The following is a 57,671-nucleotide window of genomic DNA, read 5'->3' as shown; positions in this document are numbered from 1 at the left end:
AAAATAAGTCTAAAAAATCATTATAATTTTTATAAAATTTTTCTCTTTCCTGTCGATTGTAAAATAACCAAACTAGAATATGTTGATAACGCTCTAAGCTTTTACGTCTAAGACTACCGTATTCAAAAATGGGACTATTAAATAATTGACCTTGTCTATTAAAAGGATAGTGCTTATCGGGAAAGAGAGCCTTAATACATTGTTTAGCAATAATTCTAAGCTCTTTATTTGTTTTATGCTCATCTTGCTCTAAAAGTTGAGCAGTAATTAATAATGTTTGACCTACAAATTGATTGCTGTCATTTGCTTCGTTACCTAAAATTAAAACATTTTCTGGATTTAGAAATCGTAATTGATTTACCTCAACTGTTTGAGTCGCTATTCTTGGATGATTTAAATTAAAATTAATACATAATCCATAGTTTTCATCAATTTGTATGGCATAAACACTACTATTATTAGTATGCAATAAAATTAAGTCTTTATCTTTATTGGGTTGTTCAGGAATAATTTCAGCATTTTCATCAAAAAAAATTGGATGAAAAATATCTTCATCTTGGAAAATTTTAATTAAGTTTGTAGTGTCTGCATCAATATTGATTTGGTGAAAGATATCAAATTTTTGACTTAAAGTTGTTCTAGAAATAATTTCATTACACTTATCCCAAATCCAATTTTTATTAATTATTTTGCGATTATTGACATTTTCTTTAGCAGAAAAAGCAAATAAGTGTATTCTGGGGTCATAAATATATAAACTCATCTTAAAACTCCTAAATATAATTTCTGTTTTCTTTAGAAAATAAGATAATAGTGCCTATCAAAATTAAACACAAAAGTATAGTGATGTAAGTTAATTTATTAACTTACAAGTTATATTATTAGTTATTTTTACTTGCTAAACTTGTTGCATTAAACACTATCACCTGCTCAATTTACTTTTTGAATCAATCAAGTAACAGTTATTTAACATTTTGTTGTGTAGGAGTACAAGTATCCATTGTTACTTTAGTCTTGTCTTATTTTTGTAGAGAAAGTAGATTTCTATTTCAAACAGCCTTCTGAATACTCTATAAGCTTGCTATCAAGTTTAATTATTTTGCTGTATTTCTGCCCCAATAATGGACTTAGTAGTTCTTTTTTTGGAAACACGAAAGTTTTACGATTTATTTCCCCTAAGTGTTACGCACTTCAGCCAATATTTTTGATGACAACATCCAGATTACCGCTTGACTTTCGTGAAGATATCTAAAATTTAACAGGACTTACGCAAAATGAACGTAACTACGTCATTACGAGCGACAGCGACGTAATCGCCAAAATCTATGAGATTGCTTCCCTACACTGCGTTTCGGTCGCAATGACAAATCTATGTCCTGCGGACACGCGATGCTAACGTTGCGTAAGTCCTGTTTAATTTATACTTCACGCCCTAACAACGGTAATAGAACACCCATTTTCACTAATTGCAACTTCAGTACTCAAACGCTCCTCTATGGGTAAAGCCTTCCCACGCAAATCAAAAATCACCAACCAACCAAAATTTACTCCTAACCGCGCCAAATAAGAATCTAACTGTTCCAGACCCGACTCCAACGGATCTCCTTTTTTATCTCGCCAAGTTTTTAGTTCGATTCCTAAAGTAACCTTCCCATATTTCAAGCATAAATCCATGCGATCACACCCAATTGCATATTCCCGTTCTAAGGTTCCATCCCCATTCACAACGCGATGCAAAAATGCCATTAATACTAAATGTGGGGCAATCTCATGCTAAGCAGCACTACCAAGCAACGGTTCGCCATGCTGTCGCCAAAATGCTATAAACGCCTTTAGTAAAGCATCTGTATCCAATTCTCCAGATGGAGTTAACCAACTAGGACTGATGTGAGGTAAAGTATCTTGAGTTCCTTGTACTAACACGCGAGGAATAACTTCTCTGTAAATCGGATTTGCAATTATCAATCCTCCCGCAGGATCTCTTCTTAACAAACCCAAATCCAGCAAATATTGTCGGTCATCTGATGAGGTTACCCCCAATGTTTGTCCTGATAATATCGGTTCAATAATTGTTTTTACCCTTGGTTCTCGTAATTTCTCTGCAAGGGAATCAAGATGAGTATCTTGTCTTTTAATTAAAATTTCCTTGGCTTTATGAATATGCTCCAATGTAATGGCGACATTCGTATCTGTTACCATCTCTTCAACTACTTCTTTAGCCAAAGCATTTACTAACCAAGGCTGTCCCTGAGTCAAATCAAAGGCTGTTTCGATTGCCGACTCTGTAAAAACTTGTCCGGTATCATCAGTGTGTTGTTGGTATAGCTCTCCAACTTCTGTAGCAGTAAAATTCCTCAGGGTTAGGGAGCGGACTTTTATATTAAATGGACTCGCAGTATTTAATCTGTTACTACCCCCACTTGCGACCTTGTAATCTCTGACATCTCGTAAACCAACTAACCCAATTGAAAGTGGAAAATTTTCAGGACGAATAGGGTAACCGTCACGTAGTTGTCGCAAAACTGAAATTAAGGCTTCATCTTGTAAGGAGTCGATTTCATCAATAAATAACACTAAAGGTCTTGGTGATGCTTGTGACCAGTTTCGTAAAGTAGCTTGAATTCGCTGTCCTGAACTCCCTTGTTCTACATTATTAGGAAGGTGTAAATCTGCGGGTAAATATAACTGAGTACGTAATCGCCAAGCACTGAGAATAGCAAGTTCAGCTTCACCTGGGTCATTACTAAAAGGTGCCCCAACTTCTGCAGAAACCATAATAGCAAAATATTTGCCGCTTTCTGTTAGTTGTTTTGCTAGCGCCAACATCGCAGTAGTTTTACCAGTTTGGCGGGGTGCATAAATCACAAAATAACTTTGTTGGTCAATCAAACGCTTTAAATTGGGTAACCGAAGCGTTGGCGGTAACATGTAGTGGATATCAGCTTTACAAGGACCAGCAGTATTGAACCAACGAGCCATAATAGGAATTTCACAACCAAGGGAGATGCATTCAGTTTAGCAATTAGAGAAAAATCTAGATTTAAATAAACATCAATTAAAATACAATACGGTTCAGTTAAGGTTGAACCATGATTATTTTGGGCATGTAGAGACGTTGCATGCAACGTCTCTACCAACCGATTTAGTCTTATCTGAACCGTATTGAATTAAAATAGCGATAAGCACAAAGTGCATGCGCAAAGCGATCGCCTTTCACTCCCGAAAAGCAACCGCTTAGTTTTCAACATCGAAGTTAACTTAGTGTTCCTACTCTCTTCTCTCTTTGTCTTTAACCTGCGTCTGGAACATTTTTTCTAAGTTTCTATTTTGAAGTTTCTGTTTTGAAGCTTATATTTTGAAGTTTATTTTTTTCTGGTTTCACTGTTGTAAATTAAAATTCAGCGAATAACGCAGGTACAAGTAATAAACTAGGATTGCAAACGGGTTAATCTAAAGTCCCCAAAACAGAAGACATTTCAGCTTTAGCAAGTTCCTCTGTCAAAAATCCTTTTGCGTAAACATTAGGATTTCTTTCAGCAACTAAGGTATAAGATTCGCGAACTTGAGTATTTATAGCGACTGTTTTGACGTCATACATCTGCATGACAAACTTAGGATAAAATCCAATACCAATAATCAATGCCAAGAAGCAGGTCGCAATAAACACTTCACGGGTACTAGCATCGCGATAAACAGACTGAGTAGGTAAAAGACAATCCGTACCGAAACATACTGCTCCTTCATCTTCCTTGTTTTCGAGCAAGGCATTGGTAATGTCACAGGTCATTTTCCCTGTACCATAAAATACTTCTCTGAGCATTGAGAGAAGATAAATCGGTGTCAGGATAATTCCTACTGCTGCGAGAAAAACAGTTACAGTACAGAATGTTGAACTATAGATATCACTACTTGTCAAGCCGATAAAGACAGAAAGTTCACCGACAAAGCCACTCATTCCAGGGAGGGCTAAAGACCCCATTGCACCTATAGTAAATAAAGCGAATACTCTTGGCATTGCTAACGCTAGACCGCCCATTTCTTTCATTGCCATTGTATGGGTGCGGTCGTAGGTCACACCAGCTAAGAAGAATAGCACTCCAGCAATCAAACCATGGGAAACCATCTGCAACATTGCTCCATTGATTCCCAAGTCAGTGAAGGATGCAATACCCAGTAGAACAAAACCCATATGGGAAACAGAGGAATATGCTAAACGACGCTTCATATTTGTCTGAGCAAAAGAATTCAACGCGCCGTAGATAATGTTAACTACACCAAGAATTGCTAAAACAGGTGCAAAGTAAATATGTGCGTCGGAAAGAAGCTCTAAGTTAAGGCGAATTAATCCATATCCACCCATTTTGAGGAGTACGCCCGCCAAAATCATTGACACTGGAGTAGAAGCTTCGCCATGAGCATCCGGTAACCATGTATGCAATGGGAAGATAGCTAGTTTGACGCCAAAAGCAATTAATAAACCTGCATACAGCAGTAATTCTAAAGCCAGTGGAAAATCCTTCATCTTCAGAGCAGCCATATCGAAGGTCACATCACCGCCACCATAAAATGCCATTGCGATCGCTGCGACTAAAATAAATATGGAAGCTGCTGCAGTGTAGAGAATAAACTTTGTTGCTGCATAACGACGTCTAGCACCGCCCCAAATACATACCAGTAAGTAAACAGGAACTAGTTCTACTTCCCACATGATGAAAAATAGCAACAAGTCTTGAGCTACAAAGACCCCAATCTGTGCCGCATATAGCACCAACATTAAGAAGTAAAATAAACGGGGTCTACGGTCAACCTGCCAAGCTGAAAACATGGAAAGTGTTGTGACAAAACCTGCCAAAAGCACCAAGGGAACAGATAGACCATCAACCGAAACTGCCCAGTCTATTCCTAATTGTGGAACCCAAGCATAATTTTCTGTTAGTTGGAAAGTCGCACTACTGGAATCGTAATTTTGCCAAAAGGCAACACACATTAAGACAAAATCTGCTATACCTACGCCTAAGGCATACCAACGTACATATTTACCATTCTTATCAGGCAGCAAGGGAATGAGGAGAGCTGCAAGGAGTGGTAACAAGATAATCGCGGTAAGCCAAGGAAATTGTTCCGCTGTCATGTGAATAAGAATAAATACTCATTTTGCTTATGATTTCATCATACTAAAATTTGTAACAATTTATGTATAGATATTTGTCATGGATAATTATAGATATGTTTGGGAGCAATCTATAAGCTATGAGTTACAAGCCTTTGGTAGGTTGCTTGTATTGTGAGTTTTCAAATTAATAGGCTGTAAAACAGTTTAAATACTTGTAAATTGGGTAACTTCTGTTTATATTTCACGAAATCTATCCAAGAGAAGTTCGAAATATGTAGTCTCAATCTCAATATTTCAAAATTAATGGGACAAACAACTAGAATTCACCCCAAAAAACTTGTAACTTAACTATATATTTAGATATTTTTATTTATTTTCCTTAATAATTTGAGACAATTTAATTGTGAGGAATATTTCCTCACTTTTAAAAGCGTGCTGTTTAAGCAGACTGAAAAAATATGTCTTCACCAAATACTGTCATCTATGACTCAGACCAAAACTTGAATCAGTCTTCACCTTCATGGGAAATTAAGCTACTTTACGATGGTCAATGTCCCCTGTGCGTCCGTGAAGTTAACTTTTTACAAAAACGCGATGCTGGGAGAAATTTAGTAGCATTTGTAGATATTGCAGATGATGATTACAACCCAGAGGAAAATGGTGGAGTTGATTTTGAAGCTGCGATGGGACGGATTCATGGAGTATTACCCGACGGTACAGTAATTAAAAATGTGGAAGTCTTTCGCCGCGTTTATGAAGCTTTGGGAATGGGTTGGGTTTATGCAATTACCAAATTACCTATAATTGGTGCAATCGCAAATCTCATTTATGGTATTTGGGCTGAATGGCGACTTGCTCTAACTGGAAGACCGAATTTAGAAACTATTATTCGAAAACGTCAGCAGCGAATCGAGTGTAGCACTGACACCCAGAGACGCTGTCGAACTGATTAATTAAAATTAATTACTCAATTTCCCAGACTTAAAATTTTCCCAAAAAAAATTTTTTCCAAAATGCTTTGAAGTTATCCCATAATCTTTCTAGAAATGATTTCTTTCGATAACGTACTGCTTCCCTCCAGGTCGAGTTTAAATCTGAACTAGAGCTTTTAGTTCGATTAAATTGAAAATTTTCTTCGATCCTAGCAGCTTGATTTAAATCGGCATTAGCTCTATGTTTGTATCCCAACTTATGACAAACAAAAGCACGATATTTATATGCTTCAACATAATGAGCGTTGAGGTGAATTGCTCTAGTAAAATCTGCGATCGCCTCTTCGTATCTGCCCCTATTAGCCTTATCTACTCCTGACTGATAAAAGGTTTGGGCGTTAGAACGATAAACATATACTTTAGTTGTTTTTTTCTCTGTTTGAGGTTCACTTTTTTCTTCTTTACCCGATTGAGTTGTATCTGTTTGAGGTTTAGATTTATCTGTTTGAGATTTATTTGTTTGCTGCTGAGAAGAAAATTTGGGCCGATTGGATGAGTCTGCTTGATAAGATTTGAGTAACTCGTAAGCCTCATTAATAGTTTTAATTTTTTGCTCTGCTTGTTGTTTTTTATCGAGGTCAGAAAAACAGTCAGGATGCCAAATCTTTACTAACTGACGGTAAGCTTGCTTAACCTGGGCGAAAGATGCACCTGGTTCCAATCCCAAGATATAGTAAGCACTTTTTATATCCAGGTGCTTTTTCATATAGGGGAAATAATAATAATCAATCTTGTTAATCTTTTTCTATGATAGTTCCTTTCACAGCTTCCTTATTGTCAACTCAAACACCTCATAGTGGTTATCATTGGGACGGTACTGCTCGCCGATTCTTTGAAGGTTGGTATTACCGCGTTACTTTACCTACAGAGAAGCAAACTTTTGCTTTCATGTACTCCATAGAAGATCCCATTGGCGATCAAGAGCACAGTGGTGGTGGAGCACAAATTCTTGGACCCAATGATGAATATTTAGTACGAACATTTCCTAATGTGAATCAATTTTGGGGAAGTCCTGATGTACTAGCTTTGGGTCACTGGGGAAAAACAGATTTTTACCCGAGCAATACAGGTTTCAGAACTATGGGGTCAAGAAATATTACCTCAAAAAATAATTCTTCAAAACCCTGTTATCTTTCCCCCGAAGAATTTAAAAATCATATCAAAGAAGGATATCAAGCAACAGCAACCTTAAATCAGGGTTTAATTCGCGATCGCAGCACGAATAATTACTGCTACTGGGAGTACGAAATCAAACCAGTGTATGGCTGGGGTAACCAAGGGAATATTCAACAATCAACTGCTGGATGGCTATCATTTTTACAAATATTTGAACCGGGTTGGCAAATTTTGATGGCCCATGGCTTAGCCAGTGGTGTAATAGACTGGAATGGTAAACTCTATGAATTTACTGACGCTCCAGCCTACGGCGAAAAAAATTGGGGTGGTGCTTTTCCTCAAAAATGGTTTTGGCTGAACTGTAATAGTTTTGACAACGAATCCGACTTAGCATTAACAGCAGGTGGTGGAAAACGTGGCGTTTTGTGGTGGATGGAATCTGTCGCCATGATTGGCTTACATTACCAAGGGAAATTCTATGAATTTGTTCCTTGGAATTCCCATGTAACTTGGGATATTCAACCTTGGGGTAAATGGGAAATGAGTGCCAAAAACGACAACTACGAGATAAAGTTAATTGGAACGACTGATTTGCCCGGAACTCCACTACGCGCACCGACACAAGATGGCTTGATATTTTGCTGTCGCGATACCATGCAAGGGAAATTAGGATTAGAATTGCGAGAAATAAATAGTAAAAAAATAAAAACTATCCTGACGGCACGCAGTTCCTTGTGTGGATTAGAAATAGGCGGCGGCTCTTGGAATGACCCATGGTCATCTTCATCTTAAGTGCTATTATATTAAGCGTGATAGTAGTTAAGTGTGATAGTAATTGGGGCTGTAGCTCAGCTGGATAGAGCAACCGCCTCCTAAGCGGTAGGTCGCCGGTTCGAATCTGGCCAGTCCCGTAGTGAAGAAAAATCAAATAAAGTAGTTTTCCAAACTTCATTATGATTCCAATTGTCGATACAATTGGGTACCTCATTCGTGTATTTATTTCGATAATTGTTTGGCGCTCAATTTGATTTAAATTCAATCTTGTAGGGTGCGGTTATTGAAAATCGTTTGAACTTGTGAAATACTCTTGGCAGTTGATATTAGGTAAACTTGAGCTTGTCATTTAAGGCTGAATTTACCGTAATTTTGCTGTTCAAGAATGAAGTTATTAACGCTACTGGATATTTAATATTTCCAGTCAGTGTCTATTTTCTTAGTTTCTACTTTATATAAATCAATTATTGTCAGGGGTTAAACACCTTAGTCAATTAGGCTCATATTTTATATACTTAAGACTATTTGCCGAGCTTTGCTCGCGATCTAAAAACCTTGGATAGGCTGAAGTTATAGAACCTTGAATAAAAAACTTCCTAACGTTCTTTCTTTCCAACTTCCCTTACTTTTCCTCATGTTGCTATCACTATGGGGATACAAAGAGATTCGTAATAATTTGATTCAACCCCAAGCGATTTTAGTATTAGGTGGTTCGACTAGAAAACTAGAACGCGAAAAATTTACCGCTGGCTTTGCTCGTAAATATCCCAATTTACCAATTTTAATTTCTGGCGGAAGTCCCAACGGAGCTACAAAGCAAGTATTTGTTAAAGCTGGAGTTGATGTAAAACGTCTCTATCTGGATCATGAAGCAGTGGATACGGTTAGTAACTTCACAACATTGGTTGACGATCTAGAAAGGCGCGGGATAAGAAGTATCTATTTAATTACCTCTAAATACCATATGGGCCGGGCTAAAGTCATCGGCGAGATTATATTGGGTAGCAGAGGAATTAATTTTAAAGCGGTACCAGTTCCTTCCCGAAAACAGTCCGAACCTGTTGCGACATCAATTCGTGACGGTGCAAGAGCTTTACTCTGGGTTACAACTGGTTACACTGTTACTAAAAAGTCTCTGAAAATCAAATAATGTTATATTAACCTCCGGGGCAGCTATCTATAGGCTTTGCTCACATCAGAAGGTGTGTCGTTCCAAGGATTAATGGTCAGTCAAAATCTATGTAGTGCACAAATTCTCTACACTATTCTTCTGTGCATACACCCCACTATAGCGCTAAGCGCAAGTAAGAAGTAAAAAGCTTGCACATCAAAGCTTTGCCAGATTTACCAATGTCCTAAGATTATTACGTAGTGCTATATATTAGTGCCATATATTAATGTTTAGATTCGTTAGGTGACTTTACGCCGCGCATGGGCGGTCTATTCTTCTCCTAGCTCCTAATTCCTCATGTTTTGGAAAAAACTTTTTTAGCTAACGCTACGCGAACAGCAAGTTTTATTTATTTAAGGTTTCTTGATAAATATTTTGCATCTAATTTTGTGTGTTAATATACATAGTTGACAGTCTATATTACAAAATAATTTTATTTTTATATAAATAATTTACAGTTTTTTTGAGTATTTCTTTTTACATTTACTTAGGTGAGATTAAAATAAAATCATAATCAAAACGAGTTAAAAAACGAATAATAAATTTATGCTACCTAGAGATTTTTCTGAGGTATAAGATTAACCTATCTTCATAGAAACAAAAGCAATAATATTAGAAAAATAGCCATATTAATCTTAATAAAGATGAATTTTAATATTTGGTTAAAAAGATTATTAATTATCAGTTTATTAATAACTTCTTTGCTTCTAGCTGTTCTGGTGGGGAATAAAAGTAAGACAGAAGAAAAAATAGCAGAAGTTCAGCCACAAAATACAATAGAAACAGCTTGGAATCCTTCACAAACACAGCTTTTTTCTCATCCAATTCGAAAGAAAGAAGCACCAAAAGATAACATATCGTCGAATTCAGCAAATAATCCTAATTTAAAAGTAAAATCTTCAGAGAATAAATTAAAACAAAACAAACCTATTGATAATTCTCGTACTGACAATAAGATAACTGAAAATAAAATATCAAATAAACAAAAATTATCTCAGCAGGAAAATAAATCTTACGAGCAAAATAAATCCTACGAGAAAAATAAATATTACAACCAAAATAGAAGTCAAGTCCAGCAGTTACCTACAATCAAATATCAAACCACACAATATTTTCAGGAATACAAGCCGAAATATACAATTGCTTTGGCAGATCCAAGTAACTATGGCGATCGCTACCCAGTTGATGTGAATGGATTACCTCTCCGACATCAACCAATCGTGGTAATTCATGAAACTAGTAATTCTGCATCCAGTGCGATTAATACTTTCAAAACTCACCATACTAATGATAGTCAACAAGTTAGCTACCACGCTTTAATTACGTTAGATGGAACCGTAGTATATTTAGTCCCTCCAGAAAAACGTGCTTACGGTGCGGGAAACTCAGTTTTTGAGGGAAGTAATGGTATAGAAACGGTTAAAACAAATCCAAATCTACCGCCGTCAGTAAATAACTTTGCTTACCATGTTTCTTTAGAAACACCAGTCGAAGCTCATGGTAAATATTCTTATAAAACCCATAGCGGCTATACCGATCTGCAATACAAATCTCTCGCTTGGTTACTAGCTCAAAGTGATATTCCTGACGAACGTATTACTACACACTATGCAGTAGATCGTTCCGGTCAAAGAATTGATCCCAGGAGTTTTGATTTTAATAAGTTTTTCGATTTATTACATCAGTATCGCCAACCTGTGCTAGCAAGTTCTCAGAAACAAGAACAGGAAGCTGTAAAACGCCAGATAGAAATTTACGATCCTGCCTAATTTTATTTATTTTTGTTGAGTTTATTTTTGTTGAATTTATTCTTGTTTGAGTTGTTTTTGTTTCATTTATAGAGACATAGCACAGCTACATCTCTATTTCTTTCTGATATCTATTTCATAAAAATAGATACTATGATGAGCACGTTTGAAAGCATACTAACGGATGAACACCGCAGGTGTGACTCAGTACCACAGCAAGAAAACTTACTAAGCTCAACTACTCGCCAAAACTATAAATTTTCTGAGTTTCTAAGCGTTCGCAGCAAATCGAAGAAGGTAAAGTACCCTCAGGGAAATGATATCGATCTAAGCCCACCTGCAAATAACTTAGGGGATCTACTCCTGAGGAAATCAGAAATTCTAATTTTTGAATGTAAGGTAAATTAACCAATTGATCGAGAATTGCACCAATTGCTTGAATATAAGGGTGACCTTGTTGTTGATACCAATCAGGACTAGCAATATTAGCTTGATCGAAACCCAAATGGACGATTAATGAGGGTTTATCAAACAAAGCATTTGCTACCGGACGTGCTTCTTCTTGCAATAATAAGTGGTTAATTTTTGCTAAATGTCGTAATTTTTCCAAACGCTCGTAGCGTTCCGTAATTGCTTCTGGGTTATCTTGCCAATGGAGTGCTACTGTAACCAAGTAAGTTTGCAGCAGCATGTGACCTAGTTTTTTCGCCTTAGTTGCTAAATAAATTGAATTGTAGTCGTTTGATTCAATCAGCAACGGTACTCTGTCAACAACTTCTAGACCATAGCCCTTAACACCGGCAATCTTACGGGGATTATTAGTAATCAAACGCATTTTATGGACACCCAAGTCCATAAGGATTTGTGCCCCCATACCATAATCGCGCAAGTCAGCAGGAAATCCCAAACGTTTGTTTGCTTCCACTGTATCGAGACCAAGATCCTGCAAAGAGTAAGCCTTGAGCTTATTAATTAAACCGATACCCCTACCTTCTTGACGTAGGTATACCACAACGCCTTGCCCTGCATCCTCAATCATTTTTAATGCTGCTTGGAGTTGCATCCGACAGTCACAGCGCAAAGAACCAATAGCATCCCCAGTTAAACATTCCGAATGCATTCTTACCATTACAGGTTGTTTTTCAAACTGTTCTGGGTCACCTTTAACAATCGCGACATGCTCTGAGTTATCTAGGGTGTGACGATAGGCGTAGATTTTGAATAAACCAAACTGGGTTGGTAATTCAGCAACGGTTTCTCGAATAATTAAGCGATCATGTTGCAGACGATAACTAATTAAATCGGCAATGCTAATTATTTTTAGCTGATGTCTAGAAGCATATTCAATTAACTCTGGTAATCGCGCCATCGAACCGTCAGGGTTCTGAATCTCACAAATTACCCCTGCAGGATATAACCCTGCTAATCGAGATAAATCTACAGCCGCTTCTGTATGTCCTGCCCGTTTAAGTACCCCACCTTTCTTTGCACGCAGAGGAAAAATATGTCCGGGACGGCGTAAATCTTCTGGTTTGGTAGCAGGATTGAGGGCAATTTGAATTGTCCGGGCACGGTCTTCTGCAGAAATCCCGGTGGTTACACCTAATTCAGGAGAGGCATCAATACTAACAGTAAAAGCAGTTTGATTGGGATCGGTAATATTAGTTACCATCAATGGCAAATCTAGTTGGTCTAGACGATCGCCTGTCATTGACAAACAAATTAACCCCCGTGCTTCCACCGCCATAAAATTTATGGTGTCTGGCGTCGCAAATTGAGCAGCGCAAATTAAGTCGCCTTCATTTTCACGATTTTCGTCATCGACAACCACAATAATGCGACCAGCTTTCAGGTCAGATAAAGCGGATTCTATAGAGTCAAACTCAAAATTTTGATTAAAGGTAGTCTTAGACTGCGACACTTACTATTTCCAGCGACCGACGAATGTAAACTTTTTTAACAAAAACTTATTCGTTTATTGTAGCTTCTTTGGTTGACTATGGAAGCAAAATAGCAATGATTCGATAACATGACTTTGAGATGAAGCGGCAAAACTTCATTTCTAATACCATGGGGCAAAGTTCATTAAAATCACAATTGACAATTAATTCTTGGGATTAGGTTTTGAAAATACTTTTCGTGGCTGAGCATAATAAGCAAACACAGTCGGGCGACCCAGATGTTTTCCGACCTCCTCCTTCAAGAAACTGAAAACTACAACCCCGGCAAAAACCTCAGGGATATTTATTAAGGAAATTTATCGCAGATTGGGAGTCACAAAGGTACAGAGCAAAAGCTGGAATTCAGTCGTAAAATACACCCTACTCCTGACTCCTGTCTTCTGACTCCTGAATTCTGCTATATTTATCAGCCGTTTTCCTAATCAGCATCTACCAGACAAAAGGTTGGCGAACGGTTGAGAAAAAAGCAGCAAGTCAACAAGTTAACCAACTACTGATTAAGGATTTCATATCATGGGTAATTTTCGGCGCGTACCTGTAGGAGTTATTGGCGCGTCAGGCTATGGCGGAGTACAGTTGATTCGATTACTAATTGACCACCCACAGGTAGAAATAGTTTACTTGGGTGGGGACAAGAGTTCTGGAAATGTTAACGGTAAAAGTTTTGGGGATATTTATCCGCATTTATCTCATGTTGTAGATTTATCCATTGAGCCTCCAGAATTGGATAAAATTGCCAGGAAGTGTGAAGCTGTATTTCTTTCTCTACCAAATGGTTTAGCTTGCCAGATGGTACCTCAATTATTAGACAAGGGTTGTAAAGTAATTGACTTGAGCGCCGACTACCGATTTAGCGATCTGACAGTATACACCCGATGGTATGGGAAGGAAAGACATGATACTTCCGTTGCAGAAAATGCAGTTTATGGGTTGCCAGAACTTTATCGCGATCGCATTTCTGAAGCTCAATTAATTGGTTGTCCGGGTTGCGATCCTACTGCCAGTTTATTAGCCCTTTCTCCCCTTCTTAAACAGGGTTTAATCGTACCAGAGACTGCGATTATTGATGCGAAATCAGGTACTTCCAGTGGAGGAAGAAATCCAAGTACAGAATTACTATTAGCAGAAGCAGATAATTCCCTCACAGCCTACGGAATTGCCCACCATCGGCATACACCAGAGATAGAGCAGGTTTGTAGTGAATTAGCACGTCATGAAATTACTGTGCAGTTTACTCCTCACCTAATTCCCATGGTCAGAGGAGTTTTAGCGACGGTATATGCCAGACTAAGGGATCCAGGTTTAGTAAGAGATGACTTGATCACCATTTACAGAGCTTTTTATCGTAACTGCCCTTGGGTAAATATTTGCGAACCCGGAATTTACCCCCAAACAAAATGGGCTGGAGGTAGTAACCTTTGTTATATAGGCATTGAAGTTGATTCCCGTACTGGGCGCGCGATCGTGATGTCAGTGATTGATAACCTCATAAAAGGCAAAGCCGGACAAGCAATTCAGTGTTTTAACATCATGATGGGTTGGGAAGAAACTCAAGGTTTACCTAAGTTGGGTTTTTATCCTTGAAGGGAATTGGCGATGGGCGACTGGCGACTGGCGACTGGCGACTGAGAAGAAGATAAATATTTTACCTTTGTCTCTTTTCCCAATCCCTAATCCCTGGTCGCCAATCCCCAGTCCCCCTTACCTCGGTCCGAGCCCTACGGTACCAGCATAAACAGCGCGATCGCCAAGTTCGTCTTCAATTCGTAATAAGCGGTTATATTTTGCTACTCGTTCGCTACGACAAAGAGAACCAGTTTTGATTTGACCAGCACGAGTAGCTACAGCTAGATCGGCAATTGTTGTATCTTCTGTTTCACCAGAACGGTGACTGATAACTGAACGGAAACTGTTGCGAGTCGCTAAGTTAATTGTTTCCAAGGTTTCTGTCAAAGAACCGATTTGGTTGAGTTTAATCAAAATTGCATTGGCAGATTCTTCCTCAATTCCTTTTTGGAGGCGAGTTGCATTGGTCACAAATAAGTCATCTCCCACCAATTGCACTTTAGAACCAATTTTTTGGGTTAATAACTTCCAACTTTGCCAATCTTCTTCGTGTAAACCATCTTCAATGGAAACAATTGGATATTGTTGAGATAACTGACCCAAATAACCGACAAATTCCTCAGGAGAATGAGGTTTACCATCATAAACATACTGCCCGTCTTTATAAAATTCACTCGCAGCAACATCCAAGGCTAAAGCAACCTGTTCTCCTGGCTTATATCCAGCTTTCTCGATCGCAGCAATTAATAATTCCAAAGCAACTTGATTGGACTCCAGGTTGGGTGCAAAACCACCTTCATCTCCCACACCTGTAAGCAAATTCTTCTCGTCCAAAACTTTACTTAAGGTCGCAAATACTTCAGCACCCCAACGTAAAGCTTCCCGGAAGGAACCTGCACCTACCGGGACAATCATAAATTCTTGAAAATCAACATTATTTGCAGCGTGGGCACCACCATTAATTACATTCATCAATGGTACCGGTAATAAATTTGCTAGCGGTCCGCCCAAATAACGATATAGTGGCACTCCCAATGATAAAGCACTAGCTTTGGCAGCAGCTAAGGAAACCGCTAAGATCGCATTAGCACCTAAATTAGATTTATTTGGAGAACCATCAAGAGAAATCATTGTTCGATCCAATAATTCCTGGTTGAGGGCATCCATTTGTAACAACTTTGGAGCTAGTGTTTCTTGGATATTCTGCACTGCTTTAAGTACACCTTTACCACCATAGCGGTTTTTATCTCCATCTCTTAACTCATGGGCTTCAAAAGTTCCGGTAGAAGCACCACTGGGAACTTGTGCCAACCCTACGGCACCATCAACCAGATAAACTTCCGCTTCTACTGTTGGTCTACCCCGCGAATCCAAAATTTCCCGGGCAACAATAGTTTCAATGGCGGTATTAATCATCCGTAATTTTTCCTTTGTATAAGTGCATGAAATAGCCAATCGAGAAAAAAGCCTCGATGAAATGACTCAACCGTTAGCATAGGTGCTTCTTGCTAAATCTAAGCAGGATATTAAGGAAGATTTTGGGTCGTGGAGATTGGCGACTAGTGACTGGCGACTGGCGACTGGCGACTGGGAAGAAAACAAATACTTCATCTCTTCTATGCCCAATTCCAAATTATCAATCTCAAATCCCCAATCCCTAATCCCCAATCGCCATATGCCGCAAGGCGGCACGCAGTGCTTATGGCTAACGCCATGCTTCCGCTAACGCCAATCCCCAATCCCTAATTCCTAATCCCCAATCCCTAATCCCCAATCGCCATATGCCGCAAGGCGGCACGCAGTGCTTATGGCTAACGCCACGCTTCCGCTAACGCCAATCCCTAATCCCCAATCCCCAATTCCTAATCCCCAATCCCCAATCCCCACAACAGAGCAAAATCATGAATCAACAGAATTTTAATTCAAACTTCGATCCCAAGGTCAAAGAATCGGAAATTCCCCCTGGACATCTCAACATTATGGGTTATGTGGATGAGTCAGAAGTTAATGGTCCTGGATGTCGAGCAGTAATTTGGGTGCAGGGATGCTGGCGAGAGTGTCCCGGTTGTTTTAATCCTGAATCTTGGTCATTTGATACCAATCAATTAATATCAATTGATGATTTGGTCAATAAAATTCTCAGTAAACCGCGCAATCAAGGAGTTACTTTTTCCGGTGGCGAACCTTTTTTGCAAGCTCCCGCACTAGCTGAATTAGCTGCCAAAATTAAAGCAAAAGGCTTAAATGTAATGTCTTTTACAGGATTTACCCTAGAACAATTACAATCTCAAAATGCACCAACAGGTGCCAAATTATTATTGCAGCAATTGGATATTCTAATTGATGGGCCCTACATTGAATCTTTAGCTATTAACTCCCCCAATTCTCCCGTTTCCTCTCGGAATCAACAGGTTCGCATCTTTAATCCTGCTTTAAAAGACCAAATAAATTGGGCTAGCGATCAAATAGAGGTTCATATTTTTAAGAATGGCAGCCGACTAGTAACTGGTTACAGGGGAGGACTTGAATTGTCGTAAGCCTTCGGTGGGTGGAAATGTTTTTAATCAATTGGGGATGGATGTAGTAAACTACTCTTCTGCTGGTTTACTTAATTGCTTTTGACCAGCTTAAGAGACATAGCATTGCTACGTCTTCAGAGAGAAAAAACCTATATTCGACTCCGACCCTCAAATATTTAGTCGGGAGATAAACTCAAATTTATTTCTTCTCTCACCCCCAATTTGTAAAATATTCAAAGATGAAAATATTTCATTAAGTCAAGATAAGGGATTGAAGATGCGTTTACTGCACACGATGCTGCGGGTTGCCGATCTAGAGGAATCATTGAAATTTTACTGTGACATCCTGGGAATGAAATTAATCCGACAGAAAGATTATCCGGGAGGTAAATTTACTCTAGCCTTTGTTGGTTATGGTGAGGAGAAAAACAATACGGTATTAGAGCTTACTTATAACTGGGGTGTTGATAGTTACGATATAGGAGATGCTTACGGTCATATTGCGATTGGAGTTGATGATATTTATACTACATGCGAAACCATTAAAAAACTTGGTGGAAAAGTAGTACGCGAACCGGGACCTATGAAACATGGTTCTACTGTGATTGCTTTTGTTCAGGACCCAAATGGGTACAAAGTTGAACTCATCCAAACTAGTAATCGAAGCGAAACAGTTGTTACCACAAAGTAGGGACTAAAAGCAGTAGTTTTGATTAAAAAGTGTGGGTGATGAATTTGAGGGGTAAGCAATCGCCAGGGGAAGTCTTTCTTTTGCTAGTAAATTCGGAAAATATTGATAAGGAATCAGTACAAAGCTCTATTAATAGTCATAACAAGACGATTAGACGTTTGATAGTGCTAGGAAGTGTATTAACTGGTGGTGTTATTTCAAACTGTTCAGTATCACGAGCAAGTATCGTAGTACAAAACACACTTCCACCAGAACAGATCGCTGATACTGCAACAGCAGGAGAATTATTGACCGGTAAAGATATTCCTCACTCAGAAATATCCCCACCAGAAAAAGATTTAAGTCTGTTACAAACAGAGTTCTCATCGACTACATCAGCAATTACTACAACAGCAACCGATGCTCCTGAAAAACTAGAAAAACAATTTTCTTCCCCTATCGATCGCGCTTACCCACCTCCCCATAACTCAGCAGGATTATCGTTCCCATCCGATAAAGCAAATAATTCAAATGAAGTAAATAATTTAGGGGTAAAAACCGAAATCAAGTCTCAAATTACTCCTGGTAATGAGCGCATTCCAAAAACTAATCAACCCTCAGTATCGGGATTATCAGATGTTTACCCTACAGATTGGGCTTATCAAGCACTTAAATCTTTGGTTGAGCGATACCAGGTAATTTCTGGCTATCCCGATGGAACCTTTCGCGGTAAACGTCCCCTCACACGCTATGAATTTGCGGAAATTTTGTCAGCAACCGTTGACAAGATGGAAAGTGTGGTGGCTGACCTTACAGGTCAGGATTATGTCCGTCAAGATATGATAATTTTGCGTCGCCTAAGGTTAGAATATCGGGCAGCCTTGGATGGATTATCTCGTATAGAAAAAATTAGCGATAGCATAGATAGGTTGGAAGGAAATCAATTCTCCACCACTACTAAACTAAGTGGCGAACAGATTTTTGGTTTAACTGGTGGCTCGGGAGCTAATGGTATTTTGCTTAGTCGTTCCCGTGTAAATTTGAGAACTAGTTTTAGACCAAATGATTTACTCATTACTCAATTTGAAGCAGGTAGTGATAGCCAAGACGCTATTGGTTTAAAGCAAGAAGAAAATGGCAATCTTTTAGGGACTAGTGGCTTCATTGCGAATGGTGGTGGGCTTGACTACGCAGATGTCGAAAGCAATTTTAGATTGCGACGTTTGTACTACACCTTGCGTCCCACATCTGATTTAGCTGTAACTCTGGGGGCAAAAATGTCACCACGAGACTTTATTGATCGTAACAGTTACGCTAACAATGAAGCAGTAGATTTTAGTTCCAGCTTTTTTTTGAATAATCCTCTAATAGTCCAAAACCAAATAGATCGTAACGGGGGTGCGGGAGCAGCTATTAGCTGGAATCCTGGAGGAGGAAAATTTACCTTGCGATCGCTTTATATTGCTGGGAACAGTAGCGAACCTGATTCTGATTCGGATGGAGGTCTGTTTGGTGACCCCCGTCAATCAAGTGTGGAACTAGAATATGTTCCCAGTAAGCAACTAACTATTCGGTTACAATATACTAATGCCTCAATTAATAATATTGATATTGAAGCTTTTGGCGTAAATGCTGAATATTCCCTTAATTACAATACTGGTATTTTTGCTCGCTTGGGATTCGGTAAATATCAGGGATTTAGTACTGTTACTAACACAGATTTAGATTTAAATCCTGTAAGTTGGGCAATAGGTGTGGGCTTTCGAAATATTGTGATTCCCGGTACAATTGCCGGGATTGCCATAGGTCAACCTTTTGCTACCAATGGCTTAGGTGATGCCAATCAAATTAATTTAGAAGCATTTTATAATTTGCAACTGAGCGATAATATCAGTGTTACCCCCACCTTCACTTTTGTTGATAACGCGGATAACGATAGCTCAAATAGTATAATTTGGCAAAGTACTTTGAGAACGGTTATTTCCTTTTAAATTACTTTAAAGATATTTTTGTGCTCTTTATATTTCAAAAAAACCAAAAAAAACTTTATAATTTCTTTCTTAATTCAAATTTTTCTTAGTTCTGAATTCTTACTTTTTATTATTTGCTCCTAACTTCTAACTTTTAACTCATACGATGCTTGAGCGCCGATGCGTTAACGCTCGTTAGAGTATGGTCAATCCTGATTTCTTACTCCTAACTTACTTTTCTTAAATAAAGTTCGCTCAAATTGTTAGATTGGATCTAAATCCTAAAATCTAAATCCTCACTCAAATCTCAATCTCAGAATCTAGATTTCAGATTGCAACCGTATATACAAGTGGATACGCACTCATAATGTTTGGATAATAAGTTAAGGTAAGTCCCACTGTCGCAATCGAATTTCATACCACTTTACCTGAGTTTAAAGGGGTAAGTTTTTCCTCGTTCTCATGAAAGTGCTCCCAAAATCCGCCTAAATGATATCCTAAATTCATTCATATGCAGCCCACAGATCCAGATAAATTTACTGATAAAGCTTGGGAAGGGATAGTTAAATCCCAAGATATTGTTCGTGCTTATCAACAACAGCAGCTCGATGTCGAACATTTAATAATTGCCCTTTTGGAACAAGACAACAGCCTAGCTTCACGAATTCTCAATCGTTCGGGTGTTGATGTTTCCAGAATGCAACAGCAATTGGAAGATTTTACACGGCGTCAACCTAAAGTAGGCAAATCCGATCAGCTCTATCTTAGTCGCAGCTTAGATAGGATGCTAGATAATGCAGATGCGGCTAGGGAGAGAATGCAGGACGCTTACATCTCCATAGAACATGTCTTAATGGGGTTTGCCGAAGATGAACGTATTGGGCGGCGGATGTTCAAAAGCATGAATGCGGATGTATCTAGTCTGGAGGCTGCAATCAAAGCAATTCGCGGTAGTCAAAAAGTTACAGATCAAAATCCAGAGTCTCGCTATGAAGCCCTGCAAAAATTTGGTTTGGACTTGACAGAACAAGCAAAATTAGGAAAGCTTGACCCGGTAATTGGGCGTGATGAAGAAATTCGCCGAGTAATTCAGGTATTATCCCGTCGTAGTAAGAATAATCCAGTTTTAATTGGCGAACCAGGGGTAGGCAAAACTGCGATCGCTGAAGCTTTGGCGCAGCGGATCGTTAAAGGTGATGTTCCCGAATCTTTAAAAAACCGTCAATTAATTACTTTGGATATTGGTAGTTTAATTGCTGGTGCCAAATATCGGGGTGAATTTGAAGACCGCCTAAAATCAGTACTAAGGGAAGTTACAGAATCAAACGGTCAAATAGTTTTATTTATTGACGAATTACATACTGTTGTTGGTGCTGGCTCTGGCAAACAAGGGTCAATGGATGCGGGTAATTTACTTAAACCCATGTTGGCGCGGGGTGAGTTGCGTTGTATTGGAGCAACAACATTAGATGAATACCGCAAGTACATTGAAAAAGATGCAGCTTTAGAAAGACGTTTTCAGCAAATACTGGTAAAACAACCCAATGTAGAAAATACTATTTCGATTTTGAGGGGTTTGAAAGAACGTTATGAAGTACACCATAACGTCAAAATTTCTGATTCAGCTTTAGTCGCAGCTGCAACATTATCAGCAAGGTATATTGCTGATCGGTTTTTACCGGATAAAGCGATCGACTTAGTAGACGAAGCCGCAGCACAATTAAAAATGGAAATTACTTCCAAACCAACTGAGTTGGAAAACATTGAGCGGCGATTAATGCAGCTAGAAATGGAAAAACTTTCCTTAGCAGGAGAAGAAATAGCAACGCCACAAACTAAAGAAAGGTTAGAACGAATCGAGAGAGAAATCGGATCGTTAACTGAAAAACAGCAAGAATTTAACGAGCAATGGCAAGGTGAAAAGAAACTTTTAGAAGCAATTAGTACCCTTAAAAAAGAAGAAGAGAATCTCAGAGTCCAAATTGAACAAGCAGAACGCGACTACGATCTTAACACTGCAGCCCAATTAAAGTATGGAAAATTAGAAGTAGTACAACGGGAATTAGAAGATAAAGAAGCGCAGTTACTCAAAATTCAATCCCAAGATTCTAGTTTATTACGGGAACAGGTCACCGAAGCTGATATTGCTGAAATCGTTGCAAAATGGACGGGGATTCCTGTAAATCGTCTTTTGGAATCGGAAAGACAGAAATTATTACAGTTGGAACAGCACTTACAGCTAAGAGTTGTCGGTCAAAGTGAAGCCGTTGAGACTGTTTCTGCTGCAATTCGCCGCGCCCGTGCGGGAATGAAAGACCCATCTCGCCCCATCGGCTCATTTTTATTTATGGGACCAACAGGTGTGGGTAAAACTGAGTTAGCAAGGGCTTTAGCTGCATTTTTGTTTGATGCTGATGACGCCTTGGTGCGTTTGGATATGTCTGAGTATATGGAAAAGCATGCGGTTTCCCGTTTAGTTGGTGCACCTCCCGGATATGTTGGTTACGAAGAAGGGGGTCAACTTTCCGAAGCTATTCGTCGCCGTCCTTACTCAGTAGTCTTACTCGATGAAGTAGAAAAAGCTCACCCTGACGTATTTAATATTCTTTTACAAGTATTAGATGACGGTAGAATTACTGATTCCCAAGGAAGAGTTGTAGATTTTCGCAATACTGTCATCGTCATGACCAGTAATATTGGTAGCGAACACATTCTGGATGTTTCCGGTGATGAATCCCAATACGAACAAATGCGAAATCGAGTTACAGATTCTTTGCGATCGCACTTCCGTCCGGAATTTCTCAACCGGATTGACGATCTAATTATCTTTCATCCTTTGGGTCGCAACGAAATGGCGAAAATTATTCGCATTCAACTCAAGCGGGTAGAAAGTCTGCTCGCAGATCAAAAGATTTCCTTAGAAATTTCCAAAGCAGCCTGCGATTACTTAGTTAATGTCGGTTACGATCCGGTTTACGGTGCTCGTCCAATAAAAAGAGCAATTCAAAGAGAAGTGGAAAACCCGATCGCGACAAAAATTTTAGAAAATACCTTTATTGCTGGTGACACGATTGTAATAAATAAAGAAGATAAAGGTCTGAGTTTTCGGAAAAAAAAAGTAGCAGCTAAAATTTCTGTGAATTCAAATCCTGTCAGATTGATTAGTTGATGTAAAGATTGTAAGGTGTGAACTCGAAAATTCGAGCGAAATACACTTTATTGAAAAATAAGTTCTGAAAGTAAATTGATTTTTAGAGACGTTCCACTCAGTAGCAAAACTGTAGTATTTGTGGGACGTCTCTATAATTTGTTGTTAATCTTTTGGCTTATAAGGGAAGAATATAAATATAAGTCAACAGAATCGGAATATCTACAGATTTATAATGAAATACCTTAGTTTAAAGTACTTAGAATAAATAAATATTCCATTTTGTAGGGTGTGTGAGGCGCGCAAAAGAATATCTTTTTTAGGTAACCTTTGTCATCGTGCCGTAAAGCATTGTTTTGAGCATAATCTAACGCAGTAAGTGAGTAGGCGAGAAAAAAGTAAACTATGTAAATAAATATAAAATATCTGTATTTGGCTAGTAGTAGCGCTTTAGCGCTAAAGCGCTATTACAAACAAGTTATGATTTTTCTTACTAACGTACTTAACAAAAATATTAATAAAGATAATAAATTTTTTAGGGTGTGTTAAGCGCGCGAGAAAATATATTTTCTGTTCGTCTTTATAATTACGACGTAACGCACTATAGCACCATAAAAAATGATAAATATCATAAATTTATTTTGACTTGAATAAATTATTTAAGTTTGTAATTGGTTTGTGTCTAGATGATATGTTAATGACGCTAAAGCGTAACCACAAATAAAGTCAATAAAAAATATAAACGATCTAAAAAATAATGTCTCTTGATTTAACTATCGCTATTACGACTTATAACGGCGAGAAACGTTTACCTCAAGTTTTAGAAAAATTAAAAAATCAAATAGATACAAAAAATATTAAATGGGAAGTTCTAATTGTTGACAACAACAGCACAGATAATACAGCGAAAATTATTCGAGAATATCAAGTAAATTGGTTAAAAAATGTTCCTTTACGCTATTGCTTTGAAAGTCAACAAGGAGTTCAGTTTGCCAGAAAAAAAGCAATTTCAGAAGCAAAAGGCGACCTTATTGGTTTTATTGATGATGATAATTTACCATATTCTAACTGGGTAAAAGCAGCTTGTGAATTTGCGAAAAAAAACCCCAAAGCAGGAGCCTTCAGTAGTAGAATTCATGGTTTGTTTGAGACCGAACCTTCCGAGGAACTTAAAAAGATTATTTTTTATTTAGCGATTGTGGATCGAGGTGTTGAGCCTATGTTGTACGAACCTCGCCAAAAAGGACTTCCTCCAGGTGCGGGGTTAGTTGTTAGACGTGAAGTCTGGGAAAAATACGTTCCTTCACGCTTACTTCTAGTTAGTAGATCTGGAAATTCTATTATGGCAGGAGGTGAAGATGCTGAAGTGCTGCTACATATTTATAGAGCTGGTTGGGAAATTTGGTATAACCCAACCATGGAAATCGATCATCTGATTCCATCTTGGCGATTAGAGAAAACTTATTTGACGCAGCTAATGCGCAGTATAGGTTTAGGGCGCTTCCACTTAAGAATGTTATTACTGCAGTGGTGGGAAAGACCTATAGCTTTTGTGTTTTATCTGATTAATGATTTATGCAAAATAATTATCCATTTCATCGCTAATATTTGTCCGAGATTATTTCCCAATATTCAAGATTTTATTTCTATTAATTGCGAAAATAATATAGTTAATATCTGTGAAATGGAACGTTTAATTGGTACTTTTTTTAGCCCATTTCATTTGGCAAAATTTAAATTTAAAGAACTAATATTTAATAAAAATGTTTAGTCTGATTTATTGATTGTTAACTTACAAAAAATAATAAAAATTTGAGACAATCACGGATGATTAGTTTGTTAAAAGATATATATAATAAATAATTATAGAATCATTGAAAATAAAGATTCATTGTATCTATTTACATAAGAATTATTTACATCATAATTATAATAGATGGTACTAGTTTCTGTAATTATCCCAGTATATAATGGCGAAAAAACTATTCAAGAAACAATTCAGTCAGTACTGAATCAAACGATTATGGACTTTGAATTAATCATCATTAATTCAGCGTCAACTGACTCCACCTTAGAAATTATTTCTCAATTTAAAGACCCACGAATTCAGACTTATTCCTATCCAAAAGCTAATGTAGCAGTTAATCGTAATCGTGGCTTAAAATATGCTTCTGGCGAATTTATTAGTTTCATTGATGCTGATGACCTTTGGACTAAAGATAAATTAGCAGATCACTGCAAAGCACTACAGGAAAACCCACAAGCCGTTGTTGCTTATAGTTGGACAGATGCTATTGATGAAAACAGCATATTTTTACGCCGATGTAGCCGTGCTCAGTGGAGCGGAGATGTTTATTCAAAACTATTATTGAGTGAATTTATCGGTAGTGGTTCTAACGTAACCATACGTACTAAAGTTTTAAGGGAATTAGGAGGCTTTGATGGTTCACTAACAAATACTCAAGATACGGATATGTGGCTAAAATTAGCTGCTAAATATCATTTCGTCGCTATTCCCAAAGTACAAATTTTATATCGTGTTCTACCTTTTTCCATGTCCTCTAACGTCGTGGGACAGGAAAAATCAAACTTGTTAGTAATTGAGAAAGCATTTGCTCGGACACAAGCATCATCCTTTCAACATTTGAAGCGACATCGTTTAGCAAATTTATACAAGTATCTGATCTATAAAGCGTTAGATGTACCTCCACTTTTGGCAAATTTAAATCCAATAACACTAAAATATCTATGTTTAATAATTAAATACGACCCATATATTTTATTTAAACCTATTATATATAAGGCTTTTTTGAAAATAATTATTATTCTTATTTTTCCAAATAATGTTAGTAATAATTTACTGCAAAAGTTTCCTCATCTAGCCAATACAAGTACTTTATTAGGTTATATAAAATTCAATATTTAATATAATTTATAATATTATATTTATACTTAATTATTTTTAATCACACTATATATATAATTTAATTTTCATTTTTATTAAAATTTTTAAAATAACAAATATGAAAATAGCATGCGTAACATCATACGACCTAATAAACCAAACATCTTGGACAAAAGATGTACAAGGAATTTGTTCTGCTGGTTTTTACATTGCAAAAAATTTGCTCGATGATTCTACATCTATTGAATATATTGGACCTTTGAGGAAAAAATATACGTTTTTAACCAGAGCTAAATGGAGTCTATATCGTAATTTATACAATAAAGACTATTATCGTTGGGCAGAGCCATTGGTCGTTAAAAATTATGCTCATCAAATAAAAAATGCATTAAGTAATCTAGATGTGGATGTTATTTTATCGTCAGAAAGCACAGTTCCAACAGCATACCTTGATGTCAAAAAACCAATTGTTTTATGGACAGATACTACTCTGAGTGGCTTAATCAATTTTTACAGCTACATGAGTAACTTATGCCAGGAAAATATTCAAAATATCTACAAAATTGAATCAGAAGCCCTGAAAAGGTGCGAGCTAGTTGTTTATACATCTGAATGGGCTGCTAAAATGGCATCGCAAACCTATGGAATTCCAGAGAATAAAGTTAAAGTAGTTCCTTGGGGAGCTAACCTGGAGTCCAAGCGAACACCTGAAGACATTCATCACATTATTCAACAAAAAGACACCTCAAAATGCAAATTACTTTTTATTGGCGTCGATTGGGTTCGTAAAGGTGGAGATATTGCTCTAGCAGTTGCAAAACAATTAAATGCTATTGGTTTAGAAACGGAATTAAATATTGTTGGTTGCAAACCTCAAACAAATGAACCTTTACCGGATTTTGTGAATAATTTGGGATTTATCAGCAAATCAAATCTAGAAGGCTTAAAAAAGATAGAAAAATTATTATGCGAATCCCATTTTCTGATTTTGCCATCAAGAGCTGAAGCATTTGGTTTAGTATTCTGCGAGGCGAATTCTTTTGGCGTCCCATCTATTGCAAGTAGCGTCGGTGGAATACCTACAATTATCAAAGACGGTAAAAACGGTAAAACATTTTCATTGGATGCCAAAACAGAAGAATATTGTACCTATATTTATAATTTATTCACTAACTACTCAAGCTATAAAGAATTAGCAATCTCTTCATTTAATGAGTATCAAGCACGTTTAAATTGGAAAGTTTCCGCACATAAAGTTAAAAATCTAATAAATAATTTAACGCCATCTGTTTAATTCAATCGGATTAATTCAATCAGACCGACGGCTTCTCTTGGCTAAATATTAAGATTTAAAGTTAATATTTGTAACATTACAGCATGGAACATAACACTGTTGCTGTTATGAGATTATTCTTTTTCAAGTCCTCGGCTATGAGAGCTTATTTTATTCACATCTCGAAAATTGAGTCCTATCAAAGTTTTTGAGTGTTCTTGGAGAAATTAGGTGCTCCAGTAGAACTCCTCCACTTTCCCTGCTAGGAGGACATATTTTTTTATGAGCATACGCGAGTAGTGAAATCCGAATTGTTAATAGACGGCAAACAAACCCTTAAACTAAAAGCAAATACAGCATTTCAGTTTTAAAATTCTTTATTGACTCAAAATATTATTTCTGGGTATCAGCAACATCAAGCTGTCAGAGTGTTAATAATTGAGTCAAAATCAAAATATTCGTAATTATCATGGCTGTTATATGTTAGAGCAAGGCACGATCAGCATTCATACTGAGAATATATTCCCGATTATCAAGAAATCACTTTATTCCGATCATCAAATCTTTTTGCGGGAATTAGTATCCAACGCCGTAGACGCGATCGCTAAACTGGACATGGTATCGCGCTCTGGAGAATATTCGGGTGAAATTGGCGAACCAGAAATTCAAATTGCTGTTGATAAGGATAAGAAAACTCTTTCCATATCCGATAATGGGATTGGGATGAGTGCTGATGAAGTAAAAAAATATATCAATCAGGTTGCATTCTCCAGTGCTGAAGAATTTATTCAGAAGTATAAAACAGATTCAAATCAGGCGATTATAGGTCATTTCGGCTTGGGTTTCTACTCATCCTTCATGGTCGCAAAGCAGGTTGAAATTGATACATTTTCTTACAAAGAAGGGGAAAAAGCTGTCCATTGGACTTGCGATGGTTCTCCTGCTTTCACCTTGGACGATTCATCTCGCACAGATCGCGGTACTACAATAACTCTGCACCTCATGGAAGAGGAAGAGGAATTTTTAGAACCTGCACGCATCAAAAATCTTGTTAAGACTTACTGTGATTTTATGCCGGTACCCATCAAAATGGATGGGGAAGTCCTCAACAAGCAAAAAGCTCCTTGGCGAGAATCACCCAACAGTCTAAACAAAGAAGATTACTTGGAGTTTTACAAGTATCTCTATCCCTTTGAAGAAGAACCGTTACTTTGGGTACATTTAAATACCGATTATCCCTTCATTGTTAATGGTATTCTCTATTTTCCTAAACTCAAGCCTGATGTTGAAGTTAATAAAGGACAAATCAAACTATTCTCTAACCAAGTTTTTGTCAGTGATAATTGCGAAGAAATTATTCCCCAGTTTTTGTTACCCATGCGGGGTGTAATTGATAGTACTGATATTCCTCTCAACGTTTCCCGTAGTGCTTTACAAGGCGATCGCACCGTAAGAAGAATTGGTGACTATATCGCTAAAAAGGTCGGAGATAACCTCAAGGAATTGTACCGCGACGATCGCGAAAAATATGTCGGTGCTTGGAAGGATCTCGGTACTTTCGTTAAATTTGGCGTTCTTAACGACGAAAAATTCAAGAAACAAGTCCAAGATATAGTAATATTCCGTAGCACATACCAAGAAGAATCAGCAGACACTACCACAGTTCAAGTTCCCACAGAAGAAGGTGATGCTTGGCAAGATGTTACCCCTGCTAACAAATTACCTTACACTAACATTAAAGAATACTTAGAACGAAACAAAGAAAAGCACGAAAACCGAGTATTCTATTGCACAGATGAAGCAGCACAAGCCACCTATGTAGAATTGCATAAGGGTCAAGGCTTGGAAGTTCTATTTATGGACTCATTCATTGACACTCACTTTATCAGCTTTTTGGAGCGGGAATATACAGATGTTAAATTTACTCGGGTAGACTCAGACTTAGATAATACCCTCCTAGATCAAGAGAAAGACAAAGAAATCGTTGACCCCAACACAAATAAAACTCGCAGCGAGCAAATCAAAGAGCTATTTGAGAAAGCACTCAACAAACCAAAACTGAATATTCGTACCGAAGCTTTAAAATCTGATAATCCTCAAGGTACACCGCCAGCAATGGTTCTTTTACCCGAAATTCTGCGCCGTCTGCGGGAAATGAACGCTATGATGCAACAGCAAAACGTAGAATTTCCAGAAGAACACGTTTTACTGGTAAATACATCCCACCCATTAATTCAAAACCTAGCAAATCTCAACCAAGGTAGTATTATTCAAGGTGATGGTTCTTCTCCCACTCAACAATTGGTAGATATGGTTTGCCAACATGTTTACGATTTGGCATTAATGTCACAGAAGGGCTTTGATGCTGATGGGATGAAATCTTTTGTGCTTCGTTCTAATGAAGTGCTGACCAAACTTACAAAAGAAGCAATTAAGTAGGATAATTCATGACTGACAGTTGAAATATATCCGATTTTGTAGGGTGTGTTAGGCGTTAGCCATAACGCACCGTTATTCTTATATCGGCGGATGAGTTAATTGGCTAATTATGGTTGCTTATTCAAGCAAAAGCTGTCATATACCGCCACGAAAATGATATTGGGTGAATTAAATACCCAAAATTCAACCAAAATTGATAACTGTCTACTTGTTTTCCCTAATTACTTGCTTCTTTAGATAAAATAGTAGATCGTGTAAAAAACAAGGAGATAGATTTTATGTCTCGTCGCTGTCAACTTACTGGGAAGAAAGCAAATAATGCTTTTGCAATTTCCCACTCTCACCGTCGTACCAAGCGTCTTCAGCAGGTCAACCTACAAAACAAACGTGTTTGGTGGGCTAAAGGTAATCGTTGGGTAAAACTAAAACTTTCTACCAAAGCAATCAAAACTTTAGAAAAGAAAGGTATTGATGCAATGGCTAAAGAAGCTGGGATTAATCTTAACCACTATTAAGGTTCAATCATTTCCAATCTCGTACCTAAATTACTGGCAATTTTTCGCCAGTTATCATCAAACAAACCAGAACAAACCAGAACACCTGTGCGGAGTACCGATGCGGGTGTTTTTGGTATTTCCGGGATTGGGGATTAGGGATAGCACTGCGTGGCGCTAGCCGCGCCTTCTTAGCAGCATATAGCGATTGGGAACTATATTTATTGGATTATAAGCAAATGAAATACAGCTAAAATACTGTCAGGAGTAAAGAACATTCTAATTTTGACTCCTGTCTTCTGATTTCTAAAAGACACTAAAAAGCACATCCACTCGGTTGTGGTTGTTGGGATTTCACCTCGGAAGCAAAATTGGCTTTCAGTTGAGTTGGTTTAAAACCATCTTTTACTGAACCTTTGAAAACAGTTGTCCCATAACCTGAATTATTCATGTGTGCTCGGATTATTACTATTTCGTTATCGCTCACGGTCACAGGTCCACCCGAACGTTCAAAAGGTTGCTCTTTAACATGACTGTGTGCCAAGATACGACGATAGAGAAGTTTACCTTCTTCATTTAGTACTTCCCACCAGTTAGCATATTGTTCGCAACCTGTATCGGGGCTGGAAATCCCCACATTAAAGGTATAGTTTTGTGGTTTTCCCTGAGCTTTAACAGATACCACCTTAGCTTCATTAACTTTTTTCTTCGTAACATTTTGCTTTTTATTTTGTTGTTGCACATTAGCTGAGTTTGTTTCTGCGCAGCCCAAAATGCAAATCATAGCCAAAAAAATGAATAAGTTTTTCACAACTATCACCACATTATGTTCAGACATCGATAATTTTTTAAGTTAGGTCGATTCAAATACAGCAATTACCAATTACCAATTACCAAAATTTTATTTCCCCTAACTGATATATTTCTCGCTGCAAATGGGTAACATAAGTTTACTCTCCCAATAGCAACTTCATTTACTTATAATTTAAAGTAAATTTTTGCTTTTTTTGGGATTAATTGATGACATTTATACTCTGTTTCAGCTACAAATTAAATAATCCGATATAGCAATCTTAAATCATTCATTTTTAGCATGAGTATTTTAGAGAGATGTACCATACTACGTCTCTAATATTCACAAATCAAATATTATTCCTATAGTTCGTTCAAAATTGTTCATCCACTAAATAATCCATTCATTACTAAAAATCATCATACAAATTAAACTTGATTTTGCCTGCAAATTTTATTTTCAGGTCAGTTTGATTGCACGAGTATAAAAATAAGAAAAAGAATTTTTGAAAAAGTAATATCATTTATCGCATCGTTTTTTTGACCAGAAGGTAGTTATGCATCCCAATAGCAAATTAGTCAAATTGATCAAAAGCTTCTATCAAAAAAATTATCAAAAATCTACATTAGAAATTAGAGAACAACGTGCTTGGTTGTTGCGGACTTTCTTGGTCAGTAGAAGACAAGCAGATTGGGTAAATGCTGGTTTTGTTTTACCAACTGTAGCGATGGTAACTTTGGTGGTTATATTACTGACCACTGCGATTTTATTTCGCTCTTTCAAACGGGCTGAAAATGCTAGTAATGTTCGTGTAAATCAAGCAGTATTAAGTGCTGCAATGCCATCAATTGAGCGGGCTAAAGCAAAAATAAATCAGTTATTTACCGATCCAACTCTACCGCGCTCCACACCTTCTGATAGTTCTTTGTACGATGCTTTTACTAAAAATCTGACTAAATATACTTTTGGTGATGAGACACCTTTAGAAGTAAGCTACAATCTTGACGGCAAAAGTGGAATTAATGATAAAAATAGTACCGAATTAGAAAACAGAGAAGTCATCAAAACTGCTTGGAGATTTCCTGTTGATACAGATAATAATGGTAAGTATGACAGCCTAACTTTGTATGGTGTCTTGTTCCGTAGCCCCAGTCGTAATGATGAAGCTAAGTTTAACCGGGCTCGTACTCCTCTTGATGCGAGAGCGCGTCCGATGGGTGCAGGTAAAAGTTGTGGTGGAGCTGCAGGTACAAGTGCAAGTTTAGTTAGTGGTTCGGGTTGGTACCGATTAGATGGAACCCTCAAGAAAAGCTTTTTTGTTTACTCGACCACAGTACCAATTGATGATGCATATCTCAAAACTGCAAAGTTAACAACAACAAAGTACGAAGCTTATAAAGGGAATAAGGGCTTTTCTGCGATTGAATTTCAGCAAGATCAAGAACGGATTCCTCTGAGTAATAATGCTGTTGTTTACGAAGATGATTTAGAAATAACCCCTGGTGCTGGACTAAGTCTTAATGGGAGGATATTTACTAACAGTAATTTATTGACAGCTAAAATTTTTAATGATATCCGATTTTATCAAGTTAGCGACCCAGATTCCTGTTTTTATAACGCCCAGAATAGCAAAATAATTGTTGGTGGAAATGTTGGTTTTGGTCGTATTACTGGTGTCGGTACAAGAGGTGGTGTCGATATAGATTTATTTAGACCAGGAAATAAGCCGACCCAAAAGACTTTTAATAGTGGTGATAAATCTGCTAATAATTCTTCTGCAGAGATTGCTTTTAATACTCAAGCTTATGCTCAAAGAGTTAACTTGTTAGTAAATAAACAGATTACTAAATCTAGTACCCAAGACCCTTCTGAAGTAAGAGATAATGTCACTACTCGGCTGGAAAATAATCCTGGTTTAAATAGAAATGAAGTTCGTCGAGAAGAGTTAGAATCTTACTTTAGAAAGCGAACTCGCAAAGTTACTTTTAAAAAAGTTCCTTTAGGAGGTAATCCTGGAACTGCTCAGCTTCAAGGTACTGGTGATTTACTACGACCTCAAGATACTTGGATTTATCCTACTAGCGCTAATACGGGATTATCACTTCAACCGAAGAAATTACCCGCTACCGAACCCAACAAACTCAAAGAAGAGTATAGGGAAGAAGAGAAATTACTTGGCGATCGCATTTTAGTCGGAAATAATTTACCTGCTCTGTGGTTTGATAAGACTATTAAAGATTTTGTTGGTACCAACACACCTCAATCTGTAGATTATCCCAGTACACCTCGTACCGAATGGGATGATTACACAAATGATAAGGATAAGTATCGTACCCGCGCCACCAAAATTGAGCAATTGGTCAGTTTGGCTGGTGCTACTGATCGGGATGGTTTTTTTGAAGAAAAAGCAACGGAAAAACCGAAAGATTTACTCGACAATATTGGTGGAATACGCATTGTAACTGGCGCAGGTATCTATGTTGATGGCGTCACCTACAAGCGAGTTGATAAGTCGTTTTTACCCGAACCACAGTGGGATACAAATTTTGTTGACCCTAGCAGTATTGATTCTAAAAGAATTAAAGTTAATAGCCTCAAATTTAAGAGTAAAGACCCAATCATTGTCTGGTCTGATTCTATGCCAATGACGACAGGAAATGGTGAAACCCGTCAAGGCGATCTCTTAATGAGAGCAACTGCTGTTTATCATTACGCCAAGGACTATGGTCAGGATCAACAACCTATAGCCTGTGTTAGTAGCTATTACGATCCAACAAACTCAGTTACAGCTCAAAATAATAGCAAGGTAAAAGCTAGATGGAAGAATCCAGATGCTGACTCTAGCACTACCCAAGGTAAATCTAATAATGGTGTTGTGTATACCTTTGGTGGAAGGGGTAAGTATGCAGCAGAATTAGAACGACAAGCAAGAATGGTATTTCCAGATGGGCGTTTTGTTAACGAACCTCTGCGAAGAGCATTAGAAAAATCCAGTACAAAGCGGACAGCAGCAGATTATTCGGCAATAGATGCAGCAGTTTGTGCTCTCGATATTCTTAAGGATAAATCTCCTAGTACCTCTCCGCCAATACCCCATGGAGCCATTTACGAAACAGCATTTTTAGATGCTCGCCAGATTAAATCGATTGACACAAACTTAAAACTTGCAGAATTAGGAGAAGACTATACCAGGAGTATTGAGCAGCGCCAACCCTTAGAGGTAAGGGTAACGGTATTAGATGTTGATAAAATACGCCAGAAAAAAATCTCTGGTAGCCATAGCGGTGGTGGAAAACAAGAATATTTAATTCCCAATAGTGGTATTGTTTATGCTACGAGAAATGATGCTTTAGCCGATCTCAGTGACACTCCAGATAATAAAACCGAACAAAGAGAATTAATTAGTCCCACTGACTACAGATTAGACCCGACTCGCCGTCCGAGTGGCATCATGCTGATAAATGGTAGCCGTCTCGATCGTGATGTTAAGTTTAGACAAGAAGAAAAAGGATTAATATTAGCAAGTAATTTACCTACGTATATCAAAGGTGATTTTAACCTTCATGCTAAAGGTGGAAACGCTAGCAATCCAGTTGAGGAATTTGTCGATCAGTTACGAGATAGTAAAACTGGCAAGATAAACTGGAGTAGGTTCTATATCCGCAATAAAACCCTTGATAATAATTTTGCTTGCCGCAAAAATGATAAAAGGCTTCCTAAGTGTACTACAGGAGATAGTTGGCGCGCAGCATCAGTCGTTGCAGATGCGGTCACAGTACTTTCAGATAACTTTCGTTTTGGGTTTCGTAATGAGGGAGATTACGACCTGAGAAATAATGCCGGAACTGCTATTATTCCTAACTTTGATTTTAATAACGATGGTGATGCTACAGATGCTTTAAGTGAAATTACTTTAAAGGTCGATCTTAACGGTGATGGCGATACAAAAGACACTGTTAGAGAAAAAGACCAAATCAGCATCACCGCAGTTCGTTTAAAACAAGGATTTTTCGATAATAGTTTCACTACTAGCAGTGCTTGGTATAACAGTGCTGGTACTTCCCAGGGCTTACCCAAAGATTTCAATACTAGCAAAACTGGACTTCAAGGTAGTTCCTATGTCAATAACTTTGTGACTCCGATCCAGAGACGGGTGAAGTTTAATGAGTACCTAACGGAAGTTTGCATAAAAGTTCCTGTTTACACTTGTACTGCAGATGATTGGACGGTTGATGGCAAAGCTATTAGCTCTGGAGGAACCACAGCCACATCTAGAATTGGTCAAAAATACAATAAAGCAACGATTGACTTAGCAGGTACAACCGTCGATTTAGCAGAGAATACATTGCAAAGTTACGCTCGTCGTGTAGCTTTCGCTCGGGATAGCAGTACCGGAAACTTGATACTTGACACTCAAGGTCATCCAGTTCCTTTAGGAATTGATACTGCTGGTAATATCCAAGCATTTCCTAAAAATGCCGTTACAGGACAAAGTTGGACCGCAAACAAATTACCAAGAATCAAAGACAATGCTCTCTGGTTTAGGACTGCTAAAACCTTACCGAATAAAAAAATACCCACAGATACCAATTACGGGAATGGTCAATTCCTGTTCTATAAAAGTATTAACGGTAATGCTTTGAATGGAACCGATCCTAACGAACAACCAATATTAGTCCCAGTACTACAAATTCAATTACCGCGTGACAAGTGGACTAGTGGAAGTGGTGACCCTGGTAATGATAGAACCAATCTCCCAACAGATAGAGACAGGGGAGTTGCTACAGATGGAAACTGGTTGCAGCAAGCTACAGATACTACAACTAACTTAATTATTGCTGGTGGAGACACCCCAGGAAGACCAAGCGAATCAAACGGTGGTTTGGAAAACTTTGTACGCTATCTAGAAACCTGGAACAACACTAATCATAATCTCAGTGGTTCTCTAATCCAATATAAACGCAGTGCTTATGCTACTGGACCTTGGCAGGTTGTTCAACTGAATGGAAAAACACCCAAAGGTAGTACTGCTCTATTTGGTAATGATTACCGACAGGCTTACAGGAATAGTAATACTGGAACAGGTCTCATAGGTGAAGGTATGACACCCTTCTATACACCACCTTCCCGTCAGTGGGGTTTTGATGTTGGCTTATTATCCCAACTACCAGATTTGTTTACAGAAACATTCACGTTACCGCCTGCAGGGGAACCTAATGAATTTTTTAGAGAAGTCGGTCGGGATGATGAATGGGTCAAAACACTGTTATGTGCTCAAACAATCAAAGTTACTGTCAATAGTTCTACGGGTACTAGCACAATTAGTCGTACAGGAACAGCTATTCCCACCAGTCAACGTCCACAAGACTTTTGTAAAAAGTACTCACGTAGCTAAAGTTTTGGAAATCACGATATAGATTTTTTAACAGTTTTAGACTCACAAGTTACCGCAGTCCTCACATCAAAACGCCATGATCCAAATTCAACAACGAGTTAACCCACAAACAGATGATACTGGTTTTACTATTATCGAATCACTGATTGCGATTATTGTTGTTGCCATTTTGTTAACTGCGATCGCACCTGTAATTGTAATTTCTACTGCCAGCAGAGTTAACTCCAGAAGGGTGGAACTTGCAACCCAAGCAGCTAAAACATACATTGATGGTGTTACTTCTGGATCTATTGAATCGCCACCAATCACGAAAAAAGATAATAATTTAATTGCTGAAGTCAAGGCTCCATCTGGTAGTTTAAATTGCCGAAAAGATAATGATTACTGTTCTGCTCCCACCGATAAAACCTATCAACTGTATTGTATCGATGGTAGTGGTGATGGGAAATGTACAAAAGATGAATCGGGGGACATACTTGTCCAAGCGTTTGCTTATAACCCTAATACTGATGAAGCAAATAGAGGTTACCGTTTAGGGATTAGAGTTTACAGAGCAGATGCTTTCAAAGATAGTAAATCATTAGAAAAAAGCGACCAAAAGAAAAAAGCTACACAATCCGCTTTTAGTGGAGGATTCGGTAATTTAAAAGCACCTCTACTAGAAATGACTACAGATATTGCATCCAGAAACACAACATTTGCAGATTTTTGCTCGCGATTGGAAGACAGTAAAAATACATATTCCAAGTGTAAATAAAATAATTCAATATAAACTTAATTTTTCAAATATGAAAAGCATTGAAATGCTCAATAAATCTCATTTTAATAAACTCAATTTTTTTCTCAACGCTCAACTTAAACATAAAAAATTTAAACAAGTCAATAAAACAGCAGGTTTTACCCTAATAGAATTGATGGTAGCCATGATTCTAGCAGTACTGGTAATTACACCATTACTAGGATTCATGATTAATATTCTCGATACAGATCGCAAAGAACAAGCCAAAATTAATTCCGAACAGGAAATTCAAACAGCTTTAGATTATATTGCTCAAGATTTACAACAGGCAATTTATATATATGATGCTGATGGAATAAAAGCTATAAGAAATCAGCTACTGGATTATAGTTCAAGCGATCGAGTCCCGGTTCTTGTTTTTTGGAAGCGTAAATTTGAGAAGGAAGCAATAGAACTGAAAAAAGTTACAAGTAGTAAGACAAAAAATGATGCTTTTGTTTATTCTTTAGTTACTTATTATTTGATACAAGATAACAAAACAAATGATGCAAAGAATATTTGGTCTAATCAATATCGCATTGCTAGATTTGAACTGAATGATGGGATTGAGCCCGATGATGAATATAATACTAAAGTAACTTCTGAATATATCCAGAAACCAGATCCAGGTTTTGCTAAATTTGATTTAAGTATTCAAGGAACCCTCGAACAAAAAATGAATGCTTGGAAAAAAGATGGTATCTATAGCAGAAGTCAAAGTGCTGATGTATTGGTTGACTATGTTGATTCAAGTCAAGGTTTTAAAACTATAGACTGCAAATCTATTTTTCCTAAAAGTAAAAAAAATAAAGATTCTCTCAAAGTTCCCGCATTAAATGGGGTTCTTAACAATGCTAGTTTCTATGCTTGTGTAGATATTGATAATACAACAGCAAAAATTTTCTTGAGAGGAAATGCATTAGCACGGATAGAGGAAAATAATTATGGCTATAAAGATGATGTCAAATCTTATTTTCCAAGTGCAAGCATTAATGTTAAAGGTCGAGGATTTATTGGTGTCGAATAAAAGTAAATAAACTAGATAATTTACTCTCACTAATAGCAAGTAATTAAAGATATTTATTACAATTCACTTTAATTATCTTAAAAAAAGAGATTATAGGCAATGAATAAAATAACTAATTTTCTTCATCATAACAACATAAATATAAAATATCATAACCAAAATATCATAAATCAGTTACTATTTGATTTAAAATCTGATAGTAAAAATCAGTTAAGTTCTGGTGGTTTTACAATTTTGGAAGTTTTAGTAGCTCTAGTAATTATAGGAATTCTCTCAGCAATTGTAGGTCCTAGTTGGTTTAGTTTTGTTAATCGACAACAAATAAATAAAGTTAATGATGAGATTTTAGCTGCACTACAAACAGCTCAAAGAAAAGCGAAAAAGACTAAACTTCCTTACAGCGTCAGCTTAACAACAGATACTAAAAATGGGAAAAAAGTAGCACAAATAGCTATTCATCCAAATGATTCCGAGCCGGATCAATATTGGGAAATTCTCGGTAAAGAAGTAGGTGTTGGTACAGAAAATATAATCCTAGGTAGTAATATTACCGACGAAAATAAATCTACTAAAACTATATCCTATGCAAATAAATATAATAAGACAAAACCACAAGCAATTACATTTAACCAAATTGGTGGTTTATCAGAATCAGAAATAAATGATGGGATAAAGATAGTTGTTGCTATACCTAAAGCAGGAAAATCAACCCAAGCCAGTGATGTTAAAAGATGTATAATTGTACAGACTATTTTAGGAGGGATGAGAACTGCAAAAGATACAGACTGTGAATAATTAAAATAGTATATAAAGTTTTATACAATAATATTTAAGAAAAGACACTGAATACAAAAATAACATCTATAGTCAATACTTGATTATAGATATTATTTTTAGTTAATGGTGCCATGGAAAATAAAACTTCTTTTCAAAATAAATTTGACAACAAGACAGATTTTACTATTGCTATTCCTACCTATAATGGAGAAAGTCGCTTACCAGGACTTTTAGATAAATTAAAACAACAAATTAACACTGAAGATATTAATTGGGAGATTGTTGTTATTGATAACAACAGTAATGATAACACCGCAAAAATTGTTCAAGATTATCAGAAAAATTGGCAATATAATTTTCCTTTGAAATATTGCTTTGAACCTAAACAAGGTGCTGCATATGCTCGTAAACGTGCTATTGATGAAGCAAATAGCGAACTTATTGGCTTTTTAGATGACGATAATTATCCAGTTTCAAATTGGGTAGAAAAAGCTCATAATTTTGCAAAAATACATCCTCAAGCAGGAGCATTTGCTAGTCAAATTCACCCAGACTGGGAAATAGAACCACCAGAGAATTTTCAGCGAATAGCTCCATTTTTAGCGATTACAGAAAGAGGTAATTTACCTTTATTTTACGAACCAAAAACAAAACTGCTTCCTCCTTCTGCAGGATTAGTTGTTCGTCGTCAAGCTTGCCTAGAAAGCATTCCAGAAAAACCTATTTTGACTGGTAGAGTTACAGGTAATATGCTCACCGGCGAAGATTTAGAAATGTTGTCTTATATTCAAAAAGCAAACTGGGAAATTTGGTATAACCCAGAAATGGAAATTTATCATAAAATACCCAAGTGGCGCTTGCAAAAAGAATATTTATTACCATTTTTTCGGGGTATAGGACTCAGTCGTTATGTCACTCGAACAATTAATATTCAGCCTTGGGTAAAACCACTTGCTTTTACTGCTTATATGCTGAACGATTTTAAGAAAATACTTCTACATCTATGTAAACATAGATTTAAAGTTAAAACAGAATTAGTAGCAGCCTGCGAAATGCAATTATTTGTTAGTAGTTTTGTTAGTCCTTTTTACCTTTGGAAAAATGGTTATTTCAATAAGTAAGCGTCCCAGGAAGAGAAGTCAGACAAGATCCGGGTTGATTTTTTAAGAATGACAGGGGAAGTGTAGGGGATGTGGGGGGAAATGCCAAAAAATATAAAGAGGTTTTAAAAATAGGATTTGATATCAAAAGTCAAAAGTATTAAACTCTCTCCCAAGGAATAAAAATAATATGTTTTTTAGCTATGGCTAAAACTTTTGCTATGTCATGGTTTGAAAGTGTGTAAAAAAATAAAGTATATTAGACGCTAATTGTAGTTAACCTAAACCTTCAATAGTTAACTATCAATAAAATTATCAGGGATATTCACCAGCACTGTATCTACCAAATTGGTGCATTTATCACGGTGGAATATCTGAAATGGGGAAATGTCTACACAAAGTTTCTTCTAGCAGCGGTTTTACAGTGCTAGAGGTATTAATTGTAGTTGTAATAATTGGAATTTTAAGCGCGATCGCAGTACCAAGTTGGTTATCTTTCCTAAATAATCGCCATCTTGACGTTGCTCAAGATCGAGTTTACTTTGCTTTACGAAAAGCCCAAAGTCAAGCCCAAAAAAATAAAGAAACTTGGCAAGCCAGTTTTCGCGAACAAAATGGTATTGTTCAATGGGCTGTACATCATGTTTCTGCGAACCCCTCTGGAATAAATTGGAATAGTTTAGATCCTAATATCCGCTTGGATAAAGAAACAACTCTACAACTACTTAAGGGTCAAGGTCTTAGACAAATTCAATTTGATTATCGAGGTAGCGTGAGAAAACCACCCTTGGGAAGAATTACTTTATCTGGAAAATATGGTGGAACAACTAAACGTTGTGTCTTTGTCTCAACAATATTAGGCGCAATGCGTAGAGCAAAAGAACGGGATAAACCCAATCGTAAAGGTGATTTTTGTTATTAGAAGGGAACAGGAAACAGAGAACATAAAACGGTTTTACGCGATGTTGTTATTATTTTTTTGAGACGTATTGTGGTACGTCTCTCATATCTCATCTCAAATAATTTTGAAATTTATATATTAGGTTATTGCGTGCAAAAACCACCAGAAATAATACAGCAGCACTTGATTATTTTTAGTCGCTACCCAGAAGCAGGGAAAACAAAAACTCGATTAATACCAGCTTTGGGTCCTCAAGGTGCTGCAAATCTTCAGCGTGAAATGACAGAGTATATTCTCTCAAAGGTAAAACAGCTACAAAAACAAATACCTTTATCACTAGAGTTACGTTTCGCTGGTGGTAATGCGCAATTAATGAAAGATTGGTTAGGTTCCGATATTGTTTACCAACCACAAGGAGAAGGCGATCTAGGAATGCGGATGGCGCGATCACTATCGGAAGCTTTTCAAAATGGAGCAGAAAAATCAATTATTATTGGTACCGACTGCCCTAGTATCGAACTGGGAATTTTGAAGCAGGCTTTTGAGCATCTAACAGACAAGGATTTGGTTTTAGGTCCAGCGATCGATGGTGGTTATTATTTAATTGCTTTGTGTCGATCAATTCCAGAATTGTTCGTAGATATTGATTGGGGAACCGAAAAAGTATTCCAACAAACTATGGATATTACAAAAAAACTCGATTTAGCTGTAGGTCATTTACCAACCTTAGCTGATATAGATCGCCCCGAAGACTTAGTAATTTGGGAAGAAATTCATCGCCAAAGGGGTAATAGGTAATTACAAAGCTGTCAGATATATATCCACTAAAATACCCAGGTTTTGGTCATTGGGGAGTGTCAACAATCTAATCCCACCAGTTCCCCAGAACCAGAAATTACTTCGCCTATAGCAAAAGCAGAAATTTCTTTTGACTGAAAATAACTAATCGCTCGTTCTGCACTCTCCGCAGGAACTATTAATACGAAACCAATACCCATGTTGAAAGTATTATACATGGCCTGGGAACTTACGGACCCTACATCTGCTAGCCATTGAAATACAGAAGGTACAGACCAACTATTGGGATCGATCTTAATTCCTTGGTTTCGATCCAAACAACGCGGTAAATTTTCTGGAAGCCCACCACCTGTAATATGAGCCATCCCATTAATCTTCAAACCAGATTTCCTTGCTCCCAAAACAGCGTCAACGTATATCTTTGTGGGGGTTAAAAAAACTTCTCCTAAACTTTTATTTCCTAATGATTCTGGACGATTGCTCCAAGAAAATCCCTGTTCGTCAATAATTTTTCTGACCAAACTCAAACCATTACTGTGTATACCACTGCTTTGAAGAGCAACAGCAACATCTCCAAGCTTCACTTGAGAACCGTCAAGCATCTCGCTCTTTTCAACAATTCCCACACAAAACCCAGCAACATCATATTCACCTCCAGGGTAAAAACCTGGCATTTCTGCCGTTTCACCTCCCAACAAGGCACAATTTGCTTGTTTGCAACCTGCAGCAATTCCAGAAACTACCTGCTGTAACTGTAATTTATCTAATTTTCCTGTTGCCAGGTAATCTAAGAAGAATAATGGTTCAGCTCCAGAAGTCAATACATCATTGACACACATTGCTACCAGATCTATACCCACGGTGTCATGTCGAGCGACAGCCTGAGCTATTTTCAGTTTTGTACCTACACCATCAGTTCCAGAAACCAACACTGGCTCTTGAAAACCAGTCGGTAATTGAAAACAACCACTAAAACCACCTAAACCGCCAATAACTCCAGGACGGTTTGTACTACGAACTAAGCTACTAATTTGTCCAACAAACTCTCTACCTGCTTCAACATCAACCCCAGCATCCCGATAATCCATTTTGAGCCCTATTAGCCTAAGCGTTTTTGCCCGCACTTATCAGCAAATCTTCTGAAGGGGTGCGCAACCCATTGAAATTAATTTTTGTTAATAAAAGTATTACTGTGGGCAGAGCGTAAGCACAAAGACGATATCTCACATTTATGTTTTACGCACGACCAACCACATGGAATATTTTTTCACTTCCAAGCATCAACCGTCAATTGATAATAATTTAAATTTTATTTAATACGGCGGATAACCAAAATCATCTTCATCTGGATAAATATATGAGCTAGAAACACTTGCCATCGCTACTTTCTGAGTTTCTGCTTTCGGTGGAGTTTTAGCAAAATCTTTGTATTCCTCAAAAGCTTGAGAAATCATCGCTGATTCTTCTGAATCAGAAGCAATTAAATATTGGGTGAGAGTCGCAATTGTTGGATGTTTGTAATCTACCGTTGAAGCAACTAAGACCGTATTAGTGGCGATTCCCCTTTCTTCACATTCGATAATCGGAGAAAAAATTCCATGGGCATGGAACAATGGACCTTTAGGTATCCAGGGCTGTTGACGATATCCAGCATAAGCTTTTTCTAATTCGGCAATAAAACCAGTACTGGGTTTACCTTGTTGATATTCACAATAAGCTTTACTGAAGCTAGCTCCTGCGGCACCACTAAGAGTAAGTTGTAATGGAGTTTTATGTAGAAATTTTTTATTTTCTCCCACAAGGAAGACTAAATAACGCGTGAAAGTTTTAAACCTGAGCTTATCTGCTAGAAAAGCATCGTAATTTTCCTTGAGGGTACCAAGTTTGACTCCTGTTTCCCTATCTTTAACAGATAATGGTCCTCGACGCACTAGTACTAATTTTGGAGTTGCTGTAATAAGTACATTTTCAACCCCAGAACTGAATTCATGCTCCACCTCTTGCCAGTTATCGTCTGGTTGAAAGTCTACGGAATGGGCATTATCAAGCTTAATTGCCAAACCATGATGTTGTATGCCATCTTTGCCGTATCGAGGATTTATCATCTGACACCAGGGAATTACTCGAGAAGGCAGTGCATTATATTTCTCATCGTCAAAATCGAATTTTGCAGATGCTTTCATCTAAAATCCTCCGGTAGTTTGAGAACCGCGCCTGTGTGCAGCGCAGTGAAAAGTTGACAAGGCTTAAACCTTGTTGTATTCGAACAGAAGCCGCTATTGAAGTGGCGAACAAGAATATAATCTTGTTTTTTTGCTTGCAATTGTTACTGTTCATTTACAGTGATATTAGCCAAAGGTGACGTCAAGGCCTAAAGTCTTGTAAAAACTGTACGTATCAAACAACAGTTACATTTCAAGAATCACCTTAATTCCACGATTGGGGACATATAACTTTTTAATTAAACTCTATTCTTCCGTGAAGCGATCGATAGTGCAATAGTTTTTAATTAGTACTCTAGATTCATTGACTTTTACAAATCCACTGTTTTCGGTCCTTAAATACCTCAAATATAGTATTGGCAAGGTTCTGGGGATACAAATCAATATTTTTTTATGTTACATTTGCCCCTTGATTTATATTTTTTTATATTTTTTTATCCCCAATCATCCCTCCAAAGACTGATACCCTTTCAAGCCAAGAGTGATACAAATAGTAAACGCTAACTCTTTTTCACAACAACTTAAAGCGTTTCGTTACACTTTAATCTTGTTAAAAAGGAAAGTTTACACTAATAGCAAACTAAGCGTAAACTGCAAAAACAGTTCAACTAAACCGTAAAGTTCTTCCCATATGCCTGAGGAAGAAAATTTTTCGTCTGTGCGGTTTATAACTCTAAATATTTAGTGCCCCGTCAATAACTTTGGGGCACCGGTAAATCTTTATCAAAGACTTTTGCTTTATTGGTCAATGCCTGCTTCCAACACTCAAATCACCCAGAGTGAGTACACTAGAAAACACAATGTTCGACAAAAAGTATTGTGACTAACCTTGTACAAAATGGCTAGGCAAACAGCTAAACAAGATAGCTTAACAGAATATTTGACAAAAATATTTCATAGTCAGCAACCCAGCTGCTCTATCATTTTTTGTCTAATTTCTGTGACTGATATATTGACAATCTTGCTTTGAAGAATTTAGTCCAAACAAGAAAATAAATTAATTCTATCAGGCAAATAAGGTTGCAGATAGTTCCCTGTTGAATCAAAAGAGTTAAATCAAAACAAAGTAAAGCGAAACTAGTCTAATACCAATTTTTTCATAGATATGTTAATAGAATGGTGGTGATGTGTATTATTACTGACTTTAAGTAAACCCTGATGATCTAATTAGGTCTCTTTAGGAAATCAGTAGTGTATTTGTAATTGAAGTGTAAGTCAGTCGAATTACGATCTATCTCTTACTCCTAATCATGAAGTCTTGAAGTAAACACTTGCGTGCCAATTATGACCAATTTTAGTTCATAAAAGTGAAACTAATCAAAGTGTTACCATAAAGGGAGCAACAAGAATCGATAAAGAACGTTATTATTCTTATTCTACAAATTAGATAGATGTTTTTGATATTGATACACAATTTTTCCTGTCACTTCCGAAATACTTAGACCATCTGTTTGTAATTCCACAGCATCTTCTGCTTTTCGTAAAGGAGAAACTGTACGAGTACTATCCTTCCAGTCACGTTCTGCAATGTCTTTTTCTAATTGTTTTAAATTAATTGAAGACAGACCTTGTGTCTCGTAGTCAAGTTGACGACGACGAGCGCGCTCCTTAACAGAAGCTGTGAGAAATATTTTTATTTCTGCATCGGGGAAAACATGAGTTCCAATATCTCTACCTTCAGCAACTAAGCCACCTTTCTTTCCCCAATTTTTTTGTTGTCTGACTAATGATTTCCGTACAGATGTTTGAGCCGCGATCGCCGAAACATTTGCTGTTACTTCAGGAGTACGAATCACTTGAGTCACATCATTTCCGTCAATCCAAACTTTGACTGGTGATTGTAAATTGGAAGTCGGGGTAAGTTCAATCTCATACTTATCGGCTAATTCAGCAATTGCGCATTCATCATCGAGAGTAATCCCTCTTTGTAGCACTAACCAAGTCATTGCCCGATACATTGCTCCTGTATCTAAATACACTAATTCTAGCTGAGCAGCAACTTGACGAGCAACGGTAGATTTACCTGCTCCAGCAGGTCCATCAATGGCGACTATCGGCTGACGATCGCGCAAGATAACGTTATCAATTAGACGAGTAGAACCAATTCTAGTTGCGATCGCGAGCATTCCTTTCTCCTTAACTTTTTCTATTGGCATTAAAGTAGTCGGTTCAACCAATTCGATATATTCAACAGATAAAATGCTGACCTTTGCCAACTCTTGTTGCACTAAAGCGATAAGTCTGCTACTATTTTTTTCCCCGGCACAAAATGCATTCTTAGCTTTTTGCAAACTGCGATATATAACCGTTGCTTGCTCTTTCTCGGACGCATTCAAATATTGATTACGGGAACTTAAAGCCAGACCATTAGCTAAGCGTACTGTGGGACAGGGAACAATTTCCACAGGCAAATGTAAATCAGCCACTACTTTTTGGATTGTAGCCAGTTGCTGAAAGTCTTTTTCACCGAAGTAAGCACGGTCAGGCGAAACCAAGTTAAAAAGCTTGGTCACGATCGTCGCTACGCCGTGAAAATGTCCTAGCCGAGAACGACCACACAAGCCAGATATCATAGCAGATGGCGGAGTAACTTGTGTAACTTTAGACCCTTTTATATTCTTCAAAGGTACTCCCATTTCTTCCGGAGTTGGTGCAAAAATGGCATTAACTCCGAGTTCTTCGCAAATTTGTGCATCCTGCTCTAATGTACGAGGATAGCGTTGATAATCCTCATTCGGTCCGAATTGCAAAGGATTGACAAAAATACTGACAATTACAGTCCTGTTTTCTTGTCGTGCCTTCCTTATCAAACTCACATGACCCTCATGTAATGCTCCCATGGTTGGGACTAAACCGATCGCAGTTTGGAACCAGGTACTAACTTCTGCAAGTTGTCCTTCCTCTGAATGCAAAAAGTTTGTTGCCAAACGTTTTTGTTGAGCTACATAACAGCGTAAAGCTGTAACACTCGTCAGCAAGCGCACAAATAACCCCTAGTTATAATCTATCTATTCCCCGTTAGTTTATAAAATTTGAGCGAGAATGCCATCAATATAAAATTTACAAACAGTTGAGTTTGTGTAGTTTATAAGTGGTTCATTGGCTAATTGGTTACCTTAAAATTAGGTATAGATTTATTTATGAATTGCTCCATAAGCAGTTATCAGTAGTGGTTGGTTTTTCCCTGGGGGTGTTCATTTCAGGCTGAATTAACTTACTTTATAGATTTGTTCTTAGGTCTTCGAACTGGATCTGGATACTTAGCCAAATAAGCTCTAGTTCATACCAAATAATTTCGAAAAACTAAGATTTATTGCTAATTTTATATAATTTTAAGGTTTAATGAATTTTTTTTTGCGTGACCCTTACTTACTGAACGCCAAAGGAACAATCGTAAAGAATGTTATTTTCATGTATTTACAAAATAAAATTTCCTAAAACCCTTGCTTGGCTTGGGATTTAAGCCACAGAAATAAAAATAAAAGAATAATTAAAATAGCAAAAACAGGGATCTTAAATTAAAAAACCCCTGTTTAAGAAATATATAGATGCAGTTAAAAAGCAGCAAACGACTATAAGTAATTCTACCTATTGATTACTTCAACTCTTACCGGTGCAACGCCACTACTAATCATTCGCAATCTTCTTGCTGCTCCAGCAGAAACATCAATGATTCGACCCCGAATGAAGGGACCTCTGTCATTGATTCTTACTACAACAGAGCGCCCATTACGGGTATTAGTAACTCGAACTCGCGTTCCAAATGGGAGAGAACGGTGAGCGGCTGTTAAACCTTCAGGATTATACCTTTCACCGGTAGCGGTGCGATTACCGGAACCATCGTAACCATACCAAGAAGCCCAACCTCTTAGAATTCTTCCCCTTCTTGCTCGGTTCCGTCGATTCCTTCTTTTACGAATATGATGACCGACAATCTTAGATTTATTTTCTTCTCCGACAACCTTAACTGGTTCCCTTACAGGTAAATTTTCAACTTTGTTTACTGGTGGAGCATAACCAATTAATCTCCGTAAGCGATTGGTTATTTGTAGTGCATCTTCTGCTAAATTTTTTGTACTGCCTGCTAAAACAGTATATTGATCAATTTCTACTAGCTTGGAATCGCTAGTTTTGATGGCAAAGATATCGTTTTTATAGTGTTTGACAAATGAACTTTTATTTTGTCCTAATTCAGCAGATGCTAGCTTTTTCTCACCTTTCCAATTAACTGTAATTTTACTGGCATCTGTATTTGTATGAACTAACTGATTAATTCGTTCTGCTAATAAATTAGCTTTATGAATTGGATCGTTAGTTTGTGTCTGAGAGAGACTGGCTATTGTTTTTACAGAAGTATCTGAAATATTACTGGGTACTGCTGATGATTGACCTAAGAAAGTAAGAACAGGAATTTGGCGAATGTAAATTGTTGCAGCATGTCGTCCTTCCAACTTATGAGATACCACTTGTGTGACTAATTTTTTTGCTGCACTTGGTTCAATTTGAGATTCATTCCCAACCAATTTCGCCTCAATTGGTGATGCTGACCGATTATTAATAACATTTCCTTTAGTTGTTTGAGCGCGACCAAGTCTTGGCGTTCCCAATATAGTCGCGAACATAGCCACTAAAATCCAAAAATAAAAATGTTTTTGATTCATGCGTCCGAATGTTAATCCACTCAAAGAACTGAAGTTTGATTTTTCCGGGACGTTACAAGACAGACGTAACTAAATTCCCCTTGTCTCGAACTCGTTCTGTTTTTACTTTCCGTTATTAACTGCAACAGACTAACACGAATTGTTAAATTTGGGGATCGGCAATTTAGCGTAAACTAGGGTTAATTTATCAATTTCAAATTTAATTTTCAAGAATAAATCCTTCTTCCATAGGGGTTTTAGGTTTTGACTATTTTGATGATAAAAAAAAACAATGTTAATTGATTATTAACAAACTTTGACATTTAACTTGCCAGTTAAGTATTAGGCTTTTAGGCTGTCATAATTGGTGTCATATGTAAACCTGTAAACACAATTCATAAAAAATATAAATAAGTTATTAAAAAGTGGTTATTCGCTGTTTGAAAAGCTGGAAAAATACTGAAATTAACATATAGTTATCGAACGTATATAGTTCTCATAAATGAGTTCATAATCCTTTGACATCAATAGAATCATGCTTGAAAGCACTTTCTTCGGGGCTATCTTCAAAATGACCATGGCAACGAAAAATGATGTGTGAATTAGGTTTGCATTTTGATGCGATTTGAGTACAAAATTATATGTGTGATAATTAAAATGTACTTAAGTATCAATTCAACACTATAGAAATATAGAGTTATAAAATTAAGCGTAGCAAGATCGGAAAATTAAATTTTAATTAAAGCTTAGATAAAGTTTTTATGAAAGAAAAACTGTGTCTACAAATGATATTTGTTGATTTTTGGTTCCGAGGGGAATACTCAGAGAAAACTCTACAAAAATAATATTTTGATGTTCGCGATTAATACAATTTATTTGTTAGTTGGATGGTTGTGAGAGAAGATTTACAAGTACTATCATCATTGCAATCTATCGTAGAAGATTTACATTGCCAATATAAGTCTCTGCAAAAAGGTGTAGTTGCAAATTATATACCGGAACTGGCAAAAGTAAGTCCTGATTTATTTGCTGTTTGCTTGGTGACTGTAGACGGTGAAGTTTATCAGATAGGCGATCGCGATCGATTATTCACAATACAATCGATTTCCAAAGTTTTTACCTATGGTCTTGCTTTAGAAGATCGTGGTAGAGACGATGTTTTGACCAGGGTGGGTGTAGAACCGACAGGTGATGCATTCAACGCGATTATTTTAGACGAACAATCGAAACGACCTTATAACCCAATGGTGAATGCTGGTGCGATCGCCACCACCAGTCTGATTAAAGGTGCAGATGCAACAGAACGTTTAAACAGATTGCTAGAAATGTTTCGGCGATATGTTGGTCACGATGTGTTTGTTGACATTTCTGTTTTTACTTCCGAACGAGCTACGGGACATCGCAATCGGGCGATGGCTCACTTGATGCTCAATTTTGGTATGATTCAGCCCAATATAGAAGAGTCTTTAGATCTTTATTTTCAGCAGTGCGCAGTCATGGTTAATTGCCAAGATTTAGCAGTAATGGCAGCGACCCTTGCAAATAAAGGTGTTAATCCTATTACCGGTAAGCGGGCTCTTCAAAGTACCTATGTCAAAGATATTCTATCGGTGATGTACACCTGTGGGATGTATAACTTTGCGGGTGAATGGGCTTATAAGGTTGGTTTGCCAGCAAAAAGTGGTGTTTGTGGGGGTATTATTGCTGTGGTACCAAACAAGATGGGTATTGGAGTATTTTCACCATCACTTGATCAAAGAGGTAATAGCGTTCGAGGAGTAAAGGTTTGTGAAGAACTATCTCGTATATTAGGTTTGCACCTGTTTGATTGTTGCGATACTTGATAAAGTGAGTTCGGGTCTTATGCACTCTTTGAAGGGACTTTATATCAAATGATAGAAAGTCCCCAAGTCATCTGAAGTTTTAGAAAGGCGAAAGCTTAAATAATAAACTGCTTCTGACCCAATTGCCCGGGATTAATGTTATCTAGGACTGCAAGAGTTTTAAACTGTCCAGAATCGTCGTCGTCACCAAATGGGTTTACTTGTACTTTTGTACCCGAACCACTGCGAACAAATTTGACAGAATCGTCGAAATCAAAATCATCCCCATCGTCGTCACCAATAGAACCTTTGAAAATGTTGCTTAAGTCGATGCGATCGCTACCAATTTCAAAGTCTTTAATTGTGTCAACCCCTCCATTGAGGTTGTTATAAACAAAGGTATCAGCCTCACTACCACCAGTGAGGACGTCATTTCCATTACCGCTGTCTATAATGTCTTTGCCATCACCACCTTGAATCAGATCGTCTTGAGGTGTTCCAATAAGTCTATCTGCAGCATTTGTACCAACAATTATTTTACCAGAAATTTGCGGGTTGGTTGGAGTGGTTGGAGTGGTTGGAGTGGTTGGATCGCCCTTAGCTTCAAACTCGATCTGCAAGCGTGGTGCTGTTTTTCCTTCAGCAGAGTTAAAGTCAACGCCATTACTATCAGTTGGCAAGATTGCCCAACCAAAATTACTTTGTGGATTACTCTGCCATGCTTTGAGACTATCAGTAACATCAACTGACAGCAAGCCTTTATCAATATTACCGGTGATAGCATCAGCTTTGCTAGCTGCTTCTACATCATTAGCTTGAATACCGTTATTTAAGCTTCCCCAGGTATCCTTATCAGACCAATCCTGGAGCATACGGTGAAATTCGATGCTATCGCCGCGATTTGTCACTTCCAATTCCAGCTTGGCAGATTTAATCTTAGCACCAGAAGAGATTTGTCCGGCTTGGTCGCCAAAAATATCTTCGAAACGCATCAAACTCTGCACAGAACCGCCTCGATCTCTGCCGTCAACATTGAGGGAACTAGCACTGGAGTGATTTCTATTGCCTGAGCTTTCCTGGATATATGTATCTAGCGTGCCAGTGTATCCATTTAGACCCTGCTGGAAGCTTATCTTGGAAATTGTGGGAGGAACTGGATCGGTTGCGGTATCAACATCAACTGTAAATTTAGTCGAGGCGAGCTGATTTCCAGCGAGGTCAGCAATTTTTGTCGTACCGTTATTAATTGCGATTTCGTAATTACCATCAGCGAATCCATTACCAGTAGATTTGAGGGTGACCAAATCTTTTACCGCATCATAACTGAAGGAATAGTCTTGGGGTGATACTAACTGTCCTCCCTTAGTAATAGTAAATGCTTCGCTAGTGACACTCTTGTCATCAACACCATCACCAGTATCCTGAAGCTGGAATTGGAATTCTCCTGGAGTTCGATCCAATTTGAGCGCATTGTTGGCTGGATTAGAATCATTGGGACCGTTATCGACGGGAGATGTCAGCGCCAGTGTCGGAGCGGTTGTGTCAGAGTTAGAAGTCTCGTCATCTGTAATGGAAAAGCTATCGATAATTGAGCCGTCATCAGCAGCGATATAGTCGATGGTAAGCTTATCAGGAGTAACTTTAATGTTGGAAAAACCGAATTCCGATGCAGGGTTAGTATCTTGGGTATATCCAGCAGCCATAAAGGGAAACTTGCTAAAAGAACCACCACGCAGTGATTTACCACCCATCCCAGAAACAACTTGGACTAGACCTGCACCTTTGGCATAATCTTTATCACGGTCGTTGACGTAAGTCGCTTTACCATTTTTCTGACCGGTCAACGGTAAACTCCAAGCGTAAGTATGGGAATGACCTGTCAAGTAAAGATCTACTCCTGCGGCTTTCAACCTCGGTACGACTTGCTGATAATAATTATCACCAGGGTTTTCTGGTTTATCTGGCACTCCAGCGACAGGATGATGAGCAAAGACGATCTTCCATTTGGCATCAGAGGCTGCTAAATCCTTCTCCAACCAATCTAGCTGACCATCAAGACGAGAAGAATCCTTCAAACTATTACTATCGAAAGTAGCAAAATGTACGTCGCCATAGTCGAAAGAATAATTGTGTTCTGGACGTTCGCTAGAAGGAAGTTGAGCAGTACTGGTAACGCCAGCAACGGGAATCGGATTGGAATAGTTGTCTTCTGAAGGACCACCACCATCAGTTCTAATATCGTGGTTACCATAACTCAAATAGTCTATATGAGAACCCATCCATTTTGCCGCTTCCGGATTAAGATCTGGATCGAGGCGAGCATCTGATTCTAAGTGGGATCCACCGTTATAAACGTTATCGCCTAAAAGAATCGAAAAGTCAGGGTCCATCTGATTAATCCGACCCTGTACCCCACGGAAGCCATTTATATTTTTGGTGTAAGCAGAATCACCATAAGCAGCGAAAGAAAAAGAACTCTTATCGCCTACCGGTAAACGAGTACGAAACTTATTTTGGAAAGTTTCGATTACTTCTCCATTTTGATTGAGATGTTTGACGCGGTATTCATAGTCGGAATCGAACTTCAGACCATCAATCTCTGTGAAATGGTTAACACGGTTACCAGTACCGGTATTAATTTTTTGTACTTGAGGGGCTGCAATCCAAGATGCTGAAGAATTATCAGGGCGATATTCAACTAAAAACGAATCTTTAACACTGCTGTTTTTAGGAATAGTTTGCCAGAGAACTTCTACTTGGTCTGTTTCACTTCCAGCATAGCCATCGAGGGGAGCATCACCAAGTTGTAAATAAGGGTTATGGTTAATCTCGTATTGAACCGCACCGGTGGGATTTCCAGGATTTCCAGGATCGCCACCACCACTAGTTGTAAGTCCCAAATCAAAACTGATATCACTACTACTAGCCTTACTTTGATGAATTTCAACAGCGAGGACGTTATCACCCTGGCGTAGAAGACCTGAATCGATCACGCTTTTGATAAACGTGTCCTCATCAGCACCACTGATAGCAGAGGAGGCAGCGGTAGAATAATTTATATCGCCACTGGGCATGTTGCTTCTGAATACTTCAGTGCCGTTTAAATAGACTACAGCACCATCATCTCTTAATAAGCTTAAATCTAATCCTTGTACACTTTTAGGATCCTCAACCTGAAAATTTTTCCGAAAATAGCTAGTAATATTCTTGTTTCTACTATTAGAACCAAAGCCCAGGGTGGTTTTTTCATCACCATCTCCATAGCCAAGCTGAGCTTCGCCAGTCTTCCAATTATTGTCATTGAAGTCTAGATTACGCCAAGTCGTACCTTGATTAGAACCGTCATCTAGGTACTTCCAAGTTGAGCCTTTTTGAATTAAAGATGCCATTTATACACCCTCTCGGCTTTAAACCCTACAGATGAAATGGCTTTTATATTAGTTTCACATAGTGACAAACAAGGAACATATTGATGAAAAAAGAGTAAATCGCTAATAAAAATGGTGATATCACAATTTTTGACGACCTATTAATCTGTAAATCCAAGCATCGATGTAAAATTCGATCTCAGCGTCTAATTTCTTTAAAGCGTTCTTTTGCTTCCTTAAACGCTTGTTCCATTACGGATTGAATTTTTTTTGGATCGGGTTTCTTCCCACCCATTAAGTCACCAAAGTAAACGCAAACACCTTCCCCTAGAGCCCAAGTATAAGCAGCTGCCCAAGATGCAGCGATTACACTGCCAAAACCAGGGATAAATTTAATTAACTCTCGTCCCACTGCTTGTGCAATAAAACCCCCTGCGATCGCACTCACAATACCTCCAGCTTGAGATGGATTAAGGGTTTGCCCGTACAAATTACCTAAAATTCCTACCATAGATACTTGCAAAGCCGTAAGTACTGGCATGGTAGCAAAAGGTAATGGAACAGCCGCAAGGGTCGCAGCGATGATGGCAAATGCTAACATGTAACGTCGCCCTACATCGCGGTAAAGAGTGCCAATTTCTTCTCCTGCTTCTCGTTCTAGTAACTGATAAATAGCAGCAGCTTCAGCTTCAGGTAGTAGTTCTGCTAGGTTATCTCTGAAGTCTTCTAAGCCATAAAACACTGGATCGAAACCATCTTCTTCCAAGGTAAAGTCAATCATTACCGAGCGATCGCATATTCCTGTAAAAGCTTCTTGAAGTGCAGCAAATGTCCGTTTTACTTCTTCAAAATCCGGTGGATGTTGGGGATGATTATCGACTGTGGGAGGGTAAACTTCATGCAAACAAGTAACTGCTAATAGACAAGGAATATCTGGGTACTTCTGGCGTAATTCTTGAGCTATTTGTTGGAGGGAATCTGTTGCAAAATCATTAATTTTGACAGTAATAATTAAAATTCTGGCACCGCGACTTGGCTGCTGTAAATCTTCAGTAAGTTCCTGAATAATTGACTGAGTATTTTGCTTGACATCCCCAATCCCAACTGTATCAGTAAAAATCAGCAAGGGTAAATCATCTGAAGGGTAGGAATAGCGTCCTGTGTGCTGGGTGTAGGGTCGAAATCCTTGACCAATAATTTCAGCAGAAACACCTGTAATTCCACGTACTATGGAGCTTTTACCTGCTTGGGGCTTACCAATCAAAATTGCTTCTGTTGTTGGTAATTTAGTTCTAACCGACTCCAAAATTTCTGCCACTTGAGCTTCATTTACCCTAAACCAACCAACAGCACTTTGTGTAACTTGTTCGAGGGGCAACAATTGCATTAAACTTGCAGTAGTCTTGTCCCAAATACTTGACATACGATTTTTCCAGGAATCTTTTCCTGAATCACCTGTCTGAGTGTGAGTAGATTTATTCGATTGCTGAGCATCGATTGATGAATCCTCAGGATCGCGTTTCTGGGTCATAGAAATTTTGCAGGAAATCGCAACAATTTGTCGGCAGTCTAACTGCTTCTAATTTTACCCGCGATTTAAGTCTTCGGAATTTTACGAATCAAGCAAATGTACCTAACTTTAGAGCAAGCTTTTGAATTTATAAGTACATCATCCTCAACAAGCCCGAAACCTGAGGCTGTAGTTGAAGCATTGCTTGAACGAGAAAAAATAACCAAACAAGCAAAAGAACGTTATAAATATTCACAATTACTAGGAAATTGGCGTTTAGGTTTTACCACTGGAACTAAGAAAATTAAGCGCCAAGGTGGGGTTATTCTAGGAGCAGGAAAGTTTTTGCCAAAGTGGGTTAATATTCAAATTTCCTATTCTCAAGCAGAGTCCGAGCAAGAAAAAGGAAGAGTAGAAAATTCTGTAGAATTAGGACCCCTAAAGATTATTCTTACAGGTCCTGTTCTATTTTGGGAGAACAGAAATATTCTTGCTTTTGATTTTACCCGAATGCAACTATATTTCTCTGGGCTCAGGATCTATCAAGGCTATATTCGGGGTGGAAAAGAACGCGAAACGAAGTTTTACCAACAAAACTTAAAAGAGCAAGCATTTTTTACGTATTTCTTGGTACAGAAGAATTACATAGCCGCCAGAGGTAAAGGCGGTGGTTTAGCATTGTGGACTGCAACAGGTACTTGAAATGACGCTTACCTGCTATCTGTCAGCCATTAAGAATGCAGATGTATATATTTAAGTGCCTAAATGGCATACGATATGTGATTCCATTATTTTATAATCATTAATAAATATCTCTTGCGAGTCAGATCTAATTGCCTATTGTCGAAATTAATTCTTATTCGCTTCCTTGCTAGTTCAAGAAAATCACAGCGAAAAAATATATCTACAAAATCTTTATTTTCAGAAAATGAGAATGGAGATTAATTAGTTATTTGTTTATTCATGAGTAGAGGTCGATCGCTTAGACGCGCTTAGCAGCGTTCGGCTTGCCGCGTCGTTCATCCGCAGGATGCGTCCAAGAACGCGCTACGCGAACACGCGCATGCCTGAGGGGCACCGGAGGTGAACGGCTTATCGCACCCATTAAAAGAATAGATGACGGCCTGTATTCAATTCAAAATAACAAAAATAAATAATAAATAAATACGAAATTAGGAATTTCTATAAATGACTCAAGTGAATCAATCTTCAAGAACCCTAGAAACAATAGGGACTGAAAACTCTATTCAAGTACCTAATTCTTTTGCTGAAGCTGTTTTGGAAATCAAAAGTTTAGCAGTCAAAGAAATACATAAACAAACAAAAAAACAAAAGCTTTACTATCACAACTATGCCCATGCAAGTGCGGTACAGGAGAGAGCAACAAAAATTTATCAAGAAATTTTACCCTTTTGGGATCTAATTTTCCAAAATACTTCTTCCCCCGATCCAATTCGAACCAAGCACATTATAGATATATGTGCAATATCACATGACATGGTGCAAATTTTTGTTCCAGCTTCAAGTTTTCAAGCTTCTAGAAAGAGGGAAACTGGTGTCAGTGAAAATGCCACAATCATAAAACTCATTAATTATATACAAGAAATAAATAATAAATATTCTCGAAAGTATCCCAACCGTACTCCTTTATTTACTAATTCAGATTTACAGGTTATTCGTAAAGCAATAAATGCGACTGTTTGCATGTTTGATGTTAGTGATAGTTCCGCTTACCAACCCGAGCTTTATAACCCAGGAAATGAAGTAGATATTGTTGCTAGAGTTATTGCCTTATCTGACTTAGGCGGATTAGGAATAGAAGGAATTAAACAATATTTTGCAGAAGGAATTTTATTATTTTTAGAAGATAATCCAGATGCGATCCCACTAATCCAAAATTTATCTGCGAATAATTACAATTATCATAGCTTATTAAAAGAATCGTCTGAAAATCTCAGACAAATTTTGCTGAGGAGGGCAAAATTTCAAATCGATTTTGCCAAAGGTCGCGTGGCAAGACTGGATAAAGAGTTGCAAGGTTTGCCCCCTGAAGTAATATCAGTTTTGAAAAGTAATGTATTTATATATCTTAATGAACAAACAATTGAAGAAATAGAATCTATTACCCCCACAGATGTTGCTACAAGGCTAGAAGAATTAATGAAATTTTTTGATTTGGAAAAGTATGCTGCAACTCTACTGTAGTAATCATCAAATAGTTTTCACAAATCAATTATTAAATTAATTATTAAATCAGTTAATAAATCAATAAATATAAATCAATCTATTTTGCTTGCTGTGAGCTTACAGTTGGCAGTCACAAATCATAAATTTAAAAAGTGAAGCGAAATAAAAATGAAATCTTAACGCCTACAAGAAAGTAAACAATCAACGTATTCTATTATAGACCAAATAAAAAAGCCTCCCGATTATTGGGAGGCTTTTTCTATTCAGTTTCAGTTAAACCTATTTCAGTTAAACCTAAAATATTAACCGTTGATAGCAGGAGCGCTTACAGCAACGGGAGCTACTTCACCTGCAGCCAAGTCTAAGGGGAAGTTGTGAGCGTTGCGCTCGTGCATTACTTCCATACCTAAGTTGGCACGGTTGATGATGTCTGCCCAGGTGTTGATTACACGACCGCTAGAGTCGATTACAGACTGGTTGAAGTTGAAACCAT

37 protein-coding genes, 1 tRNA gene and 2 pseudogenes (1 of these 40 running past the window's edge) are annotated in these 57,671 nt (G+C 37.7%); 25 read left to right on the top strand and 15 right to left on the bottom strand.

Annotated elements, in window-relative coordinates; genetic code table 11:
• The 3 genes and pseudogenes from BC008_RS32245 to BC008_RS32235 all read right to left on the bottom strand — a co-directional run.
• On the bottom strand, window positions 1-763 hold the 5' portion of the coding sequence (locus tag BC008_RS32245; RefSeq protein ID WP_027845921.1) for a hypothetical protein. 824 nt of this gene lie to the left of the window's left edge; only the first 763 of its 1,587 coding nucleotides appear in the window; its start codon is at window positions 761-763; the stop codon falls past the left edge of the window.
• A 662-nt stretch (window positions 764-1,425) separates the two neighbouring features.
• Window positions 1,426-2,979: pseudogene (locus BC008_RS32240) on the bottom strand (AAA family ATPase).
• 466 nt (window positions 2,980-3,445) lie between these two features.
• Window positions 3,446-5,131: an NAD(P)H-quinone oxidoreductase subunit 4 gene (locus BC008_RS32235; protein WP_027844632.1), complete on the bottom strand. Its 1,686-nt coding sequence runs from the start codon at window positions 5,129-5,131 to the stop codon at window positions 3,446-3,448.
• A 440-nt stretch (window positions 5,132-5,571) separates the two neighbouring features.
• Between BC008_RS32235 and BC008_RS32230 the strand changes: the two genes are divergently transcribed.
• Entirely contained in the window at window positions 5,572-6,066 is a 495-nt protein-coding gene (locus tag BC008_RS32230; RefSeq protein WP_027844633.1) for a thiol-disulfide oxidoreductase DCC family protein, read from the top strand.
• Window positions 6,067-6,094: 28 nt separating this feature from the next.
• Here the strand turns inward: BC008_RS32230 and BC008_RS32225 are convergent, their stop codons facing one another.
• On the bottom strand, window positions 6,095-6,811 hold the full coding sequence (locus BC008_RS32225; RefSeq protein ID WP_058184206.1) for a J domain-containing protein: 717 nt from the start codon (window positions 6,809-6,811) through the stop codon (window positions 6,095-6,097).
• A 41-nt stretch (window positions 6,812-6,852) separates the two neighbouring features.
• Here BC008_RS32225 and BC008_RS32220 point away from each other — a divergent pair, with 41 nt between their 5' ends.
• The 4 genes from BC008_RS32220 to BC008_RS47795 all read left to right on the top strand — a co-directional run bounded on the left by BC008_RS32220 (window position 6,853) and on the right by BC008_RS47795 (window position 10,935).
• On the top strand, window positions 6,853-8,013 hold the full coding sequence (locus BC008_RS32220; protein ID WP_027844634.1) for a tocopherol cyclase family protein: 1,161 nt from the start codon (window positions 6,853-6,855) through the stop codon (window positions 8,011-8,013).
• A gap of 45 nt (window positions 8,014-8,058) precedes the next feature.
• A tRNA-Arg gene (locus BC008_RS32215) sits at window positions 8,059-8,132 on the top strand.
• A 497-nt stretch (window positions 8,133-8,629) separates the two neighbouring features.
• A complete protein-coding gene (locus BC008_RS32210) occupies window positions 8,630-9,145 on the top strand; it encodes a YdcF family protein (protein ID WP_058184205.1) in 516 nt (171 codons plus the stop codon).
• Window positions 9,146-9,810: 665 nt separating this feature from the next.
• The gene (locus BC008_RS47795; RefSeq protein ID WP_082650682.1) at window positions 9,811-10,935 is read left to right on the top strand and encodes an N-acetylmuramoyl-L-alanine amidase; all 1,125 of its coding nucleotides are present in this window, start codon (window positions 9,811-9,813) and stop codon (window positions 10,933-10,935) included.
• Window positions 10,936-11,152: 217 nt separating this feature from the next.
• Here the strand turns inward: BC008_RS47795 and ribBA are convergent, their stop codons facing one another.
• The gene (gene ribBA, locus BC008_RS32200) at window positions 11,153-12,835 is read right to left on the bottom strand and encodes a bifunctional 3,4-dihydroxy-2-butanone-4-phosphate synthase/GTP cyclohydrolase II (RefSeq protein ID WP_027844635.1); all 1,683 of its coding nucleotides are present in this window, start codon (window positions 12,833-12,835) and stop codon (window positions 11,153-11,155) included.
• Between the two features lie 553 nt (window positions 12,836-13,388).
• On the opposite strand from ribBA, the gene argC reads away from it, so the two are divergent.
• On the top strand, window positions 13,389-14,459 hold the full coding sequence (gene argC, locus BC008_RS32195; RefSeq protein ID WP_027844636.1) for an N-acetyl-gamma-glutamyl-phosphate reductase: 1,071 nt from the start codon (window positions 13,389-13,391) through the stop codon (window positions 14,457-14,459).
• A 117-nt stretch (window positions 14,460-14,576) separates the two neighbouring features.
• Here the strand turns inward: argC and eno are convergent, their stop codons facing one another.
• Window positions 14,577-15,857, bottom strand: coding sequence for a phosphopyruvate hydratase (gene eno / locus BC008_RS32190; protein ID WP_027844637.1), 1,281 nt, complete (start codon window positions 15,855-15,857; stop codon window positions 14,577-14,579).
• 66 nt (window positions 15,858-15,923) lie between these two features.
• Window positions 15,924-16,133 (bottom strand): hypothetical protein, encoded by a 210-nt coding sequence (locus tag BC008_RS48770; RefSeq protein WP_153009699.1) that lies wholly within the window; start codon window positions 16,131-16,133, stop codon window positions 15,924-15,926.
• A gap of 209 nt (window positions 16,134-16,342) precedes the next feature.
• On the opposite strand from BC008_RS48770, the gene BC008_RS32185 reads away from it, so the two are divergent.
• The 9 genes from BC008_RS32185 to rpmB all read left to right on the top strand — a co-directional run bounded on the left by BC008_RS32185 (window position 16,343) and on the right by rpmB (window position 29,880).
• Complete coding sequence (locus BC008_RS32185; RefSeq protein WP_027846116.1) at window positions 16,343-16,978, top strand: 4Fe-4S single cluster domain-containing protein; 636 nt, start codon at window positions 16,343-16,345, stop codon at window positions 16,976-16,978.
• A 259-nt stretch (window positions 16,979-17,237) separates the two neighbouring features.
• A complete protein-coding gene (gene gloA, locus BC008_RS32180; RefSeq protein ID WP_027846117.1) occupies window positions 17,238-17,651 on the top strand; it encodes a lactoylglutathione lyase in 414 nt (137 codons plus the stop codon).
• A gap of 38 nt (window positions 17,652-17,689) precedes the next feature.
• Window positions 17,690-19,621, top strand: coding sequence for an iron uptake porin (locus BC008_RS32175; protein WP_063800839.1), 1,932 nt, complete (start codon window positions 17,690-17,692; stop codon window positions 19,619-19,621).
• Window positions 19,622-20,111: 490 nt separating this feature from the next.
• A complete protein-coding gene (gene clpB / locus BC008_RS32170) occupies window positions 20,112-22,769 on the top strand; it encodes an ATP-dependent chaperone ClpB (RefSeq protein ID WP_027846119.1) in 2,658 nt (885 codons plus the stop codon).
• Between the two features lie 736 nt (window positions 22,770-23,505).
• Complete coding sequence (gene hpsE, locus BC008_RS32165; protein WP_027842204.1) at window positions 23,506-24,519, top strand: hormogonium polysaccharide biosynthesis glycosyltransferase HpsE; 1,014 nt, start codon at window positions 23,506-23,508, stop codon at window positions 24,517-24,519.
• A 165-nt stretch (window positions 24,520-24,684) separates the two neighbouring features.
• Window positions 24,685-25,674 carry a glycosyltransferase gene (locus tag BC008_RS32160; RefSeq protein WP_027842205.1) on the top strand — a complete coding sequence of 330 codons (990 nt, stop codon included), beginning with the start codon at window positions 24,685-24,687 and terminating at the stop codon, window positions 25,672-25,674.
• Window positions 25,675-25,771: 97 nt separating this feature from the next.
• Window positions 25,772-26,947: a glycosyltransferase family 4 protein gene (locus tag BC008_RS32155; protein ID WP_027842206.1), complete on the top strand. Its 1,176-nt coding sequence runs from the start codon at window positions 25,772-25,774 to the stop codon at window positions 26,945-26,947.
• Between the two features lie 459 nt (window positions 26,948-27,406).
• Complete coding sequence (htpG, locus tag BC008_RS32150) at window positions 27,407-29,365, top strand: molecular chaperone HtpG (protein WP_027842207.1); 1,959 nt, start codon at window positions 27,407-27,409, stop codon at window positions 29,363-29,365.
• Between the two features lie 278 nt (window positions 29,366-29,643).
• On the top strand, window positions 29,644-29,880 hold the full coding sequence (gene rpmB / locus BC008_RS32145) for a 50S ribosomal protein L28 (RefSeq protein WP_027842208.1): 237 nt from the start codon (window positions 29,644-29,646) through the stop codon (window positions 29,878-29,880).
• Between the two features lie 295 nt (window positions 29,881-30,175).
• On the opposite strand, the gene BC008_RS32140 is transcribed toward rpmB, so the two are convergent.
• On the bottom strand, window positions 30,176-30,697 hold the full coding sequence (locus BC008_RS32140) for a hypothetical protein (protein ID WP_036264994.1): 522 nt from the start codon (window positions 30,695-30,697) through the stop codon (window positions 30,176-30,178).
• A gap of 511 nt (window positions 30,698-31,208) precedes the next feature.
• On the opposite strand from BC008_RS32140, the gene hpsA reads away from it, so the two are divergent.
• The 7 genes from hpsA to BC008_RS32105 all read left to right on the top strand — a co-directional run bounded on the left by hpsA (window position 31,209) and on the right by BC008_RS32105 (window position 41,428).
• Complete coding sequence (gene hpsA / locus BC008_RS32135; RefSeq protein WP_027842210.1) at window positions 31,209-36,047, top strand: hormogonium polysaccharide biosynthesis protein HpsA; 4,839 nt, start codon at window positions 31,209-31,211, stop codon at window positions 36,045-36,047.
• A gap of 76 nt (window positions 36,048-36,123) precedes the next feature.
• Window positions 36,124-36,804: a hormogonium polysaccharide secretion pseudopilin HpsB gene (hpsB, locus tag BC008_RS32130; RefSeq protein ID WP_027842211.1), complete on the top strand. Its 681-nt coding sequence runs from the start codon at window positions 36,124-36,126 to the stop codon at window positions 36,802-36,804.
• Between the two features lie 31 nt (window positions 36,805-36,835).
• On the top strand, window positions 36,836-37,852 hold the full coding sequence (hpsC, locus tag BC008_RS32125) for a hormogonium polysaccharide secretion pseudopilin HpsC (protein WP_235595967.1): 1,017 nt from the start codon (window positions 36,836-36,838) through the stop codon (window positions 37,850-37,852).
• 99 nt (window positions 37,853-37,951) lie between these two features.
• Window positions 37,952-38,647 carry a pilus assembly FimT family protein gene (locus BC008_RS32120; RefSeq protein ID WP_058184203.1) on the top strand — a complete coding sequence of 232 codons (696 nt, stop codon included), beginning with the start codon at window positions 37,952-37,954 and terminating at the stop codon, window positions 38,645-38,647.
• 113 nt (window positions 38,648-38,760) lie between these two features.
• The gene (hpsE, locus tag BC008_RS32115; protein WP_027842214.1) at window positions 38,761-39,750 is read left to right on the top strand and encodes a hormogonium polysaccharide biosynthesis glycosyltransferase HpsE; all 990 of its coding nucleotides are present in this window, start codon (window positions 38,761-38,763) and stop codon (window positions 39,748-39,750) included.
• A gap of 358 nt (window positions 39,751-40,108) precedes the next feature.
• Window positions 40,109-40,651: a pilus assembly FimT family protein gene (locus BC008_RS32110; RefSeq protein ID WP_027842215.1), complete on the top strand. Its 543-nt coding sequence runs from the start codon at window positions 40,109-40,111 to the stop codon at window positions 40,649-40,651.
• A gap of 129 nt (window positions 40,652-40,780) precedes the next feature.
• Window positions 40,781-41,428: a TIGR04282 family arsenosugar biosynthesis glycosyltransferase gene (locus BC008_RS32105; protein ID WP_027842216.1), complete on the top strand. Its 648-nt coding sequence runs from the start codon at window positions 40,781-40,783 to the stop codon at window positions 41,426-41,428.
• A 59-nt stretch (window positions 41,429-41,487) separates the two neighbouring features.
• On the opposite strand, the gene purM is transcribed toward BC008_RS32105, so the two are convergent.
• From purM to BC008_RS32085, 4 genes are all read right to left on the bottom strand, one after another.
• Window positions 41,488-42,516 carry a phosphoribosylformylglycinamidine cyclo-ligase gene (purM, locus tag BC008_RS32100; RefSeq protein WP_027842217.1) on the bottom strand — a complete coding sequence of 343 codons (1,029 nt, stop codon included), beginning with the start codon at window positions 42,514-42,516 and terminating at the stop codon, window positions 41,488-41,490.
• Between the two features lie 225 nt (window positions 42,517-42,741).
• A complete protein-coding gene (locus BC008_RS32095; RefSeq protein WP_027842218.1) occupies window positions 42,742-43,611 on the bottom strand; it encodes a DUF5895 domain-containing protein in 870 nt (289 codons plus the stop codon).
• A 1,415-nt stretch (window positions 43,612-45,026) separates the two neighbouring features.
• Complete coding sequence (locus BC008_RS32090) at window positions 45,027-46,634, bottom strand: bifunctional pantoate--beta-alanine ligase/(d)CMP kinase (RefSeq protein WP_027842219.1); 1,608 nt, start codon at window positions 46,632-46,634, stop codon at window positions 45,027-45,029.
• Window positions 46,635-47,234: 600 nt separating this feature from the next.
• Window positions 47,235-48,272 carry a septal ring lytic transglycosylase RlpA family protein gene (locus BC008_RS32085; RefSeq protein ID WP_235595966.1) on the bottom strand — a complete coding sequence of 346 codons (1,038 nt, stop codon included), beginning with the start codon at window positions 48,270-48,272 and terminating at the stop codon, window positions 47,235-47,237.
• Window positions 48,273-49,177: 905 nt separating this feature from the next.
• On the opposite strand from BC008_RS32085, the gene glsA reads away from it, so the two are divergent.
• Window positions 49,178-50,134 (top strand): glutaminase A, encoded by a 957-nt coding sequence (gene glsA / locus BC008_RS32080; protein ID WP_027842221.1) that lies wholly within the window; start codon window positions 49,178-49,180, stop codon window positions 50,132-50,134.
• A gap of 95 nt (window positions 50,135-50,229) precedes the next feature.
• Here the strand turns inward: glsA and BC008_RS32075 are convergent, their stop codons facing one another.
• Both BC008_RS32075 and BC008_RS32070 read right to left on the bottom strand, forming a co-directional pair.
• The gene (locus BC008_RS32075) at window positions 50,230-53,502 is read right to left on the bottom strand and encodes a DNRLRE domain-containing protein (RefSeq protein ID WP_027842222.1); all 3,273 of its coding nucleotides are present in this window, start codon (window positions 53,500-53,502) and stop codon (window positions 50,230-50,232) included.
• A gap of 178 nt (window positions 53,503-53,680) precedes the next feature.
• Window positions 53,681-55,012, bottom strand: coding sequence for a YcjF family protein (locus BC008_RS32070; protein ID WP_027842223.1), 1,332 nt, complete (start codon window positions 55,010-55,012; stop codon window positions 53,681-53,683).
• Window positions 55,013-55,108: 96 nt separating this feature from the next.
• Here BC008_RS32070 and BC008_RS32065 point away from each other — a divergent pair, with 96 nt between their 5' ends.
• The gene (locus BC008_RS32065; protein WP_036264995.1) at window positions 55,109-55,693 is read left to right on the top strand and encodes a hypothetical protein; all 585 of its coding nucleotides are present in this window, start codon (window positions 55,109-55,111) and stop codon (window positions 55,691-55,693) included.
• A gap of 486 nt (window positions 55,694-56,179) precedes the next feature.
• Window positions 56,180-57,196: a hypothetical protein gene (locus tag BC008_RS32060; RefSeq protein ID WP_027842225.1), complete on the top strand. Its 1,017-nt coding sequence runs from the start codon at window positions 56,180-56,182 to the stop codon at window positions 57,194-57,196.
• A gap of 284 nt (window positions 57,197-57,480) precedes the next feature.
• On the opposite strand, the pseudogene BC008_RS32055 reads toward BC008_RS32060, so the two are convergent.
• Window positions 57,481-57,671: pseudogene (locus BC008_RS32055) on the bottom strand (photosystem II q(b) protein); the annotation flags it as partial.

The sequence above is a fragment of the Mastigocoleus testarum BC008 genome, assembly GCF_001456025.1.
GTDB lineage: Bacteria > Cyanobacteriota > Cyanobacteriia > Cyanobacteriales > Nostocaceae > Mastigocoleus > Mastigocoleus testarum.
Note: the sequence above shows the minus strand (reverse complement) of the source record. Positions and strands in the feature narration are given on the sequence as shown.

What these genes read in the sequence shown, in the direction of transcription:
- BC008_RS32160 (WP_027842205.1), top strand. Translation starts at nt 24,685, where the DNA reads ATGGTACTAGTTTCTGTAATTATCCCAGTATATAATGGCGAAAAAACT.
- hpsA (WP_027842210.1), top strand. Translation starts at nt 31,209, where the DNA reads ATGCATCCCAATAGCAAATTAGTCAAATTGATCAAAAGCTTCTATCAA.
- BC008_RS32185 (WP_027846116.1), top strand. Translation starts at nt 16,343, where the DNA reads ATGAATCAACAGAATTTTAATTCAAACTTCGATCCCAAGGTCAAAGAA.
- BC008_RS32210 (WP_058184205.1), top strand. Translation starts at nt 8,630, where the DNA reads ATGTTGCTATCACTATGGGGATACAAAGAGATTCGTAATAATTTGATT.
- BC008_RS32085 (WP_235595966.1), bottom strand. Translation starts at nt 48,272, where the DNA reads ATGTTCGCGACTATATTGGGAACGCCAAGACTTGGTCGCGCTCAAACA.
- hpsE (WP_027842204.1), top strand. Translation starts at nt 23,506, where the DNA reads ATGTCTCTTGATTTAACTATCGCTATTACGACTTATAACGGCGAGAAA.
- BC008_RS32060 (WP_027842225.1), top strand. Translation starts at nt 56,180, where the DNA reads ATGACTCAAGTGAATCAATCTTCAAGAACCCTAGAAACAATAGGGACT.
- BC008_RS32220 (WP_027844634.1), top strand. Translation starts at nt 6,853, where the DNA reads ATGATAGTTCCTTTCACAGCTTCCTTATTGTCAACTCAAACACCTCAT.
- BC008_RS32225 (WP_058184206.1), bottom strand. Translation starts at nt 6,811, where the DNA reads ATGAAAAAGCACCTGGATATAAAAAGTGCTTACTATATCTTGGGATTG.
- BC008_RS32155 (WP_027842206.1), top strand. Translation starts at nt 25,772, where the DNA reads ATGAAAATAGCATGCGTAACATCATACGACCTAATAAACCAAACATCT.
- hpsC (WP_235595967.1), top strand. Translation starts at nt 36,836, where the DNA reads ATGAAAAGCATTGAAATGCTCAATAAATCTCATTTTAATAAACTCAAT.
- BC008_RS32065 (WP_036264995.1), top strand. Translation starts at nt 55,109, where the DNA reads ATGTACCTAACTTTAGAGCAAGCTTTTGAATTTATAAGTACATCATCC.
- BC008_RS32110 (WP_027842215.1), top strand. Translation starts at nt 40,109, where the DNA reads ATGGGGAAATGTCTACACAAAGTTTCTTCTAGCAGCGGTTTTACAGTG.
- glsA (WP_027842221.1), top strand. Translation starts at nt 49,178, where the DNA reads ATGGTTGTGAGAGAAGATTTACAAGTACTATCATCATTGCAATCTATC.
- BC008_RS32230 (WP_027844633.1), top strand. Translation starts at nt 5,572, where the DNA reads ATGTCTTCACCAAATACTGTCATCTATGACTCAGACCAAAACTTGAAT.
- BC008_RS32070 (WP_027842223.1), bottom strand. Translation starts at nt 55,012, where the DNA reads ATGACCCAGAAACGCGATCCTGAGGATTCATCAATCGATGCTCAGCAA.
- BC008_RS47795 (WP_082650682.1), top strand. Translation starts at nt 9,811, where the DNA reads ATGAATTTTAATATTTGGTTAAAAAGATTATTAATTATCAGTTTATTA.
- argC (WP_027844636.1), top strand. Translation starts at nt 13,389, where the DNA reads ATGGGTAATTTTCGGCGCGTACCTGTAGGAGTTATTGGCGCGTCAGGC.
- BC008_RS32235 (WP_027844632.1), bottom strand. Translation starts at nt 5,131, where the DNA reads ATGACAGCGGAACAATTTCCTTGGCTTACCGCGATTATCTTGTTACCA.
- hpsB (WP_027842211.1), top strand. Translation starts at nt 36,124, where the DNA reads ATGATCCAAATTCAACAACGAGTTAACCCACAAACAGATGATACTGGT.
- gloA (WP_027846117.1), top strand. Translation starts at nt 17,238, where the DNA reads ATGCGTTTACTGCACACGATGCTGCGGGTTGCCGATCTAGAGGAATCA.
- BC008_RS32075 (WP_027842222.1), bottom strand. Translation starts at nt 53,502, where the DNA reads ATGGCATCTTTAATTCAAAAAGGCTCAACTTGGAAGTACCTAGATGAC.
- purM (WP_027842217.1), bottom strand. Translation starts at nt 42,516, where the DNA reads ATGGATTATCGGGATGCTGGGGTTGATGTTGAAGCAGGTAGAGAGTTT.
- BC008_RS32120 (WP_058184203.1), top strand. Translation starts at nt 37,952, where the DNA reads ATGAATAAAATAACTAATTTTCTTCATCATAACAACATAAATATAAAA.
- BC008_RS32140 (WP_036264994.1), bottom strand. Translation starts at nt 30,697, where the DNA reads ATGTCTGAACATAATGTGGTGATAGTTGTGAAAAACTTATTCATTTTT.
- hpsE (WP_027842214.1), top strand. Translation starts at nt 38,761, where the DNA reads ATGGAAAATAAAACTTCTTTTCAAAATAAATTTGACAACAAGACAGAT.
- htpG (WP_027842207.1), top strand. Translation starts at nt 27,407, where the DNA reads ATGTTAGAGCAAGGCACGATCAGCATTCATACTGAGAATATATTCCCG.
- eno (WP_027844637.1), bottom strand. Translation starts at nt 15,857, where the DNA reads ATGATTAATACCGCCATTGAAACTATTGTTGCCCGGGAAATTTTGGAT.
- rpmB (WP_027842208.1), top strand. Translation starts at nt 29,644, where the DNA reads ATGTCTCGTCGCTGTCAACTTACTGGGAAGAAAGCAAATAATGCTTTT.
- clpB (WP_027846119.1), top strand. Translation starts at nt 20,112, where the DNA reads ATGCAGCCCACAGATCCAGATAAATTTACTGATAAAGCTTGGGAAGGG.
- BC008_RS32095 (WP_027842218.1), bottom strand. Translation starts at nt 43,611, where the DNA reads ATGAAAGCATCTGCAAAATTCGATTTTGACGATGAGAAATATAATGCA.
- BC008_RS32175 (WP_063800839.1), top strand. Translation starts at nt 17,690, where the DNA reads ATGAATTTGAGGGGTAAGCAATCGCCAGGGGAAGTCTTTCTTTTGCTA.